Here is a 57,671-nt window from a genome sequence, read left to right as displayed (position 1 = left end):
GGAAGTTGGGTATGCAACGATTAAAGCAAGCTCTGAGATTTTCTCAATCTATGGGGAAAAACTTATTTTAAGAGAAGGCAATCGTACAATTGCAGGAGCAAACATTTTAAATCCTGTAGTTGATCCCATGAAAAAACAGCAAAAACTTAAAATGTTAGAAGCTTTGAATAAACAAGATATCAAAGAAGCGTATCAAATATTATTAACTGCTCATAAAAAAGGCCTTGGGTTAGTCTCTTCTGCCCAAAGATTTGCTCTTTCACATGAAGAAGCATTAAAGATTGCAAACTCTTTAGATGCATCTTTTGTGGATGAAAAGGATTTAATTATTTATCCTGCAGAAACGAAAGCCTATATCAAAGAAATTGTAAGTAATATTTATACTAAAAATCAATATGCCCTACTTTCTATTGCATCTATTAAACTAAGACTTAAGTGGGCAAGTGAAAGTTTTATTCTGCTTGCTATTAATGAATTAATTGAAGAAAAACTGCTTAAAAAAGATGGTAATTTATATATCAATGCCAATATCAAAGAGAGTTTTCAAGACAGCTTAGAAAATATTGTATTAGAGCGTTTGGAAAAAGAAGGTTTTACCCCAACTGCTCCTTATAATATCTATGATGAATTAGATTTGGATAGAAAACTTGGAGATGATATTTTAAAAGCTTTGTGTGCTAAAAAACATGTTATTAGAATGGCTCACAATCTTTTTATTCATGCTCAATCTCTAAATAAAATTGTAAAAAGCATGAATGAGATTATAAAAGAAGAAGGTTATATTGAAATTAAAAACTTCAAAGAAAAATATCCTATGTCAAGAAAATATCTGGTTGCTTATTTGGATTATTTAGACAATTTCTCACAAATTAAAAAAGTAGATAATAAAAGGTGTTTTGCTTAAAACTAAAGCCAAATAATCTTGGCTTTAGCTCTCTTAGCTACAATTGCAAATGACCTTAACCAACGAACAAGAAACTATAATTAATTCCAAAGAATTGTCTTTTAAAATAAATGCAGTTGCAGGAAGTGGAAAAACCACAACACTTTTAGAATATGCACAAAAGAACACTCATTTAAAGATTTTGTATCTGGCGTATAACAAGTCTTTACAAACTTCACTAATGAATAAACTAAGTTCTTATGATCTAAGTCACATGCATGTTAGCACCATCCATTCACTTGCTTATAAAAGAATCCAAGCCCATAACTATGTTTTATGTTCTGATTTAAAAATGCAAGTCTTAGAATACAATTTATGTGAATTTGAACGAAAAGTGAATCAAAGAAACTCGTATTACCCAATTCCTGAATACCTAGCCCTAATAAAAGACTTGGTTAATTTTTATTGTAACAGTTCAATTATTGCTTTAAATGAAGCCCTTTTAAAAGCCTACAAACAACAAAGTGATTTGGGGGCTAAGATAATTGAGCTTATTTCAAAAGATGAGTCTAGAGTTCTAGCTCACCTTAAATACATTTTATCTGCTATGAAGAATAAAAAAATAGAAGCTACCCATGATTTTTATTTAAAAATGTTTTATTTAAATAAAACGGCCTGTTCTAATTTGGGTTATGATTTAATACTTGTAGATGAAGCACAAGATATTTCTGATGTAATGATACGAATAGTTGAGAATCAAAATGTAAGACGGGTTTATATTGGAGATTCATTTCAACAAATATATTCTTTTAGATATGCTACGAATGCACTGGCCAAAATTGATTTACCTGCTTTTACTTTAAGTAAAAGTTTTAGATTTGGAGATGAATATGCAAAAAGCTTATCAAAAAGTTTAAACAGTTTGTATAAAAAATGTGGCTCATCTTCTTTATATTTAGAAGGTACACAAAATGAAACCAAAATGGGTGAAAAACACTTAGATTTAAATAAACCAATTTGTGTAATAGCACGAACTACTTTTGGTTTAATACAAAAAATAGTGCATTATATTCATGACAATAAAAAGATTTATTTTGAAGGGGGATATGGAGGATATTCTTTTATGAACCCTATGGTTTATTCTATTTTTTATTTAAAACAAAAAAAGAATGACAAAATTACACTTCCCGAAATTAAAGAGTTTGAAACCATAGCTGAGCTTGAAGAATTTGCAAAAGATACCAAAAACCAAGATTATTTGAACATCATAAAATTCATTAATACCTATGGGGATAATATTTTTGAAATCAACAAAAAAATCAAGAACAGACTGGTACTTGATAAAAATAAAGCTGATATTATTTTTACGACTACGCATAAATCTAAGGGTTTAGAATACGAGCAAATAATCTTAGCAGATGATTTTATAAGTAAAAAAGAAATCACGAATGAAAAAAGCAAAATGAGTGATATGCAAAAAGCAGAAGAACTTAATATTTATTATGTTGCAGCTACAAGAGCAAAAAAAGTAGCCGTTTTGGCTTCTTTAGAATTAACGTATGTGTATAAAGAAGATGATAATTTTGATTTCAAAGCTAAAAAAACACCTAAAAAAACGTCTTCTTCAAAAATGAAAAAAATGCAAGAACAATGGTTATCAAAAAATAAAACAAAAAAATCAGACGCTTTTTAAATAAAATACTCCACAATTTATTTAACTATTATTAACTACAAATAATAGTTTAATCTCTCTGTCTTTAAAATTCAATCCAGCTATTTATAAACCTTATCTTTCCTAATTTACTTCATTTACAATTTAGTTTTATTCTGATAGAATAATATTCGAATTAAATTCATTTTAAGGTTCTGGAATGACAAAACAAGAAAAACGAGAAATAAGAGATAAATTAATCTTAGAAAATGCACGTATGATTGTAAAAAGAGATGGAATTATTGAATTTAAAATGTCTGAAATTGCAAAAGCATCTAAAATTTCAATTGGTACTTTATACATTCATTTCATCAGTAAAGAAGATGTTTTACTGGCACTTGCTTGCCAAAATATTGTTGAAGTAAAAGCTTTTTTTCAAGAGATATCAAAACTTGATTGTTCTAATAAAGAAAAACTTCTTGCTTTTACGTTTACTTCTCATATTAGACGAGCAAAAGAAAGTTATATCTCCGAATTAGAACAGTTAGTTACCAATACAAGTATTAGAAATAGAGCCTCAAAATACAAAATACAAGAACATGATTCTCTCATTCAAGAAGCAGTGTTACTTGTCAAAAGCATTCTCTTAGAAGCCATAAAAGAAAACAGTCCAAAAGCTGAAAATACAGAAGGCATATGCGATAATTTATTATTTGGTTTATGGTCTTTGAGTTTAGGTTCTTTGAGTATATTGGAATTAAATATTTTTAAAAAGCACGACTTAGATATTAACAACCCTTTAATAGTAAATGCAAGTTGTTTAATTAATTCTTATTTAAAAGATAAACCACTAGATCACAAAAATATTAATCATATTATAGAAGAAACAAAAAACCTGATAAAAAAAGGAATTCAATGCTAAAAAATATTAAATACCTAAGTTTAGCTCTCGTATTTACTTCTTGTGCCGTAGGACCTAACTATAATCCACCTGAATTAAAAAGTTTTCATATCTTGCAAGAGAATAATCTTTTACATAAGAATAAACAAGAACATTCTTGGTGGAAGAACTTTAACGATCCTATTTTAAATCAACTGATTTTAAAAGCACAAGAAAATAACTTAGACATAAACACAGCTTATTTAAATATCAAAAAATCAAGACTTACTTATAATATAGTAAAAGAAGATTTTGAACCCAATGCTGCATTCGTTATCAATCCACAAAGAGGGAAAAAAAGTGAGAATGTACCTTCTTTTGCTCCAGGTCTAACAGGGAATAACTTAAATTTGGGACTTAGTGTTTCTTGGGAAGTAGATTTATTTGGAAGAATTGATAGATTAGTTGAAGCAAACTATGCAAAATATGAAGCAGATAAATTTTTATATCAAGATATTTTGTTAAGTTTAAAAGCGCAAGTAGCTTCTACTTATATTGAAATACGAAGTTTAGAAGACAGAATTCTAATCACTAAAAAAAATATAAATATTCAAGAGAGATTTTTTAACTTAACAAAAAAACTTAAGAATGCTGGCAGTGCTTCAAAATTAGATGTAATAAGAGCCAATAGTAATTTATTAAGCACTCAAGCTTATCTTCCCAGTCTTCATGCTAATAAAACAGCTTTAATTCAAAAACTGGCTGTTTTATTAAATACTAGGGATGTAAAGGTGCAAAATAGTTTAAAAAGCACACAATCTTTTATTCCAGTAAGCTATAAAAAGAATATTACTTTTAGCGCAAACCTATTAAGAAACAGACCCGATGTACGTTTAAAAGAAAGAGAATTAGCAGCACAAACAGCTCTTATAGGTGTAGCAACTACTGCGTTATATCCATCTCTTACCTTAAGCGGTTTTTTGGGATACAATTCAATATCAAGCTCAAATCTCTTAAGCCCTGAAAGTCTCTTATGGAATGTAGGTGGCTCCTTTTTCTACTCAATTTTTAACAGAAGTAAAATAAAAGCCAGTATTAGCATAGAAGAAACAAAAGCAGAGATGGCTTTAAATAACTATAAAAAAACAGTATTAAATGCAATAGCTGAAGTCAATACAAATCTGGATTTTTATAAAAGTGAAAAAATAAAATTTTCTTATTTAGAAAAAGCATATTCCTTAAGTCAAGAAAGTGTTCACTTGGCCAATCTAAGATATGAAAATGGACTATCGTCCTTCCAAGAAGTTCTTGATTCACAAAGACAATTGTTTTTAAGTGAAGAGGCTTTATCTCAAAGTAAAACATCAAGCTCTTTATATTATATCAAGATACATAAAGCTTTAGGTTTAGGATGGAATACTCAAAATGATAAAAAAGAAAAGGTAAAATAATGAAAAAAACAATACTCTTAACAGCAGTACTAACTCTTTTATTTGTTGCATGTTCAAAAAAGGATGACAATAAAGTTGAAAAAGAACTCATTCGTCCTGTCAAAATTTTAGTGGTAAAAAACATAGAGAATCAAAAAAAATATCTCGAGTATCCTGGTGTTGTTTATCCTTCTTTAAATACTATTATGGCTTTTGAAGTATCTGGTAGTATTAAAAAGTTCAATGTTAAAGTAGGAGATTATATTAACAAGGGTGATGTACTTGCCATTTTGGATAAAAGAAATTTCATTTCCAATGTCAAAGCATCTAAAACAGCTCTCAATACAGCTTTTAAAGATTTAAAGCGTGCACAAATACTTATTACATCAGGTGCCATTTCACAAAGAGATTTTGACAATGCAAAACAACGATATGAAAACGCTAAATCCAAGCATGAAATCAAAGAAAAAGCCTTAGAAGATACAGAATTAATAGCTGAATTTTCAGGTGTCATTGCAAAAAAAATGGTAAATGATTTTGCAAGAATATCACAAAAAGAAGGAATTCTACTTCTTCAAAACAATTCAAAACTTGAAGTAAAAATAGATATACCAGAAAAAGATATTATTAAAAGTAAGGGTGATTTAAAAAATGTTAATAAAATAATCAATGCCCAAATCACTATAACTGCATTAAAAAATAAACATTTTCCTGCCCTTATTAAAGAGATATCAACCTCAGCAGATTATACCACCAGAACCTTTGAAGTTACTCTTTTAATGGAGAACCCAAAAGAAGAAACAGTTTTACCAGGTATGAGTGCTACTGTAAGATTAACAAGAAAAATACAAACAAATGATATTTATATCCCCTCCCATTATGTAAAATCAAATGAAGAAAAAAAGTTTTATGTGTGGACATTAAATAAAGAAAACAAAGCAATTAAAACCTTTATTGAAGTGGGAGAATTTAATGCTGATAAATTGCATATTAAAAAAGGTCTAAATAAGGACAGTAAACTGATTATTACAGGTTTATCTTATTTACATAATAATATGAAAGTAAGAGAATTAGAATAATGGATTTTTCAAGATATTTTATAAAAAACAGAATTTTTGCTTATGTTCTTACTGTAGTCATTTTGGCATTTGGTGCACTTTCTTATGAAAAACTAGGAAAATTAGAAGATCCTCCTTTTACTATTAAAGATGCGTTAATCATTACATCTTATCCAGGAGCAAGTGCAAAAGAAGTGGAAGAAGAAGTTACGAATAAATTAGAAGAAGCTATTCAGCGCTTGGGGCAATTAGATAAACTCGTATCTAAATCTTCTACAGGAATGTCAATCATTACGGTTTCAATTAAAGACAATTATGACAAAAATACCCTGCCCCAAGTTTGGGATGAACTAAGAAGAAAAGTAGATTCTGTTCAAAATTCTTTGCCTCCTTCTGTTTATCCTTCAATAGTTAAAGATGATTATGGTGATGTTTATGGAATGTTTTTAAGTATCACTGGAAATGAATATTCCTATAAAGAACTAAAAGATTATGCCAAAATCTTAAAAAAAGAACTTATTTTAGTAAAAGATGTTGGAAAGGTCGATCTTTTTGCAACACAAGATGAAGTTATTTATATTGAACTTAACCGTGATCGATTAGCAAAACTTGGTATTTCCAAAGATTTGATTATTGCCCAATTACAAAATAAAAATATAATCTCAGATGCAGGTTCTGTTAATATTGGCAATGAATTTATTAAAATAAGACCTAAAACAACAGTAGATTCAGTCAAAGATTTTGAAAATATAATGATCAGAGGTTCAAACTCTAACGCACAAATCTTTTTAAAAGACATAGCAAGTATTAAAAGAGATTACAAAAATCCTTCATCTGCTTATTTATCTTATGATGGGAAAAAAGCAATAGCTATTGGTATATCTACAAGAGTGGGTGGTAATGTATTAAATATGGGAGAAGCACTCAATAAGAGATTAGAGGAACTCAAATATCTTATGCCCTTAGGTATGGAAATTGGTATGATCTCGGATCAAGCAAAAAGTGTTGATATTTCTATTAATGATTTTATTATGAACTTAATAGCTGCTGTTGTAATTGTTGTAGCTGTATTACTTCTATTTATGGGGCTTAGATCTGGGTTAATTATTGGTTTTGTTTTAATACTTACTATTCTTGGTTCTTTTATTTTCATGCTAGCTTTAGGCATATCCTTAGAGCGAATTTCTTTAGGGGCATTGATTATAGCCCTTGGAATGCTTGTAGATAATGCCATAGTAATAATTGATGGAATGCTTATTAAAATAGCAAAAGGAGATGGAAAAGAATACGCAGCAGCAGAAGTAGTCAAACAAACATCCACTCCCCTTCTTGCAGCTACTATTATTGCAATAATGGCTTTTGGAGCTATTGGAACATTGGATAATGCTACGGGTGAGTTTTGTCGATCCTTATTCCAAGTTGTTATGATTTCTCTTGCGTTTTCTTGGGTAACTGCTGTTACTGTTACTCCTTTATTAGGAGTGCAATTTTTAAAAAGCAATAAAAACAAAGAAACAAAAGATCCTTTTGATACAAAATTTTACAATATGTATGCACGTTTTTTAAAAATATGTATTAATAAACGCTGGTTAGTAATTCTAGGTGTTATTGTTTTATTTGTTTTTTCTTTAAGTAATTTTAAACATGTTAAAAAAAGCTTTTTCCCAGATTCCACAAGACCTCAAGTGATGATTGATTTTTGGATGCCTCAAGGTACTAGAATTGAAAATACTGCCAATATTTTAAAAAATATCCAAAAAAAGATTATACAGATTCAAGGAGTTACGCATACTACAACAATAGTAGGAAAAGGAGCGCTTAGGTTTATATTAACCTATGCACCCCAAAAAGAGAATTCTGCTTATGCTCAAATGTTAATTGATATTGATGATTTTAAAAATCTTGATAGAACTATTAGTGATATAGACATTTTAGTAAAAAAAGACTTCCCAAGCATTAAAGCTTTTGGTAGGAAATTTGTACTTGGACCTGGTTCAGGGGGGAAAGTACAGGTAAAAATATTTGGAAAAGATGAAAATAAAATAAGAGAATATGAAAGTGAGATTTTAAAAGTATTTGAAAAAAATGCTTTAACAAAAGGTCTTAGAACAGATTGGCGTGAGCGAGTTAAAGTAATAAGGCCTGTTGTTTTAGATCAAGTTGCAACACTTAATGGTATTTCATCTAAAGATATAAGCGATGCCATAAAAGATAATTTTGAAGGAAGAACAGTCGGTGTTTATAGAGAGAAGGACAGTCTTATTCCCATTGTATTAAGAGCACAAGATAGAATAAGAAATGATGTAAGTTCTTTGAACAATATTCAGATATTCTCACCTGCTAAGGGAGAAAATATTCCTTTAAGACAAGTGATAAGTCATTTTGAAACCTTAAGTGAAGATGATATTATTTACAGATATAACAGGAAAAAAGCCTTAACTATTCATGCAGATGTACACAGTGGTGTTGCAAATGATTTATTAAATGCAGTAAAACCCCAAATTGATAAAATTAAATTTGAAGAGGGATATTGGATTGAATGGCATGGAGAATTTAGAGATACAAAAAAATCGCAAGGTCCCATTATAGCTTCCTTGCCCTTATTTGTACTTTTAATGATTCTTATTAAAATTGCTTTATTTAACTCACTTAAAAAACCACTTATTATTTGGTTGATTATTCCTTTTGCTTTAATTGGAGTGGTATGGGGTTTACTAATTACTGATAAAGCTTTTGGTTTTATGTCTTTACTTGGTTTCTTATCTCTATCAGGAATGTTGATTAAAAATGCAATAGTTCTTATTGATGAAATTACTATTTTAAATGAACATCAAGAAAAACCCATTTTAGATTCTATTTTAGAAGCAGGATTATCAAGATTAAGACCTGTCGCAATGGCAGCTTTAACTACTGCTTTAGGAATGATACCTTTAATATTTGATGCTTTTTTTGGATCAATGGCTGTAGCTATTGTATTTGGACTCATGGTTGCAACGGTATTAATTGTAATTTTAGTTCCAGTTTTATATGCAATATTTTTTAAAGCAGGTAAATATGAGCTTTAAGCCTTTTATTTATAATAGCAGCTCATTTTAATGCGGCAGAAATTAAAAAATACAAATAATTATTAAGCTACTCTTCACGAGTAGCTTAGTAATATGTTATCAATTAACAAAATGTTAAAAGGATACATTATTCAAAACAGGCTTATTAATGATACTATTTATAATCACATAGAATATACCAAACTAGAAGATAAAATATTACAAACAAAAATACTTAACCGTTTGCAATTTATTACACAAAATGCTTTGGCTTATTTTTCTTTTCCTTCTATTACAACAAGACGTTATATCCACTCACTTGGAACCATGCACTTAAGTTCTTATATGTTAAAAAATGCTTTTTTAAACGCAAGAAAAGAAGATAAAAATTCTTTTTTAAAAAATCTAAAAAATGCACTTAATTCTATCATCGAAGAAGAAAATTTAGATATATCATTGAATCAAAGTCTGGCTTATTTTGAAAATAAAGCCCTCTTTCAATTTTTGATTCCAACAAAAAACAAAGCACAAAAAAATACCTATATTATCATTCTTCAAGCTCTTAGATTGGTTGGATTATTGCATGATGTTGGTCATTTGCCTTTTTCTCATCAAGTGGAAAATGCCTTAAACAAACTCTATATGAAAAGTACTAAAAATGGTGAAAAAGAAGTACTTTTTAGAAATATTTATGAAGAAATAACAAATAATAAAGAAGATGTACTACATGAAGGAATAGGAAATATTCTAGTAGATACCCTTTTTGATTATGAGTTAAAAAACGAGAAGATTGCGAATAAAGCTTATTTAAAACTAATTCACAAAATAGTTAAACTTATTTTAGAAGAAAAAGAAGCGTATGGTTTTGATTTTAAGGTTTTACACTCTTTAGTATCTGGAACTGTAGATGCCGATAGGTTAGACTATATTAATAGAGATATGGTTGCTTCTGGTTATATTGGAGGACCCAATGATCATATTCGAATAACAAAACATACAGTACTTGTAAAAAACAACAATAAGTTTGAAATGAGTTTTTTTGATATGGGTCTTATAGATATAGAACATATGCTTGAGATGAGATTTAATTTATATAAAAAAGTCATTTATAATTTCTCTATTTCCAAAACAGATGCTTTATTAGAAAATGTCATTTATTATGTTTCAAGAAAGTATTTTAAAGAAGAGAATAAAGAAGGGGCTAAAATATCAGATAATATTGCTATGTTGTGGACATTTCATCGAGAAAAAGATGAAGAAAAAAAACTAGATATTATTTCTATGTTGGATGAAAACTGGCTTATTTCCTTGTTAAAACAAGAATACTTTGATATTAAAAATAAAGAAATACTGCAACAACAAGATAAAAAATATCTTTTATGTTTTGAAGAAATTCTTTTTGGGAAAAGAGTTTTTTCTTCTTCTTGGAAAAATTTAAATGAATTTTATAAAGTATTAGATTTTTCAACCCTTGAGCGATATAAATTTAGAGAAAGTTTTGGATATATTACTCCTCTAAGAAGAATCAAACTTCAAGATGCACTTGATAGTTTTATTCTAAAATATGAAAATCCAAGCCGTTTTATTTCCTATCAAATTGTTTCTTTTTCTTTGGGTTTATCAAAAGACTTTAAAATTTTTGATGGAGAAAATCTTATTTTATTGGATGAAGTTTCAACTTTGCGAAAACGTTTAAAACAGTCTATGTCTAATACCGTTCCCTTTTTCTTATATATTAATAAAAAAACAATAACGAATAAAATGAAAGTAGAACTTAAAAAAATTCTTTTTGATATTTTTATTTAAGTGCGTGAAGTAATTTCTATTAAATGAAAGCCAAATTGCGTTTTAATAGGGCCATGTAAAGTATTTAATCTTTCTTTAAATACAATTTCATCAAATTCTTTTACCATTTCACCTTGTGAAAATGTACCTAAATCTCCATTGGATTTTTTAGAAGAACAACGTGAATATTTTTTGGCTGCTTTTTCAAAAGTAAGCGTATTATTAAGTATTTCTTTTTTAATCTTGAGTGCTAGTTTATTTTGTTTTACCAGTATATGTCTGGCAGTTGCTTTTATCATGTATATCCTTTAAAAGCGACATAATACCATAGATAAAGAGAATAAAAGAGTTTTTATTCTCTTTTATTTTTAGTCTTCTCTTGAAGTGATTTCAATTAAATGAAAACCAAAATCTGTTTTAACAGGTCCATGAACTTCATTTACTGCTTCATTAAAAACAACTACATCAAACTCAGGAACCATTTGTCCAGGAGTAAAATTACCTAAATCTCCCCCACTTTGTCCGGATGGACACGTTGAGAATTCTGAAGCTGCTGCTTCAAATGTTGTTTCTTTTGAATTTATTTTTTCTTTTAATTCTTTACATAAGTTTTCATCTGAAACCAATATATGTCTTGCACTAGCATTTGCCATAAATATCCTTTTTATTTGAGCGTATTTTATCATAAAACAGCATAAGTATAATTTATACTAAAACGGTTAACCTTGATATAAAGTTATCTTTAGTTATCATATAAATCAAATAATGAAATAACTTATTTAAAGGAAAAATAATGGAAGAATATTTTGACGAAATTTTACTTTTAACTATGGATTATGCACCTAAGTTAATACTCTCAATTGTTGTACTTGTACTTGGTTTGCTTTTAATTGGTTTTTTTACGAACCTAGTATCTTCTTTAATGAAAAAAGCTAAAGTAGATGAAACACTTATTCCCTTTACAAAAAGTTTACTTTCTTGGGTATTAAAAATTCTGCTTTTCATCTCCGTTGCTTCAATGATAGGAATTGCTACTACTTCTTTTATTGCAGTACTTGGAGCTGCTGGCCTAGCTGTTGGTTTAGCACTGCAAGGATCACTGTCTAATTTTGCAGGGGGAGTTTTATTACTTATATTTAAACCCTATAAAGTAGGAGATTTAATTGAATCACAAGGGGCACTTGGAATTGTAAAAGAAATTCAAATTTTTAATACTATTTTAACTACTTTCCAAAACAAAACAATTATTCTACCAAACTCAGCCGTTTCTTCTAATGCTATTACAAACATTTCAGCCAATGGAACTGTAAGAGTTGATTTAGAAGTTGGCATTTCTTATGATTCCTCTATTGATGATGCAAAAGAAGTTTTATTAAAAATGATGAATGATCATAAATTAGTATTAAAAGACCCAGCACCGGCCATTGGTGTTAATGCTTTAGCAGATTCATCTGTAAATTTATTAATGATGCCTTGGTGTAAATGTGAAGATTATTGGGATGTGTATTTTGGCATTCAAGAGAATGCGAAAAAAGCGCTTGATCATAATAAAATCACCATACCTTTTCCACAAAGAGATGTTCATATTTTAAAACAATAGTAAAGATAAGCCTAAGGCTTATCTTTTAGATGTCATTAGAGCTGTACTTGTTAACAAACTTAAACACAAAACTATTTTTTCCAGTACTTGAGCTAAATTATTATTTTCTTTTTATGCTTAAAAGTTTGCAATTTATTTTTGAGATAGTAGTTAAAATTTTAAAAGAAACAAAGTCCCAATTTTTTTCTTAGATGTTACTTTTGGTGTAATATCATAAGTTTTGCAGATATGATTAACTATACTTAAGCCTATTCCAAAACCACCTTGCACTTTCGTTGCTCTATAATATCTTTTATAAATGTCTTTAAGTTTATTTTTTGAAATTCCTATACCCGTATCTTCTATAGTAATATAATTTTTGTTCACACAAATATTAATGGAACCATTCACTTTATTATATTTAATAGCATTAGACATAATATTATTAAATAATCGTATAAAATCTTCCTTATTTATTTTATAAAAAAAATCCTCTTTTATAATATTAATTTCAATTCTTTTTTGTGAAGAAAGAGGAATGAAATACTTTAGTTGCTCATCAATAACCTCTCCTAAGTTAAGTAATTCAACTTTTTTATCATTTTTATGGTTTTGTAGAAAAATATATATCAAATCTTTATAAATCTCAGAAATTCTTTTGGCACTTAATCTCACTCGTTCAATTTGTTTTTCATTCAAACCATTTGACTCCGTTGACATTAAAATAACTGATATGGGAGTATTTAATTCATGTGTTGTATCTTTTATAAAATTATTTAACTTCTCTCTTTCATCTCTTATTGGCTTTAGAAATAATTTTGCTAAATAAAATCCAATTAACGAAATAATTGAATATATTATGATAAAAAAGATGATTATATTTATTTGTAAGTTCTTCATTTTTTCAAAAAAAAGATTCTCTTTAATAGAGATATAAAATATGCCTAAATGACCTAAGGGAGAATTATCAATTAAAATATAATGATTGTTATTTTTGTAAAACTCATTTGTAAAATCAATTTTTTCTTCAATGTTGCCATATAACTCTTTTTTGTTACTATTATATAAAGATATTTGATAGTCTTTATTTTTTAATAAATCATTAGCATCAAGTTTTTTATTTAGCATATGTGCATAAATAATTTTGGCAGAAATGAGTGCTGCTTTTTTATGCATTTGTGATTTCACTAAATCATAATAAAGATTTTGTTCACTCTTATAGTAAAAAAACGCTACAAAAATCATTAATATCAAAGATGATCCCAGGTACAGCCCTAAAAATCTTAGTAATGTCCATTTTTCACTATTTGTTAAATCGATAACCTACTCCTTTTACATTTAAAATATAATTAGCACCTAAAATTTCACTGGGATTCTTGATGTACGCTCTTATTTGTTGATTATTGTGGGGTACTTTTATAATACACATAGGTTCAAGATAATGCATCAAGAGATATGGCTTTATGTTCATAAGTAACTGGATATTGCAGAATTTCAACTTCCTTCTATGATATTTTTACTTTTTCATTCTCTTTAAAATAAGAAAACTATTTTTATCTAAAAAAACTATATTATAAAGCAAAGTTTATAAAAACAAATATATTTTAAAGTTAATTCTCTACAATATAATTAGGATAAAAATATTATAATTTATTCATTATTTGAAAAATATAAAAGAGAGAATTTCTCTTTTATATTTTTAGAAGGAGTAGATAAGTTTTGTTCTGAAGTCTGTCGCGTCTTTTATATTATCTTCATAATCTAGAATTGAATAATCGACTTGTACTTTAAACTCTTTTGAAAACTTGTATTCCAAATTAATTGTAATTTCATTTAAATCAGAATTGGCTGCTTGTACATCATAAGAAGAATATCTAACTTTGCTTTGCAAGTCTGAAAATTTATAAGAAGCTCCTACTTGATATGAATCAGTATCCGCTTTATATGCATCTGCTCCTGCAGTTTTTGTATTTGAAGTAAATGTATCATAAGGACCTTGTCCAAAACCTCTAAGAGTTGGAGAATCACCCGTTGTAGTGTAAGCTGCAAACAAGCCTAGTTCAGATATTTTTGTTCCTACTTTAAAACCTAGAAATTTTGCGTTTTCATCGTTTGAATACGATGATTCATACGAAGTACCATAATATTGTGCTGCTATATAAGAATCACCCATATTAAATTTTGCATCGAGATATATAACATCAGCAGTTTCCTTATCCCCTGCATACTGTGCTCTAATTCTTAAGTTTTCAATTGAATTATTTTGAGCATATACGGTAAATACACCATCATCTGAGATATTATTAAACTTACCAACATTTCCAGCGCCATCAGATCTTTTTTGATATTTGGCAAGGTGTCCTACAGTAATAGTAGTATTGGGTAAATCAGTGTTAGTTAAAAATAATGCTTCAAAAGATTCCCTTATCATTCTTGAACCCGAACCACCTACTAAAGGACTTGAATAAAATTGTCTACCAGCTTTTACTGTTGTATTAGATTGAGTATAGGCTAAATAAGCTTCTGATAATAAAGCACCTGAAATATCCATTGTATTTTTTGTTTTTCCGGCAGTATCATCAATACTAGCTACACTTGATGCTTGAAATGTAGTACCTAGTACTAAACCGTTGTATGAATCAGTAATATAGTTTAAAGAGCCACCATTTACCCAAATACTACTGTCATTAGAACTAACATTATCAAAATTTTGCACAAAATAATAAGATTTTAAAGAACCTTTTACTTTACCCTTTGAAAATGCTTCTTTGATTGAATCTGCAGCCATTGCATTTGATGTAAAACCTGCCATTGCCAGTACTGCAACAAAAGATATTTTTGCTATTTTTTTCATTTATTCTCCTAAATATATTGATATATTTACCACTTAAGATATAAGTTTAATAGTAAATTGAAGAAATTATAACAAGTTAAAATGGCGTTAACATGGAGTCTCTTACACATTAACTCCACTCATAAGATGGTATTATTTTTGATAATAAAGGAATGAAGATGAAAATTTTATTATTAGAAGACGATTTAATATTTAATGAAATAATTAAAGAATATTTAGAAAGTCTCAATTATATTGTCGTCCAAACTTATACAGGGGAGGAAGCTGAAGAATTAATTTACACATATAAGTATGATTTACTCATTTTAGATATTCATGTCCCTCTTATATCTGGAATTGATCTATTAAATGACTTTAGAAAGTCTGGATACACCACACCTGCGATATTTGTTACTTCAGTAACAAATACAGATCAAATATCAAAAGCATTTGAAATTGGAGCTGATGATTTTATAAAAAAACCATTTTCATTTAGTGAATTAAATTCAAGAATAAATTATATAAAAAAAATGTATAGTATTGATACGAATAACTATATTCGAATAAATGAAATAATTTCATTTGATGTTCGAAATATGAGTATTATAAAAGATAAAAAACATATTAAGATTCCAAAAAAAGAAGCCGAAATTATTAAATATTTTTTGCTTAATACCAATAGAACAATCTCGATTGATGAATTAATTGTAAATCTATGGAACTTTGAACATGAGCCAAGCATTTCAACAATAAGAAGTTATATTAAGAATATAAGAAAATCCATCTCAAAATCTTGTATAGAAACGATAAAAGGTTTAGGATATAAATTCAATACATACTAAGAACATGTCATGTAACTGTGCTTATGTATCTTTAAGAATAAGATACTCTTTTAAAATGTCGGAGCTTACTTTTAAAAACCCAAATTTTCATAAAAAATCAAAAGAAGAGTCAATATGTTAACTCATAAAAACACTTCCCTTATTAATTTAAATTTTGCCAAATAAAGATGATGAGACACCGTACTCAAAGAAATACATTTTATGCGATACTTATCTTGTAAATTATAAAAATAATTCAATTGTTTTTTTTATCTTCTGTCTTTAAATTTACTCCAATTTAGATTGTATAAACCCTTTATACGACTACTATTACAGATGAAGATAAGATAAAATGTGAAGATTATGGGGATGTGTATTTTGGAATTCTAAAGAATGAAAAAAAAGCGCTTGATGATAATAAAATCACCATACCTTTTCCGCAAAGAGATGTTCATATTTTTAAACAAAAATAAAGATAAGCCTAGGGCTTATCTTCCATATGCTTTATAATATTTACCTTTAATTCTTTGGTCATTTAAACCAGTTAATGCTTTATCAAACACATCTCTTTTAATAGCTACGTAAGAACAGAAATTAAAAATATTGATTTTTCCAATATCATCTTTTCCTAAACCAATACTTCCTGTTAATGCACCCAATAAATCTCCCGCTCGAACCTTATGTTTTTTCCCACCATTAATATAAATCGTTCTAAAAGGACAATCCAATTTAAAAGAAATATCATCTTCCAATAAAGTAGAATCAGAAAAAACAGTCTCTTTTTCTAGAATTTGATTAAAATCAAGCATTTTTTCTTCATCGTAATAATTACATAAAGAAATTGCCATTCCTTTTTTTCCAGCTCTTGCTGTTCGTCCAATTCTATGCGTATGTACTTTTTCATCATTAGCAATATCATAATTAATTACCAATGAAATATCGTCAATATCTAAACCTCTTGAGGCAACATCTGTTGCAATTAATATAGGATATGATTTATTTGAAAACATAAGTAACACTTCATCTCTGTCTTTTTGATCTAAATCAGAATGTAAAGTAACTACATCAAAACCTAAAGCATATAAATCATCTGCTAATTCATCACACTTAATTTTTGTATTACAAAAAATCAAAATAGATTCTGGTTTGAAAGAAGAAATAATTGTTGAAATTAAAGGTGTTTTATTTTCATTATCTACTTTATAGTATTGTTCATTAATAACATTTTCATTGTGTTTTAAAGCTACTTGAACTGTTTTAGGCTTGTTTAAAATACTAGAAGCAATACTTTTAATATCTTCATCAAAAGTTGCAGAGAATAATAAGGTTTGTCGCTCTTTTGGTAAATAAGAAATGATTTCATTAATATCTTCTAAAAAACCCATATCCAACATTTTATCTGCTTCATCTAATACCAGAGTATTGATATCATCGCATTTAATATTGTCTTCACTTAAGTGTTTTAATATTCGACCAGGCGTTCCTACTAGAATATGTGCACCATGAAACAAAGAATGAACTTGGGGTCTATAAGCAACCCCTCCGCATAATTCTAAAATTTTCACATTGTGTCTAAAACGAGCAAGTTTTCTAAGCTCATTTGCAACTTGTGCTGCTAACTCTCTTGTGGGTGCTAAGATTAGACTTTGAACACGAAAGTGTTTCACATCTAATTTTAAGATAATAGGTAAAGAAAAAGATACTGTTTTACCAGAACCTGTTTTTGCTTGAGCAATAACATCATGACCTTCAATAATTAAAGGTAAGGATTTTTCTTGAATTTCTGTCATTTTCTCATATTGCAAAGAAGATAAATTATCCAATGCCTCTTTGCTTATGTTTAAAGTGTTAAATGAAGTAATAATAAATCCTTTTATATTTTTCTAAAGAAGTATGAAATACTTACAATAATAGCTATTAAAATTCCCAGTCCAATGTATTTAAACTCATCCGCAGCACTTAATACAATATCTCCAACCATATAAGAAGCGTATCCAACAATACAGGCCCATAAAGCAGCTGCAAATACATTGTATACTAAGAACTTTTTGGAATTGTATTTTGTTAATCCCATTGCTAAAGGAATAATTGTTTTAATTCCATATACATATTTTTGAATAAAAACGACAGGTGAACCATATTTACGCATTAGAATATGTGCGTAAGCTACTTTTCGTCCATATTTTCCCATCATTTCTTTTGCATAGGCTTTATTATTACGAGCAAGTGTAAATAAAAATTGATCTCCTAAGAAATTCGAAGTTGCTGCAACTGCTATACATATATAAATATTTAAATCTCCTGCAAATGACAGTACACCAGCCACGACTAAGCCAACAAAACCTCCACCAAATGAGTATAGGAATAAAGCAAGATAGCCCCATTCTTTAATAAATTCTTCCAAGTTTAACCTTTTAATTTTTAACTATTCTATTAATATTCATTAATTGATTTCGTATATTATCATACTTTCATGCATTATTTGTAATAAGGGAAAAAGCAAAGTACTTTTTATTTATATTTGGATTATTACTGTCTGTAATAGGATTTATAATTATTAAATAAGTTAGCAAAAAAATTTAAAGAATTATTAATTGTTCTTTTTGTAAAATATAATAATAAAGATTATTTAAGGGATATTTATGAAAAAAAAGCTTAAAATAATAACCGAAAATACTATTAAAGATTTATTAATAAATGAAATAATTTTACCTTCATCTTATTTTACTTGTTTTGCTAAACATCTAAAAGACTTTAATATTAATCTAAAAGAAAACAAAGAAATGAAAGAAAGCAAAAATTTAATTCTTGAAGAATTCAATACTATTAATACCTTTATGAATTCAACGATAAAATCCATTCATAATTTAAGTACGGTAACAAAACAAGCGAAAATCGCTATTATTAATAAAGACAATAACAGCTTAGATAATCTACAAGTATTATTAAGAGATTTAGAAAAAGATCTACTAAGTTTGCAAGATGAAATTTATAAAGACAGTTTTTCTAAAACATATAATCGAAAATGGGTATATAAATATATTTTAAACAAAGAGGGTTGCTTTAATAAAAGCGGGTCTGTAGTTTTAATTGATTTGTATGATTACAATACAATAAGTAAAAAATTCTCTACAGTTCTTGCAGATAATCTTCTAATCTTTGTACTTAATCATTTAAATAAAAACCTTAAAGAAGAAAATATAGAATACGAATGCATTCGTTATTATCAAGATACCTTTTTATTTCTTTGTAATAAAGAAAGCCTTGATGATTTAAAAGATTTATTTACACAAATACAAGAAGATTTATTCACTCATAAACTGAAAAACAAAAAAGGGATAGTAATACAACCTCGTTTTAAGTTTTCATGTTTGGAATACAAAAAAGAGGAAGACTTCACAAAAGTACTTGAAGAGCTTCACAATCAAATAAATTAAATACACTTTTTTTAAGATTATATCATTTGCTAATTTTTAAATATAAATTTCAGTATATACAATTCTTAAGATTAACTTACTATAATAGTTGATATTATTAAATAATTTTGAGGAGAAGTATTGTTAGATAGCTTAAGATATTTAAAAGATAAAAATAATACTCATACTATTTTTTTGATAGATATCTTATATATGAAAGACATAAATTATGTTTATGGATACAAAAATGGTGATTTAGTTATTTCACAAGTCCTAAAACTTTTAAACGAAATTGTCAAAAATGAGATTCCCAAAATACTGAATAAAATTCTTACTTATAAACTCAAACATTTATACATTGATATCTTTGAATTTAAGATATACGCCAATTTAAGCCTTAAAAAAATCCAAAAAATAAAAGACATTATTCTCTTAAAAATTGAAGAGCACGATTTTTATCTTGATAAAGATAATTCTATTAATATTAACTTAACCATAGGATGTACAAAAGGTAAAATTGAAGATCTTAGAATTTATGCAGAAAAAGCACTCAATAATGCGAAACTGAACTACAGTGATTTTGCCTATTTTGATCCACATTTTTTTAACGAACAAGACAACAAAAGCAATTTAATAAAAACCCTTCAATACAATATTAGTGAAAAAAAAGTGGAACCTTATTTACAAAAAATTGTTTCATGTAAAGATCAAAGTATTTATAAATATGAAGCACTTATGCGTGTTTTTGATAAAGATGGTAGCATTCTTTATCCTGCTGTTTTTATAGAAAAGTCAAAAAAATTCAGACTTTATACCAAATTAATGGCCATACTTATTAAAAAAGTATCTTTATATATAAGAAAGTATAAAATCAATATTAGTATTAATCTTGATTTTAGTGATATGCTAAATCCAAAACTAAAAAAAATCATTATTGATGAATTAAAAAACAATCATATTGGAGAAATGCTTACCATTGAAATACTGGAAAGCCAAAAAATCACCAATTATGAGCTTGTCAATGATTTTATTCAAGAAGTTAAAGGATATGGAGTAAAAATTGCTATTGATGATTTTGGTTCTGGCTTTTCAAACTACGACAATATTTTAAATTTAAACATTGATTATATTAAAATTGATGGTTCTTTAATAAAAAATATTGATACAGATATTTACAGATCTTTGATTAAAAGCATTGTTGATTTTTCAAAATTGCATAAAATAAAAGTGGTTGCAGAATTTGTAAGTGACTTAAAAATTTTGCGTTACGTAAAAACCTTGGACATAGATTATGCCCAAGGTTACTATTTTAATAAACCCCAACATATAGAAGAAATACTAGGAGAAAAGAATGAAAAATAAATTAATTCAAATTACCGATTTAAGTATCAATGAAGTCTTAAGAAATGAGATTATTTTACCTTCATTGTATTTTAAAACGTTTGATGAGAATGCTAAAACTTTAAAAATAAATTTAAACAATGAAAAAGAACAAAAAGAAATTGAGCATCTTATTTTTGATGAATTTAGTACTATTAATGATTATATGAATACAACAATAAATTCAATAGAAACACTAAGTGTTGCGACAAAAATTGCAAAAGTTGCTATTAAAAACAATGATGTAAAAAGTTTAGAAAAAATCCAAAACTCAATGACTAACTTAGAAGAAGAACTCAAAGCATTAAGAGATGAGATTTATAAAGACCCTTTTACCAAAACCTATAATAAAAAGTGGATTTATAAAACACTCTTAGACCAAGACTCTAAACTAAAAGAAAAAGGTATTTTTGTTTTGTTGCATATTAAGGATTTTGATTATATAAAAGATGAACACAATGAATTAATTGCGAATAATTTACTGATTTTTATATTAAACTTTTTGAATAAACAATTAAAAAAAGAAGATATTTCCTATCAAAGTGTACGATTTTTCCACGATACATTTTTGATTTTAGTAAAAGATGAGAGCCGTACAAACTTAAATACTTTGTTATTAAATATAATGGAAATGATTAAAAACACTACTCTAAAAAGTAAATCAGGTATTGTATTACAAGCACGATTTAACTTCTCAACCTTAGAATACAGAAAAAATGACAAGTTTCAAATTATTTTAGAAAGTCTTACTCAAGGTTTAAATGAATAAACCTTAAGTACTTGTCAAAATACTAAGAAAAACTTTCAGCAAAGATAACTTAAACGCTAAGTATTTAATTAAGAACAACAGTAAATAGCATTTTTATTTACATGCCCTTATTCTTTTATTCCTCCATATCCTTAAGACTACATATAACATCCACACTAATAAAGATATAATAATCAATAAAGTTATAAAAGGAATATTATGGAAGATATAAATGAAAACATTCAATATACTTGCCCTATGCACAGTGAGATTATTAGCAATAAAGCAGATTCTTGTCCCAAGTGTGGCATGGATTTAGTTCCTATGGAGAATGAGGATGCAGATGAAAAAATATATGCAGTTTTAGTCAAAAAAATGACTATTGCAACAATTTTCACTCTTCCCATTTTTTTAATAACTATGAGTGATTTATTTTTTGGCGAAGGTTTTTTAAGTTTTCTACCTCTTGCTTATTTAAATTATTTGCAATTAATCTTATCCTTACCTGTTGTTTTTTATGCATGTTGGATGTTTTTTGAAAAAGCCTATGCATCCCTTATCAATAAAAGTTTAAATATGTTTACTCTTATAGGAATGGGAACAGGAGTTGCTTTTATTTTTAGTGTGGTTGCTTTGTTTTTTCCAGAACTTTTTCCAGATGACTTCAAGAGTGAGAGTGGTAATATTCACTTATATTTTGAAGCAACAACCGTAATTTTAAGTTTGGTATTATTGGGCCAACTTCTTGAAGCAAGAGCCCATAGTCAAACAAATGGAGCTTTAAAAGCCTTATTAAAACTGGCTCCCTTAGAAGCTATTTTGATAAAAGACGGTGAAGATATAACTATCTTGATTGATCAAATTGAAGTAGGAAATTATTTAAGAGTAAAACCAGGTGCCAAAATACCAGTAGATGGAAAAATAACAAAAGGTTCTTCTTCTATTGACGAAGCTATGATTACTGGTGAGCCAATGCCTGTTGATAAAAGTATTGGAGATAATGTTAGTTCTGGAACGATTAATGGAACAAAATCTTTTGAAATGATTGCAAAAAAAGTAGGCGCAGAAACTTTACTTTCTCAAATAATTCAAATGGTAAAAGAAGCAAGCAGGTCAAAAGCCCCTATTCAAAAACTAGCAGATACAATTTCCAGATATTTTGTACCTATCGTTATACTAAGTTCTGTTCTTACGTATATTATTTGGGCTTTATTTGGACCAGAACCTGCTTATGTATACGCTTTGGTCAATGCAATTGCAGTATTAATAATAGCATGTCCTTGTGCTTTAGGACTAGCTACTCCTATGTCTGTTATGGTAGGAGTTGGAAAAGGTGCGCAAGCAGGAATATTAATCAAAAATGCTCAAGCCTTACAAACAATGGATAAAATTGATGTTTTAATCACAGATAAAACAGGAACCTTAACACTTGGTAAACCTTCTGTTGAAAAAATATTTACACTCAATAATAAAGACAATACTTTAATTTTACAAAAAATTGCATCCATCAATAATGAAAGTGAACATCCCTTAGCCCAAGCTCTCGTAAATTTTGCAAAAGAGAAAAATCTTGTTTTTTTAGAAGTAAATGATTTTGAAACAATAGTAGGACAAGGCGTAAAAGCTAAAATAAAAGATGAAACTATTTTACTTGGTAATATTACTTTAATGAAAAGTGAAAATATTGACATTTCCTCTGCGTTAAAAGAAGCAGTAATAAAAGAACAACGTTTAGGAAAAACGCTCTCTTATATAGCAATAAATTCTGTGGCCCTTGGTTTTGTAAGCATCACTGATGCTATAAAAACAAGCAGTAAAGCTGCAATTTCACAGCTAATGGCACAAGGAATAGAAGTAATAATGATGACAGGAGATAATATAAATACTGCAAAAGCAGTAGCAGATGAATTAAATATAAAAAACTACCAAGCTCAGTGTTTACCAGAAGATAAATTAAATAAAATAATTGAATTACAAAAAGAAGGAAAAATTGTGGCTATGACGGGGGATGGAATAAATGATTCTCCGGCATTAGCTCAAGCAGATGTAGGAATTGCAATGGGTACGGGTACGGATGTTGCTATTGAGAGTTCTGAGATTACCTTAATCAAAGGTGATTTAGGTGGAATAGTAAAAGCCAGAGTTCTAAGTCATGAAGTTATGAAAAATATAAAACAAAATTTATTTTTTGCTTTCATTTACAATATCTTAGGTTTACCTGTTGCGGCTGGATTATTATATCCCTTCTTTGGTATTTTATTATCACCAATGATTGCAGCTACTGCTATGAGTCTTTCATCTCTATCAGTTATTCTTAATTCCTTAAGATTAAAAAGGATTTCTTTATAAAAAACAACAAACAAGTAAAATTTAATTTTACTTGTTTAGTTATCAAAATCCAAATAAAAGTTCTTCATCTTTTCTTGGGCACTTTTAATATCTATTTCTTCAAAGCGTATTTTAGTATTGTTTTTTGCTTGAGAGAGTTTAAAACAATCAATCGCTAAAACAGAACCAATCTTTGCATATCCACCAATAGTTTGTCTGTCTTTTAATAATATAATAGGTTGTCCTGAACTTGGAATTTGAATAGAACCAAAAGCTATCCCTTCTGAAATAATTCCACTTATCTTAGGTGTGATTTTTTCTCCATTTAATTTCATTCCCATTCTATTTGATTCTGGACTTACACTAAATTCACTTGAAAAAAACTTTTCTTTTTCTTTTTCTTCAAATTCATCTTTTTGATAAGATAATAATACGCGTAAAACTAAAGTCTCATCATAAGATGGAATATACTTATCTTTTAATACTTTTTTATGATTATGTTTATAAGGAGTATAAGGTAAAAAATCACTTTTAATTAATGCGCGTCCTTTTATTGCACCTAAACCTTCTTTAATAGTAGTGGAGTAAGAATCAAAGTCTTTTTCAAGTAAAAATCCACCCTTAACAGCCAAATAAGCCCTCACACCCTTAAGAGACTTACAAAACTTAAGTATGTCCCCTTTTTTTATATTATACGTGCTCCAAGGCTTAGAATACTTACCATTAATACTTAAAGATAAATCAGCTCCTGTAATGCTTATGCTTATATCAGAACTGGCTTTAACACTAAAAGAAGGAAAAGCGATTTCTAGTACATTACAATCTTTTGCATTTCCTAATAATTTATTGGCCCAAAAGTAGGCATATTCATCCATACAACCAGAACTAGTAACACCAATATGGGCGTAAGAGAATCGTCCTTTATCTTGAATAAGTGTCAAAATACCAGGATTAATAATTTCAAAACCACTCATAGAACCCCTCCTTGTTTTAAAAATTCTTCTTTTGAAATAGAATAGAATTTAACTTCATCTCCAACATTAACAGGGCATAAACTAGCAAGTGATTTATCAAACATTTCTATTGTTGTTTTTCCAATTATATTCCAACCTCCTGGTGAGCTTTGAGGGTAAATAGCTGTTTGTTCATTCGCAATTGCTAAAGAATTTTTAGGAATTGTTTTTCTTGGATTTTCTAAACGATTAATATTTATACGTTTGTCAACCTCTCCCATATAAGCAAAACCAGGTGCAAACCCAATGGCATATACTCTATAACTTTGAGATGAGTGGATATCAATTATTTCTTTTATGCTAAGGTTTTTTTCTTCTGAAATTCTTTTTAAATCCAAGCCAACTTCTTCCCCATAATAAACAGGAATTTCAACAATTTTATTGTCATTTGAACTAACGTTATTCACTTTAATTTTTTCTAGGATTGAAACAAGATTCTCATAAGAATATATAAAAATATCGTACGTAATTAAAATAGAAGTATAAGAAGGAACAATATCAATAATGCCTTCAAGTTTTTTTATTTCTTCTAAATACTGTTTAACGCGAAAAGAAACATCTAAGGAGATTTTATTATCAAAATATACTATTACGGAGTCAACACTGGCCAGTTTAATTTCCATTAATTTAACAACTTTCTAATATTTTTTACAAATTCTAAGGCTTGTTCATTGTCTCCATGGACACAAATCGTATGAGGTCGTAAAAATAAACGCTGTTTATTTATTGAGTACAAATAACCATTTTCTTTTAACAAAGTTATTCTATCCATAACGTCAAATTCATCATGAATTACAGCATTTTCATTACTTCTAGCTACTAAAGAACCATCATCATTGTAATTTCTATCAGCAAATACCTCATAATACAAAGAAATACCATAGTTCATTGCAATACTTGAATATTCCTCATTTTTACTTGAAGATAAAATCATTAATTTTAATTCTTTATTATAAGAAGAAATACCAGATAAAATAGCTTTAAAAATATTTTCATCTTTCATCATATCATTGTATAAAGCCCCATGTGGTTTGACATAAGAAATATGAGTATTATGACTTTTACAAATCCCAGCTAAGGCTCCTATTTGATAGATAACAATGGCTTTTATTTCTTCTAAAGAACAAAGCATGGAACGACGTCCAAAACCTACTAAGTCTTGGTATCCTGGATGTGCCCCTATTTCTACTTGATGTTTCATTGCAAGAATGACTGCTTTTGTCATCGTAAGAGGATCACTTGCATGAAAACCACAGGCTAAATTAGCCATATCCACATAGGGCATGATTTCTTCATCCAAGCCCATTTTCCAGATTCCAAAACTCTCACCCATGTCACAATTTAATTTTATTTTCATTCTTAAACCTTGCACTAATCTTTCTTATTTTATCATATATAAAATGATATTGAATAAAATCTTACAAGAAAAAAGTGTGCAAGCAGTGAGTTTTACTTAGAATATGCCTAATATTAAGAAAAGCCTATATTTCTAAATCTTTTTTATTCTTTTTTATTCGAAAGAAAATCAAAATAGAAACAAAAAGTAAAACAATGATAGGATTAAAAGAATCAATATTTACATAAAACATCCATGAAATAGCAATAAAAATCACTAAAGAAAGACCCAAAAATAAATATGACAAAAGATACGTCAGCAAAAAAGAAGAACAAAAAATTAGAATATAGAAAGATTCATGCATATAAGACCTTAGCGTTTATTGAGCTAATTATAAAATAAAGAAGTGTGTTAATAGTGAGTAATAAAAAGAATAGAAAAATCTATTCTTTTTATTTTATCATGAGATTTGGTAAATAAAATACTATCTCCGGGAAAAAAGTAATTAATGCAACAGCAACAACCATTAAAAGGAAAAAAGGAAAAGTAGCTTTTAAAATATACTCTATTTTTTCATTGGATATGCTTTGAATAATAAACAAGGAGAAACCAACAGGAGGTGTAATTTGGGACATCTCAACCATAAAAACTAAAAATATACCAAACCATAAAGGGTCATAACCTGCTAATACTACTATAGGAAGTACAATAGGAAGAGTCATTACAACAATAGAAATACCATCTAAGATCATTCCTAAAATAATATACATTAAACCAATAATTAAAATTAACATTAAAGGAGATAATCCTAAAGTAGTAATATACTCACTTAAAGCTCTTGCAATTCCTAAAAAACCAATTACTTGGGATAAAAAACCTGCTGCTGCAATAATAAAACTAATCATTACGGAGGTTTTAATGGCATTTAATAAGGCAGTTTTTAAAATATCAAAAGAAAAACTTTTATAAATTATTGCCAAAATAACAGATCCAAGTACTCCAAGAGCTGCTGCTTCAGTGGGTGTTGCATATCCCCCATAAATAGAACCAAGTACAACTGCAATTAATGAAAATACAGGTGCTAGATCTTTAAGCGAATTTCTTTTATCTTTCCAAGTATATTTATCTTCATGTAAAGGTTCTACACTGGGATCAAGTTTGGCAACAACCATAATATAAAAAGAATACAAAGAAGCCAATAATAAACCAGGTAAAATTCCTGCCATAAATAACTTACCAATAGAGACATCCGACAGTACTCCATAAATAATCATAATTAAAGAAGGAGGAATTAAAAATCCAAGTGTTCCAGAACCAGCCAAAGAACCAATGGCCAACGATTTAGAATAACCTCTTTTTTTAAGCTCACCTAGAGTAATCTTTCCTACAGTTGCAGTAGTAGCTGCACTTGAGCCAGATACTGCTGCAAACAAAGAACAAGCAGCAACATTTACATGCAATAGTTTTCCAGGAATATGACATAACCAAGGCATTAAACCATTTAACAATTTAGTAGAAATAGAAGATTTGTATAAAATCTCACCCATTAATATAAACATAGGCAAAGCAGCAAGAGACCAGGAATTTAAAGAATCGTAAACAGAAGATGCTAAAAGGTCCCCTATTTTGTCATAAATTGAAATAGCAGAAGGCAAATTATGATCATATATCAACATACCAACAATTCCTGTTAAAAACAAAGAAATACTTATCCATAAAGAAGACAATAAAAAAGAAAACATAACTACCATAATAATAACAGCAAGTACTAAAGGATCAGATATCATTTTTAAATCCTTTAATTACAAAAGCAAGTGCAGATAATATAAACAAAGATAAACCTAAAGGCATAACAAATTGTGTTAAATACAAAGGCGTTTCTGATACTGCTTCTGACAACATTTCGAACTCATAAGAATCATAAGTAAACAATAGTGTACGGTAAAAAGCAAAAGATAAAACGACTATAGTAATTAAACCAGCAATCATATCAAGAATTCTATTTGCTTTTTTATTTAACCTTGAGCTAACAATATTAATTCGGATATGTGCTTTTTCATTAAAGGTATAAGCTAAACCTAAAAAAATTGAAGCTAAATATAAATATCCACTATATTCATCTGCAATCATTGTAGACATATCAAAGGCAGATCGTATAAAAATTTCAGTAAGAATCAACAAAACGAGGGAACAAAGAAGTAAGGCTGATAAATAAGCTCCCCATAAGGAGAGTTTATTTACGAATGCATAAAATGTTTTCATCGTTTATTTTCTGTATTCTTTAAAAATATTTTTAATATCAGAACTTGCATCTTCTAAATATTCATTTAATATTTTATCAGCCATTTTATCAAGTTCTTTTTGTAAAACAGGACTTGCTTCTGAAATTTTCATTCCATTTTTTGACATAATTTCTAAAGCATTAGAATCTTCAAGTCTAACAGCTGCCCATTGTTTTCTCTCAATTTGCGCGGCTGCTTTTAATACAGCACCTTGTTGATTTTTGTCCATTGCATTCCAGTAATCTAAATTAATAGAAACCGCTTGTAAAGGAAAAGCATACTTAATTTTTGTAAAGTTATTTAATACTTCCCAGAATTTTCCATCTTTTCCAGAAGAAGAAGAAGTAATAACAGAGTTAACCATTCCCGTTCTTAAAGCAGAATATACTTCTCCCCAAGGTAAAGCAACAGCATTTCCACCAGCAGAGTTAACAAAATTAGCAGAGTTTTTATCATATGTTCTTGTTTTTACACCTTTAAAATCACTAATAGCAGTCATTTTTTTGCTTGAATAAAAACCAGAAGCTGGCCAAGTCACAGAATATAAGAATTTTTGATTCCATTTTTTAGCAGTTTTTGCATAAGAAGGTTTTGATATTTGGTATAACTTATATGCATCATCATAATTTTGTGCAATAAAAGGCAAAGCAGATACACCAAATACTTTACCTCCACCTGAAGTAAAAGGAATAAACATATCAGTCATAGCAACAGTTCCATCTTTAACCGCTTTTAAAGGGTTTCCTTTAACAAGTGAAGAACCAGCATGAACAGTAATATTAACGCTACCCTTTGAATATTCTTTAACCAAAGCAGCAAATTGTACTGCACCTTTTGTATGAAAGTTTGTAGCTCCATATTTAGCGTTTAAATCCATTTTTACCTCAGCTGCAAACACTGATGCTGCAAGAGAAAGAACAAGTATACTTTTTTTAATCATTTAAGACTCCTTATTTTCTTGTATTAAGATAAAGTCATTTTAAAGTCATAAAGTGAGTTTTGAGTGAGTTTTCTATTTTATTATTTTTCTTTTTGAAATTCTTTTAGTTTATAACCTATTTGTTGAATATTGCTAATAATATCAAGTGGCATTCTTTGTCTAAACTCTTTTATAAAGGTTTTTAAAGCAGAAATACTCATAGACTTGTCTTTCCACAACGTATCTTCAATAAGAGAATAAGGAAGTACGTGTTCTTTGTTTTTATACAACAAAAATAAAAAATCAATATCACGTTTACGTAAAAGGACTTCGTCCTTTTGATAAAAAAGTTTATAGTTTTTTGTATCTAAATACAAATCTTGATAAAAATATAAATGTTTATCAAGTTTATCATCCAAAACATCTAATAAAGCATCTAATAAAATATCAGAGGAAATGGGTTTTTGTAAATAATGATTAATTTTTAGATTAATTAAATCAAGTAAATACTCTTCAGACGAATAGGCTGTAATCATAATTACTATAGTATCTTTATCTTCTTTTCTAAGCTGTTTTACAAAACTTATTCCATTTTCTTTTGGCATTTGAATATCACATAAAATGATTGTGGGTTTTTCTTCTTGGTAAATATCTAAAGCATCACTTACATTAGCAGCTTCAAAAACGTCTTTAAAATAATACTTAAGTGTATTAACAATTCCTGCTCTTATTTGTTCTTCATCTTCAATACATAAAAGTGTATATTGTTTTAATTGTTTAATCAAATCATCTTTCATTCTATACCTTTAAAGAAATAGTAAATAAAGCCCCACGTGAAGTGTTTTCAAGACTCAAAGAACCATCCATATTTTTTTCAATTATCATCTTACTCATATATAAACCAAGTCCTGTTCCTTTTAAAGAACCTTTTGTCGTAAAATAAGGTTCAAATACTAGTTCTAAATGTTCTTCATTAACCCCTCTTGCATTATCTTCCACACAAATTAAAACTTCATCTTTCATTTTTTTTATGCTAATAAATATTTTTGGTTCTTTTATGTTTCTCTCATTTAATACATCTTTTGCATTGCTTAATAAATTTAAAATAACTTGCGCAAATTCTCTTTCATAACCATTTATTTTAATATTGTAATTAATATCTTTTATCAGTTTAATGCCTATATTTGTAATACTTGCATGTGTTAAAGATATCGCTTCTAAACAAGCAACTTCAATATAAAAATCTATTTTTTCTTTATCTGGTTTAAAAAAGTTTCTGAAATCATCAATAGTATTAGACATATAAAAGAGCTGTTTATTGCTTTGTCTAATAGAAGAAAAAACCTTTTCATCACTTGATTCTTTAAACTTAGTTGCTGTTTCTAACTCCATTAAAATAGAAGCAATTTTACTTAAAGGCTGTCTCCATTGATGCGCAATCATTGAAAGCATAACACCCATTCTTGCAAGTCTTGATTGATGTAACATGGCTCTGTCTTTTTTCTTTACATCACTAATGGCTTCTTGTACTTTTGTTTCTAAACTAAGATTTAATCGCTCCAGTAAATTCTCTTTTTTCTTTACTTTATCTTTGTATAATGCAAATACTTTGGTTATTTTATTAGATACAATAAAAGATAAAAAACCAATTACCAGAATAACCGCAAAACAAATAAGCACAACCAAACGAATATATTTATTAATTCTATCTTCTAATAAAGCTTTATCATGTGCAATGGTTTCTTGAATATCATCAATATACAAACCAGCACCAATAACCCAAGAAAAATCTTTATACAGTTTAAAATATCCCAGTTTTTTAGAAAAGAATTTTTCTTGCGGTTTAGCCCAATTGTATTCAATAAAATTTCCTTGGGGTTGTTTAAGTGTTTCATCAATGAACTTTTTAGTAATTAATGTTCCCGTTGCATCTCTTAGATTAATATCATATTGTCCAATACTGTCTTGTCTAAAAGGATGTGCAACCAAATAATACGACGTATCATGAATCCAAATATAACCATTATGTTCATAACGTATGGTTTCAATATATTTTATAAGATCCATTTTTATTTGTTCAAGTTCTCTTTCTCTTTTGACAGGATCTTTTGATACTTTTTTTATCTCTTTTTTCTGGTGATAGGACAAATAAGAGATGACCGAATTTACTTCTTTTTTTAATATGTTTTTTTGATTTAATAAATATTCATGTTCTGCTCGCCTACTCTCTTCTTCAAAATAATTGTTTTGATTTTGTACAAAAAAGTATATGATAAAAATAGCAATAAGAACTACTGTAATAATAGGGCTTAAGATAATAAGCTTGGGTATGTTTTTTTCACTAAACAAAAAAGACCTTTTAAATTTCAAATAGTTTACATTCTACTCTTAAATTTCTTAATCACTTTAACCATATAAAGTGAGTTATTGGTGAGTTCTTCTTAAAATAACTTGATAGAAACTAATCAAACTTCTAGAATAAATAGAATATACTAATAACTAATAATCTTAAAAAAAAGAGTCCCTTATCAAACAAGAAACAAATTTTAAAAACAAAGTAGAAGAAGATTTTACCAATGCTTATGATATCTTACATAACTCAGGACCAAGTGTAACTTTTTTTGGCAGTGCAAGAACAAAAGAAGACAACAAATATTATACTTTTGCAAAAGAACTTGCACATGATCTGGCCAGTCAAAATATTAATATTATTTCAGGCGGTGGTCCGGGTATTATGAGAGCTGCTAATGAAGGTGCTTATGAAGCAAAACTTGCACATTCTATTGGACTAAATATAGATTTGCCATTTGAGCAAGATTTAAACCCTTATACCACTAAAGAAATGACCTTTAATTACTTTTTTTCAAGGAAACTTGCTTTGGTTAAATATTCAAGAGCCTGCGTCGTTTTTCCAGGAGGTTTTGGTACCTTAGATGAACTCTTTGAAGTTCTTACTTTATCTCAAACCAATATGCTAAAAAATGGTGGGTGTAAAGTATTTTTAGTGGGAGAAGAATACTGGAAAGATTTAATGTCTTTTATTAAAGGTTCACTTACAAAAGAAAAAATGATAAATGAAGAAGATATTAATTTAATAACACTTAGTGATAATAAAGAGTTTATTAAAGATGAGATTATTAGAATATTTAAAGAAGTCTAAACTTCTTTAAATAAATTGGTTTCTTTTTTATCAAAAGACAAAACATTGTTCTTTTTCATATACGCTCTATGTTCTTCTTTTGTTCTAGAATCATAAAATTTTTTTAATTCTTTTCGTTGTTCTTTATAATCATATAAAGGTACACCCATTCCACAAGACAGATTAATGCAATCAATATCTAATACAAAAATTTGTCTGGCTGCATTATTATAAGAAAATTCTTTTATATATTTTGAATAATCTTCGTCTCTTTCATGCAGAACTTTTGCATGGGCATAAATACGTAAAATCAGAGCTTTGCCTTCAAAAGCACAAAACATTAAAGTAATTCTATCATCTTCTATTAAATGAGCTGCTGTTTCATTTCCCGAACCAAAATGGTTTAACCAAATAATTGTATTATTATCAATAATCTTTAAAGAATCAAAACCTTTTGGGGATAGGTTTATTTTTCCACTTTTAGGTGCAGTTGAAACAAAAAACATTTTTTGTTCTTTCATAAAGTCTATACTTTCTTCATCTAGGCATTTTCTAAAATCTGACATTATTTTCCTTTTTAGTATTGATACATATGGTACTTACTGTCTTCTTGTGATTTTCTTTTTTGTTCTTTATCATAATAAACAATAGCTTCTTGTTTTTCATCTTCATTAAAATCTTCTTTTAACAATTCAGTAATACAATCTTTAATAATACACATATAAATAAAAGAATTTAATTTAATTCCTTCCTCGTCTTTACTTAGTTTTGCCAAATCACAAGAATAAATTGCTTCTCGAAAGGTATAAAAAAGCCTTTGTTTAACATCCTCTAATCTATAGGTATACCCTTTTATTAAAAGGTAATTAGTATAATGTTCTTTAAAATATTCACTGTTTCTAATTGCATTATTATAAAGAACAATGATTTCTTTATTATTTATAATATCTTCTACTTCTTGTTCTTTGTTTTTATATGCTATAAAAAAAGTCAATATTTTTTCTAAGTCTTGCATTTTTTTCCTTTTTATTGGGGGCTGATATTTAAAATAATATTAAATGTGAAAAATAATAGTTTGAATTTAGGAGTGTTTTTGTCCTATTTAGATATATTGCATTAATATATACAGTTTAACAGAACTCTCTCCTTTGTTATTCTGTATATTTAGTCTCTTTCATAAGTAAAAAATTCTTGTAAAGCATTATTTTTAACCAAAGAAATATCAAAATTAATTTCACCTTTTAATGATTTTTCATATTTAAACTCATAATCTTTTATTTTTTTAGAAATCAAATCTTTATATAAATCGCCCTTAGAATCAATAATGAATATATCTTTATTGACTTCATAAATATATATAAAGAATAAAATAAATTTTTCATTTACTTCAAAAACTTTAAACACATAAGTGTCAATTTCTTCGTCTTCAAGTGTTTTGAGTGTTTTAATTTTCAGTTCATCTTTAAAAAAACTCTCATAAAAATTAATAGCAGACCCATTCCAAGAAGTTTCACTGTCAACTTTAATATATTCTAAAAAAATATCTTTAGAAGTTAGGGTATATGCTTCAAAAACATAAGGATCATGTCTTGTTTTTAAATCATACTTATCTAAAGCATAAGAGTGTATTACATCAGAGGAAATTTTAAAAAGTAAAGTATTGTCTTGAAACGTATAAATGGGTCTAGCAGCTTTTGCAATAGTATTTAGTAAGTTTTTAAAAAATCCCATAGTTCACCTTATGTGTTACAATTTAATAAATCTTTATAGTATTTGTTATTATATCGGTATCTTTATATTATTTGATTTTTTTTCTAATATCAAATTCCATCTTGTCTTTTTTGTGTGTTTTTTCTTTTGAAAAAAGATAAAGAAAAATAGAAGCCGTAACAGCCAATAGAAAAATTTCAGTCATATAAAATACCCTTGTTTTGTGTGAAATAAAAATGGATAATACAATAAATTTGCTTTGTTTACGTCTATAATTTATAAAAAAAGTAAAAGCAATTTCTTTTTTATAAAGCTTTGATATAATTACTTAAAAAAAGGTTTAAAATGAATATAAAAGAAGCCTTTAATCAAAAAAATTGCATTAAAAATCTTTGTGCGTATGAGCTCTATTATCAAGTAAGTCTAGGAAAACTTTCAAGCTTAAGTAAAATTAATGACTTAGATTATGAAGTTGATTTTACACTTGCACTAGGAAGTATTTATGAAGTTATACAAGATATAAAAGACTTAAAAAATGCAAAAGAAATTTTAGACAATGAGATACAAAAACAAGCAGCTATGGATGCCATGCAAAACTTTGTAAATGCAAATTTAGAACTCATAAAAAATAAGAGTATTAAAGTAGATGATTTAATCAATGAAATAAATGATGAAACATTTTTTAATGAAACAATGAATGAAGTATGTGAAATTAACTATCAAGAAGTATCTAATAAATATAAAAGTCTTATTACCAAAGAATTAAGTATAGAAATAATTAAATCTTTGAATGATTTAATGAAATAACATGAATAAATAAGAGAATAAAACGGCTATTTACAAGTGAGATTCACTTGTAAATAGTATTTGTTTTATAAAGCTTTAGCAGTAATTCTGTTTAATCTTTGTGCAAAAGATACAGCATCTGTAATATCTATACCTTCACTTAATTTTGCTTGATCTAATAATAACCATGCAATATCATCAACCAAAGAATCATCTTTAGATGTATTTAATTTTGTAACAATCTCATGATCAGGATTGATTTCTAAAATAGGAGCAGTTTCTGGCATTTCTTGTCCCATTGATCTCATCATTTGTGCCATTTGTGCCATTTGATCATTAGAATCTTTAACTACACAAGAAGGAGACTCAGATAATCTATTCGTAACTCTTACATCTGTAACAGCTTCCCCTAAAATATCTTTGATTTTTTTAGTAATATCTTGGAATTTTTCTTCTACTTCTTTTTTCTTATCTTCACTTTGCTCAATTGCAGGAGCTTCGCAAGAAGAGATATCTTTTAATGGCCATTCTTTATAAGCGCCAATTGCAGGAGTAATAATTTCATCAATTTCTTTATCATCTAAGATTAATACTTCAATATTATTCTTTTTGTATGCTTCTAATAAAGGAGAATTATTAAGAACTTTTTCATTATCACCAACAATATAAAATACTGCTTTTTGATCTGACACGGCTCTGTCTTTATAAGCAGCCAAAGAAGTCATTTTGTCATCATTTGTAGATTTGTATCGTACAAGTTCTAAAATTGCATCTTTATTTGTGAAGTCTTGGTAAACACCTTCTTTTAATGCTCTGTTGTATTGAGCGATGAATTTTTCATATTTTTCTTCATTTTTAGCTAATTTTTTAATTTCACCTAAAATCTTTTTAACTGAACTTTGTTTGATATTAGCAATAACTCTGTTTTCTTGTAAAATCTCTCGTGAAACATTTAATGGTAAATCTTCTGAATCAATAATACCTCTTACAAATCTTAAGTATGTTGGTAATAATTCTTTTTCAGAATCTGTAATAAATACTCTTTTAACATATAATTTAACACCTGGTTGGTAATCAGCTCTGTACATATCCATAGGAGCAGTTTCTGGGATATAAAACAATGTAGTATATTCATTAACACCCTCAACTCTTGTATGAACTGTAAGCATAGGATCTTGAGAATCATGAGAAATTGATTTATAGAATGCCGAATATTCTTCTTTTTTTAATTTAGCTTTTGGTTGCATCCATAAAGCAGTAGCTTCATTGATTTTTTCATTTCTATCTTCAATAGTAACTTTAGCTTCTTTTCCAGCTTTTGTATCTTCTTCGTTTAATTCTTCTGTTACTTCTTCTTTATAACTTAGCATAATAGGATAAGCAATATGATCAGAGTATTTTTTAACAATAGTAGTAATTCGCTCTTTATTTACAAATTCACTTGATTCATCATCTTTAAATTTAATATATACAACTGTTCCTGCAGACTCTTTTGTAACAGGATCTAAATCAAATTCACCAGAACCATCAGATGACCATTTATAAGCTTGTGTTTCACCAGCTTTTTTAGAAATTACATCAACATGAGAAGCAACCATAAATACAGAGTAAAAACCAACACCAAATTGTCCAATTAAGTTTGAATCTTTTTTATCATCACCAGTCATTGCTTCAACAAAAGATTTAGTACCTGATTTTGCAATAGTACCAATAGAAGAAATTAAATCTTCATCATTCATACCAATACCATTATCCCAAATAGTTACTGATTTATCTTTTTCATCAAATGAAATACCAATTTCACCCTTCCAATCTGGGTTTTTAAATTTTTCATCTGTTAATTGTAAATAATTTAATTTATCAATTGCATCTGATGCATTTGATACCAGTTCTCTAATAAAAATTTCTTTATTAGAATAAAGTGAGTGAGTCATTAAATGTAGTAATTGCCCGACTTCTGTTTGAAATTGATGTTTTGCCATAAATATATCCTAAGTATTAATATTTTCTTTAAGGAATTTTATCCAAACTTTATAAAAGAGAGCTAAAGTTTCGATTAATTTTAGCACTTTTGGCATTTAAGTGCTAATTATTCTCTGTGCTTGTTCTTTATTAAGATTCAAAGTGTTTTTATATGTAATATTAATTACTAATAATTCTTTTAAGCAATTGGGTTTATAATAATGATAAATAATAAAAAAGGAAATATTATGTTGAAACTTCTTTATATTCTTACAACGGTATTTATTATTGGTTTTGTTGGTATAGTAGGTGGATTAATGGATATTTTTCAAGTAGACAAGGTAGTTGACACTGCAGCAAAACTTGGATATCCCCTGTACTTCTTCCCATTACTTGGTATTTTTAAACTCTTAGGTGCTTTTACTATTCTTATTCCTAAAAAAGTAAAAACATTAAAAGATATTGCCTATAGTGGTTTTGCAATGGATTTTATTTTTGCTTCTTATTCGCATTATAATGTACAAAGTCCTATCCTTGAAGTAGCCATTCCCGTTATACTGCTGATTATCTTGATCTTTTCATATTTAATGGGAAAACAATACTCTTTATATTCAAAAGGGATAGAATCTAAATTTAAACACGTACATACCTAATGTATAAGTATATATGAGTTTAAAGATTAAAAAGATAAACTTTCAAATAAGATATAGTAAGTAAATGTACTATTAATAAAGAAGGAATTTATCATGAGTGAAAATATTAACAATACAAAAATTGATGCTTTTTTAAATGATGTAAATGAAATATATGAATTTATTAGCTCACAAAAAGAAAATACCAATAAATTAATACGTTATCTTGAAAACAATGAATTAGAACAATTAACAATAATAAACGACTTTGCTAAGTTTTTAAACTTAGAGATATCCTCTGATTTACGATTTTCTTTAGTAACTCGTTTGGTTAATTTAAGAGATGATTCATTGGTACAAGTATTAAAAAAACTTAATTTAAATGAAGAAGAAATTATAGAGCTACAAGAAAAAGCCTATTTGTTTGTCAAAGAATTTTGGCATAAAAAACACAAAAACACAATAGACTATATTTCACATAATCATTTATTAACACCTTTTTATGAAAAAATATTTCAAGGCGTTTATAATGTTGGGATTCATATGTCTTCTTGGCAAAGTGAATGGACAAAACACATTATAAATGGGGTGAATAAAGATTTACTTAAAAAGTTTGATGGCAATGAAAAACAAGTATTCCAATACTTAGAAGAAAACAATTTATTTGATTTAGGACATCATGAAATGTTAGCAGACAGATCTTATTCTGCTTTAGTTAAACACAATGATACGTACAGAAGTGAAGCTTATATTAAAGTCTTTAAAGTTCAAACAACAAACGTAGTAGATGCCCTAGAAGACTTTGAAGAAAGTTTAATTGAAGAAGAAGATGATGTATACAATCAAAAATGGCAATACATCTTATATATCCAAAACCTTATAAAAGCTTTTTCTGAGACTAAAACACATTTATTGGTTGAAAGATGGGCGGATGTAGATAGGGCTTGGATGAAAATAACTTCTCCTATTCAAATAGGTCACCCTTTAGAATATTATGAAGACCATTTTAGAAAAGCCGTTGCACTAGAATGGGATATACGTTTATCTAATCCAGAGTTTTCACAAAATGATAACAGAGTCAATAAAATAAAAAGTGCTTTTGAGAAAATCTACTCAAAAGTAAAAAAGAAAAAAGAATATCAAGATACCTATGATTTTTCTTTAAAATCTTTAGACAAAGTACAGTTATATATAGGCCGCCCTGCTTTGTTTTTTGGGGCAGAATTTAATGGTTTATTCTCAGCCCAAGTAGTTCCCAATGATGAAGTTGTTACCAAAGAAGAAGGAAAAAAAATCTTTGCATTTTCGGATGAAATATTGCAAACATCAAGAGCAAAACCTTTTTTAGCTTTAAGTGCTGAGTTTTTCTCAAAAGATTTTTTAAAACAAGATCGAGAGTTTTTATTTGGAAAAAAAGATGATTGGCATAATGTTTATGATATTACAACCATTGGTCATGAGTTTGGTCATATTTTATGGTGCGATGAAGAAAGCGAAACACTTATGAATAAAAGTGGAAACTTTAAAAATATTGAAGAATTTAAAGCAACAACAGGGGGATTAATATCTTTCTTTTTAGATGACAGTAAGGATGAAAAACACTTAGAAAAACAAGTTTTAATTGACACTATTAAAAGATCTGTGGGATTAATTGGATGGAAAGAAGTAGATGAAGTACAGCCCTATTATTGTGAAGGATTAATTCATTTAAATGCTATGTTTGATTCAAAAATTCTAATTTGGGAAAATGAAAAACTAAGTGTTGATTTAAGTAATACTAGTTATGAAAACTTAAAAAGTTGGTATATAAATGAGTATACTAATTTAGCACAACATTATTTAGATAAAAAAGATGCCAGTATATTTTTAAACAGATTTGCTGTAAAAGAAGACAAATACTTTATGCCAATAAACAAAACCATTCACTCTTTTGTTAATTTTTATTTTAAACGTTACCAAGAAATTGGTCAACAAATCGATACAAATGATAAAAAAGAGAACTATTTAAACTCCTCTTTATAATACAAATAAAGAGGATTTCTCTTTATTTGACAAAATCTTTTATTTTTTTTGTTCTATTATAATTAAATGAGTTTTGGGCATTTTGCAATAAATCTTTCATTTGATCTATGTCAGTAGGCAAAATACTTGCATAACCATATTTTATTCTTACAATATTTGCAAATAAAGAATTATCATGATCCAAGCCCAGTTTATCCACTGCTTTTTTACAGCGTAACGCTATTCTTCTAACTTTTTTTGTATTTGGTAATAAAATATAAAACTTATCATTTTCAATACGTGCAATAATATCACAAGGTCTTGCACATTGTTTAAATAATACATTCGCTATTTTCTTAAGACTTGTCTGTGCTTCTTTTTTACCATATAACTCCTCATAAGCCAAAAAGTCATTTGTTGTAATAATAAGTAAGGATATATCTGAGTTTTCTCTTACTGCTCTTTTAAATTCTTGCTTATATCGTGCTTCAAAGTATTCATGATTAAAAGCTTTTGTAATTAAATCAATTTTAGAATAAAGTTTTAATTCCTCATTTTCAAGTAATAAGGTATTTGTGCTTTTTTCTTTAAACTTATAAAAAAGGTCATATTTGAGTTTTATAATATATAAAAGCATTACAAGAATAAATAATAATACAAACATTATCGTAAGGTTAAATACTTGAGTTTTTTTTAATTCTAAAAAGTCATCATAAAATATAAATGAATTATCAAAAAGAAGAAACATTACAAAAATATAAAATAGGCACAAAAGTACAGTAATAAAACTTAGAAATTTAAATTGTTTAATCATATTTAGCTCATATACTAGAATTTATAAAATAATTTTACCTTATATAAATAATTATAATATTAACTAAATTATTTAGAAATAGATTTAACCTAAGTTTAATTTTTAGAAAGTACTTCCTAAATATTTGTATGACAGCCTTCACTATAATTACAAGAGATTAGGTTCTTCCATTAATATTTCTTTTCTTAAGAAGCCTGTTTGGCATTTAAAGCCCAAATTCCTGCAATACTTAAAAGCGAACCTCCCACTATATTAAATTTTTTTTGACTTTTTTCTGAAGTCAGATATTTTTTGGCTTTATTTGCAAAAATTGCATACAAGGATGCATTGAAGGTTGCTAGCGTTACAAATATAATGGCAAGTGTCCACAACTGATAGTGTACATTTCCATTTGGATTAATAAACTGAGGAAGAAACGATACAAAAAATATAATGCCTTTAGGATTTAATGCTGTAACAAAATAGGTATCTATAAACAGTTTTTTTCTTGAAACTGCATTTTTTTCAAAGGAAAGAGATTCTCCTTTTATTCCCGCTTTTAATAATTTATATCCTAAATACAAAAGATACAATCCTCCAACAATTTTAATTACTTGAAATAAGAAAGCTGAATTTGACAAAACAACACCTAATCCTACAAGAGATAAAAAAAGTGCTGTGGAATCCCCAAGAGCAACTGCAGTAACAAGAGGTAACTTTGCACGATTACCCTGTGAAATCGAATAACTTATAACTGTTAAAATGGTAGGTCCTGGAATTGCTAATAATATTACAGAAGCTGTAATAAATGCAAATAACATTTCGATACTCATATAATTTCCTTTTAATTAAATTCATTTACTCTTATTTGTTTAAGCTGCACTGATAAATATTCCATATAAATGAGAATGTAGCATTACGCTCCAATGAACTATTATTGTTTTTTTCTCATTTATAAATATACGTAGGCAACTACGTAATTATATGATATAATTCTTTTTTTGTCAAATATTGTTTTAGATGATTAAGAAACATTAATATAAAATCTTACAATTCAAGGATAAAAATAAATGTATATATTCAAAAAAGCAGATATAACATTTTTAGATATATTGCATAACTTAATGAAAGATACTTTTATTCAAGCATATGAAAATATTCATTCAGAAGAAAACATAGTAAGATACTTAAATAAAAACGTTACAACTAAGCTTGTCTCGACAATTCTATCATCTGAAACATTTAGCTGTACTATAGTTTTTAAAAGAAATAAACCTCTTGGTTTTTTTATTCTAAAAGACAAAGAGTGTCCCTTTAATATAAATAATACTTCCTTAGAACTGAAACAACTTTATATTTTAAAAAGTGAATATAACATAGGTCTTGGGAAAGTATTATTTACAAATGCAGTTAAAATAACAAAAACGCTATCAAAAAAGTATATTTGGCTAACAGTATCTGATTCAAATATCCAAGCTAAATCTTTTTATGAAAAAACAGGCTTTAAAAAACTGGGAAGAGGTAATAAAATAAGTGTAGGAACAGATACATTATCATCAACAGTGATGATATATAAAATATAAATTAAGGAATTTAAATTGAATATTTTTTTCAAAAAAGCTGGGGTAATGGCTATTGGTACAAGACTTAGAATGATTACAGAAAGAGTCGCAAAAGATTCTGAAAAAATGTTTGAATTACATGGAATAGATATAAAACCAAAATGGTTTTCAGTATTCTTTAGTTTATCTCATACAAAAGAATTAATGACAATAACTTCCCTTGCAAAAGAGTTAGGATATGCTCATCCTTCAGTAATTTTAATTATTAAAGAAATGAAAGAAAATGACCTCATAATTGAGAAAAAAGACAAAAAGGATGGAAGAAAAACAATTATTTCATTATCTAAAAAAGCAAAAGAAATGGCAAACTTAATCGAGGAACAATATATTGACGTAAACAATGCAATTGAAAAAATATTAAAGGAAACAAATCATAATCTATGGTTAGCAATAGAAGATTTTGAAAAACAACTTGATAAAAAATCAATCTATGCAAGAGTTCTAGAAGAAAAAATATTAAGAGAAAATAAACCCTTATAAAAGAACTGAGGTATATTATGAAATACTAGGTCCTTACACAGCATCGAGAATACGCTAAAATTGGGTAATCCTTGTTAGCTCATAACTAGTATTTATAAAATAATTCTAAATTATTTAATTTTCTTTAAATTTTTTGAAATTTTATTTAAAGCTAATGATTCTAAAGACTTATTTATTAAAAAATCCATATCGTTTATGTTCTTTGCAGATATACTAGCAAACCCAAAACTTACTCTTACAATATTACTAAGAACTGAATTATCATGAGATAAAGCCAAACTATCAACTGCATCCTTACATTTTTGTCCAATTAATCTTGCATGTTTAGTATTGGGCAAAAGAATATAAAAAATATCTGCTTCAATTCTAAATACCATATCAGCAGGTCTAGAGCATTGTTTATTTAAACAATTTGCAACTTTACGAAGACAATAATCTGCTTCTTTTTTTCCATATAATTCATTGTATGCTTTAAATTCATTCACATCAATTACAAGTAAAGAAATATTTAATTCATCTCTTATTGCACGTTTATATTCTTCATCAAAACGTAAATCAAAATATTCTTTATTATATTGTTCACTTATATCATCAAATATACTTACACGTTTTGAACGTTCCTCTTCAGAAAATAAAACAGATAAATTTTTCTGCATATTAAGACCCAAGGAAAAACGGCTTAATTTATAAAAACTCAACATTAAAGTAATGATAATTAACAGAAGGGATAAAAAAATAACTTTAAATAAAAAACTATTCTTGAACTGTGTAAAACTGTCATACATAACAAAAGAATCATTCATTAAAATAAAAACCATAAAAAGGTAAAAAACAAGTAATGAAAAAATAAAATAGCTTAAAATATTGAATTTATTTGCATACATAGGTACTCTTTTCATATTTGATTTATACAATAATACAATTATTAATATGATTATTTGATTAATTAATAATACACTAACTAATTATTTTTAATAATAAGCACTCATTTCTTGTTATATTATTTGTTATTTTATAGAAATAACAAATAAAAACAATCTTATATTACTAAATTAATAAAAACTTTTTTGTTTCTAATTTTTTTCCATTAAGAATAATACTTAGAAAATGTTCCCCTTTATAATACTCTCTGGTAGTAATTTTTTTAAAAGAGTATTTTTTATTTATTGTTTTTTTATTTGTACTATGTGTACCTTGAGAAATCATAAATACTTTTTGTCCTCGTTTATTATTAAGTCTCACAAAATCCAATTCAAACTCAATTCTTAGATTTCCCAAAGCTTCAAATGAAGATAAATCAAAAGAAAATTCTAAGTTCTCTCCTAAGCTCACACTCTTTGTAAGGCTTAGATTATTCAATTGTATGTGTTCTATTTCTTTATATCCAAAAAAAGCGAGTATTTTTTTATTGCCTTTTTTAAGTAAAGTTCTTGATGCATGTTTTAAAATCCAATCGGTGTTTTTTGTTTTATTAATATTCAAAGCTACAAAAGAAAGTACCATCTCTTCATTGTCTTTTGATATATCATTTAAATTATTTGCAACAGATTTACGTACATATAAAGATTCGTCATTCTTTAAAAGTTCTAATACCTCAAAAACTTTTTCAGGGTTCTTTTTAAATGGAGGTAAAGCCATAGCCCAAGGAAGCCTTGATCTACAACCTTCACTTGCAAACCTACGTATATGTTCATTATTACTTTTAGCCCATTTAAGCATTCGTTTCATAGTTTTATCTTCGTATTTTAAAATAAAGGGCCGAATGGAAAATTCAGAACTCGAATCAATTGTAAAACACTCAAGTGCATCTAAGGACTCCTCTAAATTATCTAAACCATAGACTTCAACAAAGTCAGGAAAAACCATAGAAGCTAAACCCATATTTTCTTCATAAGAAAAATGTGTTTTACTTTTTTTAAGCACTTCTAACATTTCAACATAAGAAAGATTGCTATATATATCAATTTTTGTTGATATTAATCGCATTCGTTCTTTTAATTCAAGTTCTTCTAGCTGTGACATTATTGTTTTAACATAAGCATCTTTTTTAAAACTATTATCGTACGTTTCAATAGCTTGGGCAAATTTATTAACAAACTTTTCATTAAATACATTTTTAAAAGGTTCCATTTATATGCCAATCTTAGTAAATTTAGCATTTAATATTTTTATTAGACTTTCTGCTTTGATTTCTAAGTCTAAGCCCCTCTTGCCCCCAGAAACATAGATATACTCATAGGTATTTGCACTTTCATCAAAAAGAGTTCTAAGAAGTTTTTTTTGACCAAAAGGTGAGATTCCACCTAATAAATATCCTGTTACTTTTTGGGCTTCCTCTTTATTCGCCATTTTTGCATTTTTTACATGAAAGTATTTAGCAAGTGATTTTAAACACAAAGACTTACTCACAGGAACAATAGCAACAACAAGCTCTTTGGGAGTTAGTTCAACAACAAGTGTTTTAAAAACAAGTTCTTCTTTGATATTTAGTTTGATAGCCGCTTCAAGCCCAAAATTTGTGACAGAAGCATCGTGAGAATATTTATGAATTTTAAAATCGATTTTATTTTTTTTAAGTAAGTTTATTGCGGGAGTCATAGTCTTCCTTTGCAAACATTATAATACAAAGAAATTAAGAAAGAGTAAAAACTTACAGTATGCAAGCTTTACTCTTTTTATACTTTATTTAAAAGCAGGCTCTAAAAAAGGAATGATTTGTTTTTTTCTAGATAAACAACCAGGCATCCAGATTTTATTGTTTTCCAGCGTAATATCAAAGGCTTTTTCAAAAACACTTTTATCACTAGAAGCTACTAAAATCTCAGAACCTTCTTTCATAATATCTGTAAGAATTAAACAGGCTGTATGCAAATTATTTTCAATTCTTAGTTTTTCTAAATCTTCTTGAAAGTCCTCTTTCATAGTATCAAAAACAGCTAAATCAACCACTTCTAACTGCCCAATACCAACAGCCGTGCCATGCATATCAAAAGGTTTATAATCTCTTAAAATCAAGTCTCTAATAGCTACTCCATCCATTTGAGATTTAATAGTAAACATTTCCATTCCTAAAGCACCAAAATCTTCAATACCACAAATTTGAGATAATTCTCTTACTGCATCAATATCTTTTTGTGTACAAGTGGGAGATTTAAAAATAACCGTATCGCTTAAAATAGCACACATCATAACTCCAGCAATATTAGCAGGGATTTCTACTTTATGATAATCATACATTTCTTTTACAATAGTATTAGAACATCCAACGGGTCTAATCCAACACTCTAGTGGAGCAGAAGTTGTTAAATCCCCTAATTTATGATGATCAACAATACCAACAATAGTAGCTTCATCAATATCAGCAGGAGCTAAACCTCTGTCTGAATAATCTGTAATAAACAGTTCACACCCTGCAAATTCCGTTTTTAATAAAGGTGCTTCAAATCCAAACTTATCTAAGATAAATTGTGTTTCTGGATTAAGAGCTCCTTGTCGTGCAGGAATTGCTTCACGTCCAATTTGATTTAAAAGATATCCTAAAGATAATGCAGAACAGATTGAATCTGAATCAGGTGTTGTGTGCCCACAGGTATAAATTGCCATTTGTTTTCCTAAATGTTTTTTTGAATAATAACAAAATATACGTTAGTATTGTTTTAAAAGAGCCAAATAATTGTTTTGATTTATTCTTTGGGTAGCTTAGTAAAAGAAATCTACCTAAAAAAGAAAATTCACTTCTTTTTTAAGTATTAATTTTCACTAGTATAAAAGCAGTTATTTTCTTAATATATGTTCTTCTACGACCCAGTTTGCAAAAGGAATAGAAGAAGTAAAAGCAGGACTAACTGCATTTAAAACATGAATAGAATCCTTATCTCCCTCAACTACAAAGTCTTGTACCAATTCAAGCGTATTTTTATTTAAAAGCTGTGCTCTAATTCCTGGGGTTGACCATGAGTCGTAACCTTCGTGTTTCATATCTTGTGTTAAGTTTTTAGCCAAAGATATCAAGTATTTAAAGGAATATTTTTTTACTTCTGAAAATGCCAAATCTCTAAAACCAAAAGCATTTGTAATAAAAAGTTTCGCTTCATAATACAGAATTTCTAAACACTCTCCTAATTTAAAATTATCAAAACCTTTATAATTCTCTCGCCAAAAAGCAGGAATTGCCGTAGGCCCAATTTTTGCTTCATTATCAACAGTTAAGGTATAATGAACCCCTAAAAATGGGTTATCTAAATTTGGCACTGGGTAAATATTTGTTTTTAAAGAAGAAATATTGTTTTTATCTTTTAAATAAATTCCTTTAAAAGGAATAATCACAAAATCTTTACAAAAGGAAAAATCTTTTGCAATTTTATCCGCATATAGTCCTGCACAATTGATTATTTGTACGCCTTCATAATCTCCTTGTGATGTTTTAATTACATTTTTAGAAGAACCTTCATATTTACAATCAAGTACCAATTCAACCCCTAATTCTTGGATAACTTTTGCAAATTCTTGGGTTACTTTTTTAGGATTAACAGTAGCAGTAGAGGGACATAAAAGAGCTTCTTTATAGGTTTTTATATTGGGATAAAGTTTTTTTAATTCTTCTTCATTTACTAAATGTAATTCAACCCCATTAATATCACCTCTTTTTTTAAGCTCATATAAGCCTTGTAATTCTTTTTCATCTTGTGCTACAACAATCTTTTGGCAAGGATTTACTTCTAAATTACGTTCTTTACAGAATTTTTTTAAAGCTGCATTTCCTTCTTTGGTAAATTTTGCTTTTAAGGAATTGGCAGTATAATAAAATCCAGCATGTAAAACACCAGAATTTCGTCCACTACCATGTAGAGCTACTTCTTTTTCTTTTTCCAATACTACTATTGAAGCCATAGGAAAACGTTCTGCTAAATTTTTCGCAATATTTAGTCCAATGATTCCTGCACCTATAATTATATAATCATACATTTTAATATCCTAAATCCTCATCAACTAAGATTAATATAATTCGATTTTTTACATCGGCTTTAATATAAGTAAACTTATTAGCAATATTATCTAAGTTGTGTCGTGGTTCTTTTTTATTTTTTATGGCAAGATTATTCATTCTATCAATATTCTTAATAGCTGCTACTTCCATTATTCTTTTAAAACCGTCTTCTTTTGTATCTACAATTTTATTTTTTCCTACAATTACTAAAACATTTATAGGGCCAAAAATCATTGCAGCAACTCTGTTTCCGCTACCATCGGCATTAATTAATTTTCCATCACGAGATAGTGCATTCGTACCCGTAACAAACATATCCGTAATCATTCCATTTCTTCTTCTATGGAAGTTTTCTTCCATAGAAATTCCAACTTCATACTGATTGAATAAGGTAATATCATCTCTTTTAATTAGATCATCTAATAAACCTATATCTTTTACAGAGGTTGAACCTCCAAGCCCAACACTCATTCCAGGTTTAATAAGACTTCTTGATAAAGTTAAGGCTTCTTTTTTATTCTTTACTTCATATACTTGATAGCCTACTTCTTCTAATTTAGACAGAAACTTCTTCATTCATTAATCCTTTTTTTGCAGCGATTTTATGATTACTCATAAGAAAAATAAACATTGAAATACCAATTAAGTGCGTATTTTGAATAATTCCAAAATAACTATCCATATCTAAAGCACTGTCTTGAAGAAGTAATAATACAGCAGCAGTTCCGTATAAAAGTCTTTCTATTATATTTATTTTTTTATCCCAGTAACCTTCCATTAAAATGGAAAAACACATAATACCAAAGAAAGCAAAAGAGAATACTTCAATTCGCTCCATCCATGAACCCGTAATTAAAGGCGTAAAAGCAAATAGCACAGGCATGATATACATTCCTTTTCCAATTTTCCAAGACATTAATCCTGTTTTCATTGGAGGCGCTTTAGCAATTGCTGCTGCTGCAAATGCCGCTAAACACACAGGTGGTGTTAAGTTTGAATCTTGTGATAACCAAAAAATAATTAAATGCGCAGATAATAAGTACATAGCCACTTCGGGTATTTCTATACCTGCATTAACCAATGCCGCCATTTCTGGACTCATCATCAAACCAACCAATGCTGGTGCAGAAAGTACTGATAATACAACATAAGATGCAGTTACAGGTAATCCCATTCCAAGTACTAAAGAAGCAATTGCTATTAATACAATAGCTATTAACAATGAGTTATCTGACCATTCCATAATAAGCTGAGAAAAAGTAATTCCAATTCCTGAAATATTAATAACTCCAACAATAATACCAACAGCAATTAATAATACTCCTGTTACGACCATATTTTGACTTCCAAGTGCAAATGCACCTAAAATTTCTTTTAAACCCATACGTTTATTTTTTGTTAAATAAGAAGATAAAACAATAGCGATTATTGCAATACCTGCTGAGTACGTAGGTGAAAAACCATAAATTAATAATCCAACCAAAGTACTTAAAGGAATAATAAAATGAAAACCTTCTCTTAAAATTGGTAAGATTTTAATATTATTGTCTTCCCCTTTAATATTGTTCTCTTTTGCATGAATATTAATATAAAAAGAAATAGATGCAAAATATAAAATTGCAGGCAACACAGAAACTGAAATAATAGTTACAAAAGGAATATGTGTCATTTGCGCCATAATAAAAGCCCCTGCTCCCATAATTGGAGGCATGATTTGCCCACCTGTGGAAGCAGCAGCTTCCACAGCTGCTGCAAAAGTAGGTTTAAATCCTGCTTTTTTCATCATGGGAATGGTAATAGATCCCGTGGAGACCGTATTTGCAACGGCCGAGCCTGAAATAGTACCCATTAAAGCAGATGAGAATACAGCAACATGACCTGTTCCTCCTGTATATTTACCAGCAACAGCAGAACTTACATCAACAATAAAATCTCCTGCACCTGATTTTAATAAAAAAGCTGCAAATAAAATAAACATAAATACATAGGTAGAAGATATTGTTGCAATTGGTCCAAATAAACCTTCTGAGGTATAATACATTCTATATAAGAATCGCTCAGGAGTCATTCCAGCAAATGCGAATAAACCATCAATATACTGTCCTAAAAACAGTAAATACGCAATACATGAAATAATTAAACCAGGAATAATATAACCTGTAGATTTTTTAACCAAAACAATTGCTAATACAATAGTTAAAGAAGCAATAACTAAATCGCTCATTCTCATTTGTGCATCGTAATCGGCATATAAACTTTCTTCAAATAAAACCATATAAACAAAAGTCACTAAAGATAAAACAGCTAAAACCAAGTTTACAACAGAAACTTCATTTTCATTTCTGTCTTCTGCATCAACTTGACTTGCTTCATAGGTTAAAAACCCTAAAGATGCCAAAAGTGCAAAGTGAGCAGAGTTAAACCATAAATCAGAAATACCACCCCATATATTTATATAAAAGTGGAAAAGTGAAATAAGAATGGCATAAACAAACGTCATTTCCTTAAAATACTTAATTTGTAACATAAAATATCCTTAAAAATTTACATAAGACAGTCTTTATAAAAGTATAAACCTAAAAAGTGATGTCAAATGATTGTTGTTGAATAGTAAATTATTCGAGAAAGTGATGCTTTAATCCTCTTCTTGAATAATTTTCAAAGTAGAAATAAGAAAAAGCGCGGAGCTTTTTCTTATAAAATTATTTTGCTATTAAAGAAGCTGGAATTTTAATACCTTGTTCTTTATAATATTTAGCTGCACCTGGGTGAAGAGGCATTGGTAATCCTGCAATTGCTTTGTTTAAAGACATTGCTTTTGTTGCTTTATGAACAGAATTTAAGAAAGGAAGATTTTCATAAATTGTTTTTGTTAATAAATAAACAGTTTCATCAGGAGTATCTTTTGTAACAACTAATAAGTTTGGTTGTGCAATAGTATTAATATCTTTTGTTTGACCTGGGTAAGTACCTGCTTTAATAGTAAAAGGAGTCCATACTGGGTATTTTTTCTCAATCATTTTTAAATCAGATGCAGAAAAATTTAAAACTTTAATTTTGTCATTTCCCATTGATGCGAATACATTAGTAACCGCAGAAGTAGGAGGTCCTGAAGGAGTATTCATACCCTTAACTTTTCCATCTTGTAATGCAGTTGAACTTGGAGTATATCCTAAGTATTGAACATTCATTTTTGAATAATCAATTTCCAGCGCGCTTAAAATAGTTTCAGCTGAAACTCTAGAACCTGAAGATCTTCCACCAATTGAAAATCTTTCACCATAAAGATTTTTTAAATCCATAATATTACCTGTTGTAGCAACATCACTTCTTACAGTAAATTGTTCAACATTTTGCCATAACATTGAAATTGATCTTAAATTCTTTTTTGCTTTACCTTCGTATTTTGCAACACCTTGCCAAGCCATTGAACCAAATAATCCTTGTAAAATTGCGAAATCAACTTCACCTTTTTGAAGCATATCAACATTTTCACCAGAACCAGCAGAAGTAATAGCTGAAAAAGTAGTTTTATATTTTTTAGCTAATTTAATAGATGCAATCGTTGCAATTCCAACACCAACTGGGTAATACGTTCCACCTGTACTTGCAGTTGCAATTACATATTTTTTCTCTTTTGCTGCACTTGCAGATGTTAACATCGCAGATGTAACTAAAGATGCCATAACTAATTTTTTTAATACTGTTTTTGTAGCCATTTTATTTCCTTTAATGTGATAGGAAAAGTATAACACAATAAAGAACAAAATTGTTTCAAAATTGTTTCAAATTTATATATTTGTCCTATAGGTACCATACTATGGTACTTTAATTTATTTCAATAATGTAACCCAAGCCTTTTTTTGAAACAATGAAATCTTCCTTGGATATTTTATCTTTTAATCTTTTAATAACTGTTCTTAGTGTAGCATCAGTAGTTACACTGTCCTTCCAAACAAAATCTTTTAAATATTCTTTTGTTTTTATTTCTTTTATATCCGTAAATAAAGCCAAAAGAAGTAAACTTTCTTTTTTTGATAAAGAAACCATATTCTTTTGGAAGTATAAAGAATTGTTTTTAGCATTGTAAGAATAATTTTTGTTAATCATTAATAAAGAAGGAGCTTTATTTTGTTTTCTTTTATCTTCTAATACTTTTATTTTTACTTTTTTAAGAATTTCCATGATTTTATTAACATCCAAAGGTTTTACAAAATACGAAATTACATTCATGGAAATAGATCTAAATAAATATTCTTCATCTTTATGCGCAGAAACAATAATAAATTTTTGTTCTTCATTTAATCTACTTATCTCATCAATCATAGTTAAACCATCTTTATTTGGCATTTTAATATCTGTAATAACCAAATCAAAGGTTTTTTCTTTTTTAAGTGCTTCTTTGTATAAATCACACCCTTCTTGCCCATCACAAGCAATGCTTACTTCATCAAAAAGCGTTTCTAAATAAAAAGCAAGTATTTCTCTGGCATCCACTTCATCCTCAACTAATAATACTCTTGTTTTTAACTCACTCATTTAAGTCCTTTTATCTTCTATATTCAAAACAATCACGAAGTTAACACCGTCATTTTGGTTTTTTGCAGTAATACTGCCTTTCATATTATTTTCAATAATCGCTTTTGTCATATACAAACCAATTCCTGTGCCTTGTGTTTCAAATTTTGTTGTAAAATAAGGTTCAAATATTCTGTCCATGATTAACTCTTGAATATTTCCACCATTATTAAAAATAGAAATAAACAATTTATTTTCTACTTTTTTAATGTCTATTTTAATAAAAGCATCAAAAGAACTTTCTTTTTTCTTTTCTATTAAAGCATCTTTTGCATTGTTTAAGATATTAAGTAAAGCTTGTTTTAGTTCATTTTCATAATTATAAATAAGTACAGACTCAAAATCATAGATAATTTTTATATTTTCATTTTTGTATTCATGTTTGATCATATACAATAAAGAATCCAAACACTCATTAATATAAAAACTATTTTTGTTTTTAGAAGGTTTATAGAAATTTCTAAAATCATCTATGGTTTGGGACATATAATTAATGTGGTTATTGGCTCTTAATATAAACTTATCCAAAGTCTCACTGTTTGCATTTTTATAATTGTCTCTTAAAAACTGTAAAATCAACGATACATTATTAAGAGGTTGTCTCCATTGATGAGATATATTTCCTAACATTTCACCCATAGCTGCTAGTTTACTTTGTTGAATTAAAATTCTGTCTTTTTCTCTGTTTTTCTTTAATTCATTGGCTATTTGTACTTTTAATTCTTCTTGTGAAACTTTAATTTTAGTAATATCATTCATATACCCGTAAAAATGACTCACTTCTCCTTCATGATTTTTAAGCAAGATACATCTGCAAGAAATCCATCGTATTTTATTTCCTGCATTAAGGGCTCTACAAACAAAAGTAAAGTCCAAAAGATTTTGTTTTAACGCTGCATTTATGGCTACTTTTACAATAGGTATATCTTCTTTATAAATAAGATCAATAAAATTACGGTTTTTATTTTCAAATTCATTTTTGATATAACCATAGGATTTTATACTTTTTGAAATATATTTAACACTTAAATTTTCATCATTAAAAAGTTTAAAAATAACAATTTTTCCATCTTCTACAAGGAGTTCAATATCCAATAATTCTTTTTTCATTAATTTACTTTTATCAATATCCATAGACATCATTAACATACGCTCTTGAACACCCTCATCATCTAAGAATACTTTTCCCCTTGCTAATACCCATTTATAGTTTCCATTCTTGCTTTTTAATCTGTACTCGCATACAATAGAATCACTTTCTTTATTAAATATTTTTTCAAATAATTGTTCAACTTTATTTTTATCATCTTTGTGAATTAAAGAGAACCAAGAGGGGAAATCTTCAATTTCATTTTTTCTATAACCAAACATATCCAACCATTGTTTGGAAAAATAAATTTTATTGCTTTTAAAATCAATATCCCATAAACCATCATTTGAAGCAATAATCGCCAATTCAAAACGTTTTTTCCAATGTTCTAAAGAAATAGTATTTTTTTGCAACTGGGCATAATATTGACCAAAAATTTTCTTTATAAAATTGGTAAATACAAAAGTAAATAAAATTAAAATAGAAACAACAATAAGAATATAAATAAATATTTGAAAAAACATATTCGTATAAGAAAGTCTTATTTCCTCAATCAAAGCAAGATTTTCTTTACTTAAGGAAGAATTATTATTAGAAATACTAAGAATAAAATTGAACTTAGAATAAAAATGGCTAAAAGAAGAAAATGCTTTATTCTGCTCATAAGTGTCTAGGTAATATTCCAAAATATCGTAGTTTTCACTCGTATTCTTATTTTTCAATAAACTGGCATTACTTTTAAAAGCCTGTTTATTATGAAAATTATACGCATCTTGTAAAACTACATCATAAAACCAAAAATGTTCCTTGCTCTTTTTTATCAAAGATAAAATACTCTTTTGAGTGATTTTTTTAATAGAATTAACAGTAGAGAAAGAACCAATAAAATACTCTTCCCCTTTGATCAAAATAGAATCAAAAAAACTCAAACGAATGGTTTTTTTCACATCATCACTCCAATATTGCAAGTTATTAATGCCTTGAGAATGAATATACTGCAAAGTAATTTTCATAGCGTTTTTATTGTTATTAGCAGTAAAAATCAAATCACTTATATATACAATAGAACTTCTACCATATAATATTTCTAAATTATTTTTTTTAAACAATACAAATTCAATTTTTGACTTTTTCTCAATTTCGACAAGATACTTTTTCACTAATTCTAAATCTAAGAGTGCATTTGAATCAAGATAACCAATGGCTTTATAACTTACTTCTTTTAATTTATCTTCTACTTCAATAAAATTATTAGCTACATCTTCTTTTACATCAACTAAAAAATTTAGTAATTTTTCTTTTTGATTAAATTTATACGATAAAATATGCTCTTGTTTAAGTAGATTTATTTTCGTATTTTTTTTTGTTTCCAGAATAAAAAATGTGATTATTAATAAAAAAGAAGCTAAAAAAATGATGAAAATAAGTGGAATTTTTGAAAACAAACGTTCTATATCATATAGGTCATATTCTTTTGATTGAAAAATAAACATCTTTTCTCCTATTAATTTACAATTTAACTAGGCTGTGATATTATTAGTTCCAAAATTGTTTCAAATTATTATAATGAAACTTTTCCTAATTATTAATTAAAGTAAGATCATGACACACATATTAAGCGCACTTATACCAGTTTTTTCTCTTATTGTTATAGGATATTTTTTTAAAAGAATAAAATTTCCTTCATACGAATTTTGGCCTCTTGCTGATAAACTTACTTATCACGTACTTATGCCTTCATTATTAATCTATAAACTTTCAAGTGCTTCTTTAAAACAAGAGAATTCATTTGAATTTGTATTAAGTGCCATAATTACAATAAGTTTAGTTCTCTTTGCACTAATGTTAATTAATAAATTTTATAAAGTAGAAGGTAGCTCTTTTTCATCCATTGTACAAGGAGGCGTTCGTTTTAATACTTATGTATTTTTAGCGCTTGCTGATTCAATATATGGGGATGAAGGTTTGGTTTTAGCAGCTATTATACTTACTTTTATTATTCCTTTCATTAATGTTATTTGTATTAGTGTTTTTGCATTATATGTCAATGAAAATAAACTCTCATTAAAGTATTTGCTAAAATCTATTTTTACTAATCCCTTAATAATTGCTTGTTTTATTGGAGGAAGTATTAATTTTATTTCTTTAGACTTACCCATCGTAGTTAATAAAATACTGGCTATATTAAGTTCTGCTGCATTACCCTTAGGTTTATTATCTGTTGGTTTTGGTTTAATTATAAGAGATATGAACTCTTTAAAATTTGAAATTACTATTTCTACTTTTGCAAAACTTATACTTACCCCTCTTATTATGTATTTTATGGCTCAGACCTTTTCACTCAATTCACAAATGACTGCTATTTTGGTTATTTTTGCTGTATTACCAACTGCACCCTCTTCTTTTGTTTTAGCAAGGCAATTAGGTGGAGATATAACACTGATGTCTTCTGTTATTACTGTACAAACACTGTTATCTGCATTTTTTATTATTTATGCACTCAAATATATTGTATAAAAAGATATTAATTCCTATTTTGTATACAATAATTTCTAAGCTTAGATACAATAGTCCTAATGAGTTCGTTTTATTTAACTATCATTATTAATAGTACCTATTAAAAAATATAAGGAAGATAAGAATGCAAGCAATACAATTAAGAGAGAAAATTGCAAAAGGCGAATTTAATCAATCAACGGCTGGTTTTTGTCAAGGGAATGTACAAGCTAATATGATTATTTTACCAAAAAAATATGCAAAAACATTTGAAGAATTTGCAAAAAAAAATGCAAAAGCAATTCCTGTACTTGAAATAATAAAAGATTCACATTATTCAACACTTTTAGCTAAAAATGCAAATTTACTGAATGAATTACCCTCATATAATATTTTTGAAAATGGAAAAATCATAAAAACAGTAAGTGATATTAGTGATTATTATGAAAAAGACTTCGTTTTTTTCTTAATTGGTTGCAGTTTCACTTTTGAAAATTCTTTAATAAACAGCGGTATTCAGTTAAAACATGTATCGCAAGAAAAAAATGTATCCATGTATAATACTTCTATTAAACTGCATGGGGTTGGTGAATTTGAAGGTGAAATGGTTGTTTCCATGAGACCTATAAAAAAAGATCGCGTAGCAGATGCTTGTGTAATTACAAGCCATTATCCCAATATGCACGGAACTCCTATACATATAGGATATCCAGAAATGATTGGAATCAAAGATATTAATAAACCAGATTATGGGGATTATATTGAGATAAAAGAAGATGAAATACCTGTATTTTGGCCTTGCGGAGTAACTCCTGAAAATGTACTTAAGAAAATAAAACTTCCTTTTGCAATAACACATAATCCAGGACATATGTTTGTTTCAGATAAAAAAGATTCTGATTATTATGTTTAAGGAGAAAACATGTTAAATAAAACCATTGATGATATTATTTTACAATACTCAAGCAGAGGTATGGACAAAATACAAAAAGAGTTTAACGTGCAGCACTGTAAAAATGCCTGCAATGAATTTGTAAAAATAGAAAAAGGAAATGTTTTTATTTATACTGGTTTTTATGTCAAGGGTTACGCAGAAACAGATGGTCCTTTAGGAGCATATTTTTTAGCAAAATCACTTAATACTCTGGGATACACAGCGATAATAATTACAGATGAATTTTGTAAAAACTTTTTTCCAAATATAAAAACACTGTATTTAACACATAAAGACTGTAAAGAAGAAGAATCCCTTCTAAACATACTAAAAGAATACGCACCTGTATGTCATTTCTCAATTGAGCGTTGTGGACGAAATATCAACAACGACTATATGAATTCTAGAAAAATAAGCATTGCTGAATTTACACCTGCTGTAGATTTACTCTTTAGCTTAGGTAATAAAACAAGAAAAAGTTTTGCAATAGGAGATGGTGGCAATGAAATTGGTATGGGAAACTTCAAAGACTTTATAAAAGAATCTTTAAAACAAGAGCCATGTATAGTTGAATGTGACTTTCCAATTATTGCTAGTGTTTCAAACTGGGGGGCTTATGGATTTATTGCTTATTTAGAAAAAACATTAAAAATAAATCTCCTACCTAGTATAAAAGATCTAGAATCTTATTTAGAATATATTGTTTCTTTAGGCGCAGTAGATGGAATCACTGGTAAAAATGAAGCTACAGTAGATGGAAAAGAGTGGGAACTTGAAAATATAATTTTAAACGATCTTACTCAAAATATTAAAAACAATCTCTAAAACAAAATCATAGGAAAAGCTATTGCTCTTTTCCTATAAACTCACAAAAAAAGTCTGTATAATAATGTAACTCCATAAAAAATTGTATGTAATCTTATACATTAATGTAAAAACATAGAAAAAAAGGCAAAAAAAAAGCTTATATAAAAAACAACTAAAGTTGAAATTCATATAAGCTTTATAAAATACTTAAATCTGGCAACGGCCTACGTTTCCGACAAGGGGACCCTGCAGTATTATCAGCGATGAA

Annotated in this window: 53 protein-coding genes (1 of these 53 running past the window's edge); 22 read left to right on the top strand and 31 right to left on the bottom strand. The window is 27.8% G+C overall.

The annotated features are described in order from the left end of the window. The 7 genes from selB to HRT41_11845 all read left to right on the top strand — a co-directional run. Positions 1–904 carry the final stretch of a selenocysteine-specific translation elongation factor gene (selB, locus tag HRT41_11875; GenBank protein ID NQY24720.1) on the top strand. Its footprint begins 926 nt before the window's first position, so the window shows 904 of its 1,830 coding nt (coding positions 927–1,830); its start codon lies beyond the left edge, outside the window; its stop codon occupies positions 902–904. Between the two features lie 49 nt (positions 905–953). Continuing rightward, positions 954–2,576 (top strand): AAA family ATPase, encoded by a 1,623-nt coding sequence (locus HRT41_11870; GenBank protein ID NQY24719.1) that lies wholly within the window; start codon positions 954–956, stop codon positions 2,574–2,576. A gap of 178 nt (positions 2,577–2,754) precedes the next feature. Continuing rightward, positions 2,755–3,456 (top strand): TetR/AcrR family transcriptional regulator, encoded by a 702-nt coding sequence (locus HRT41_11865; GenBank protein NQY24718.1) that lies wholly within the window; start codon positions 2,755–2,757, stop codon positions 3,454–3,456. Further along, entirely contained in the window at positions 3,450–4,865 is a 1,416-nt protein-coding gene (locus HRT41_11860) for an efflux transporter outer membrane subunit (GenBank protein NQY24717.1), read from the top strand. The genes HRT41_11865 and HRT41_11860 overlap by 7 nt, the downstream gene beginning before the upstream one ends. Next, complete coding sequence (locus HRT41_11855; protein ID NQY24716.1) at positions 4,865–5,923, top strand: efflux RND transporter periplasmic adaptor subunit; 1,059 nt, start codon at positions 4,865–4,867, stop codon at positions 5,921–5,923. The genes HRT41_11860 and HRT41_11855 overlap by 1 nt, the downstream gene beginning before the upstream one ends. After that, positions 5,923–8,967, top strand: a complete 3,045-nt coding sequence (locus HRT41_11850) for an efflux RND transporter permease subunit (protein ID NQY24715.1) — start codon at positions 5,923–5,925, stop codon at positions 8,965–8,967. The genes HRT41_11855 and HRT41_11850 overlap by 1 nt, the downstream gene beginning before the upstream one ends. Positions 8,968–9,162: 195 nt before the next feature. Beyond that, positions 9,163–10,752, top strand: coding sequence for a hypothetical protein (locus HRT41_11845; GenBank protein NQY24714.1), 1,590 nt, complete (start codon positions 9,163–9,165; stop codon positions 10,750–10,752). On the opposite strand, the gene HRT41_11840 is transcribed toward HRT41_11845, so the two are convergent. Continuing rightward, complete coding sequence (locus tag HRT41_11840; GenBank protein NQY24713.1) at positions 10,749–11,030, bottom strand: peptidylprolyl isomerase; 282 nt, start codon at positions 11,028–11,030, stop codon at positions 10,749–10,751. The two genes, HRT41_11845 and HRT41_11840, sit on opposite strands and share 4 nt — an antisense overlap. A gap of 69 nt (positions 11,031–11,099) precedes the next feature. After that, positions 11,100–11,417 carry a peptidylprolyl isomerase gene (locus tag HRT41_11835; protein NQY24712.1) on the bottom strand — a complete coding sequence of 106 codons (318 nt, stop codon included), beginning with the start codon at positions 11,415–11,417 and terminating at the stop codon, positions 11,100–11,102. Between the two features lie 107 nt (positions 11,418–11,524). On the opposite strand from HRT41_11835, the gene HRT41_11830 reads away from it, so the two are divergent. Then, the gene (locus HRT41_11830) at positions 11,525–12,331 is read left to right on the top strand and encodes a mechanosensitive ion channel (protein ID NQY24711.1); all 807 of its coding nucleotides are present in this window, start codon (positions 11,525–11,527) and stop codon (positions 12,329–12,331) included. Positions 12,332–12,481: 150 nt separating this feature from the next. Here the strand turns inward: HRT41_11830 and HRT41_11825 are convergent, their stop codons facing one another. Next, complete coding sequence (locus HRT41_11825) at positions 12,482–13,564, bottom strand: HAMP domain-containing histidine kinase (GenBank protein ID NQY24710.1); 1,083 nt, start codon at positions 13,562–13,564, stop codon at positions 12,482–12,484. Positions 13,565–14,009: 445 nt separating this feature from the next. Continuing rightward, positions 14,010–15,164, bottom strand: coding sequence for a porin (locus HRT41_11820; protein NQY24709.1), 1,155 nt, complete (start codon positions 15,162–15,164; stop codon positions 14,010–14,012). A gap of 158 nt (positions 15,165–15,322) precedes the next feature. Between HRT41_11820 and HRT41_11815 the strand changes: the two genes are divergently transcribed. Next, positions 15,323–15,985, top strand: a complete 663-nt coding sequence (locus HRT41_11815) for a response regulator transcription factor (protein NQY24708.1) — start codon at positions 15,323–15,325, stop codon at positions 15,983–15,985. 467 nt (positions 15,986–16,452) lie between these two features. Here HRT41_11815 and dbpA read toward each other — a convergent pair whose 3' ends face one another. Both dbpA and HRT41_11805 read right to left on the bottom strand, forming a co-directional pair. Continuing rightward, entirely contained in the window at positions 16,453–17,826 is a 1,374-nt protein-coding gene (gene dbpA, locus HRT41_11810) for an ATP-dependent RNA helicase DbpA (protein NQY24707.1), read from the bottom strand. Between the two features lie 11 nt (positions 17,827–17,837). Next, on the bottom strand, positions 17,838–18,368 hold the full coding sequence (locus tag HRT41_11805) for a DedA family protein (GenBank protein ID NQY24706.1): 531 nt from the start codon (positions 18,366–18,368) through the stop codon (positions 17,838–17,840). Positions 18,369–18,606: 238 nt separating this feature from the next. Between HRT41_11805 and HRT41_11800 the strand changes: the two genes are divergently transcribed. From HRT41_11800 to HRT41_11785, 4 genes are all read left to right on the top strand, one after another. Further along, positions 18,607–19,401 (top strand): GGDEF domain-containing protein, encoded by a 795-nt coding sequence (locus HRT41_11800; protein ID NQY24705.1) that lies wholly within the window; start codon positions 18,607–18,609, stop codon positions 19,399–19,401. Positions 19,402–19,521: 120 nt separating this feature from the next. Next, positions 19,522–20,742 (top strand): GGDEF domain-containing protein, encoded by a 1,221-nt coding sequence (locus HRT41_11795; protein ID NQY24704.1) that lies wholly within the window; start codon positions 19,522–19,524, stop codon positions 20,740–20,742. After that, positions 20,732–21,529 (top strand): GGDEF domain-containing protein, encoded by a 798-nt coding sequence (locus HRT41_11790; protein ID NQY24703.1) that lies wholly within the window; start codon positions 20,732–20,734, stop codon positions 21,527–21,529. The genes HRT41_11795 and HRT41_11790 overlap by 11 nt, the downstream gene beginning before the upstream one ends. 198 nt (positions 21,530–21,727) lie before the next feature. Further along, a complete protein-coding gene (locus HRT41_11785) occupies positions 21,728–23,857 on the top strand; it encodes a copper-translocating P-type ATPase (GenBank protein NQY24702.1) in 2,130 nt (709 codons plus the stop codon). Between the two features lie 35 nt (positions 23,858–23,892). On the opposite strand, the gene HRT41_11780 is transcribed toward HRT41_11785, so the two are convergent. The 9 genes from HRT41_11780 to HRT41_11740 form a co-directional block, all read right to left on the bottom strand. Further along, positions 23,893–24,810, bottom strand: a complete 918-nt coding sequence (locus HRT41_11780) for a biotin-dependent carboxyltransferase family protein (GenBank protein ID NQY24701.1) — start codon at positions 24,808–24,810, stop codon at positions 23,893–23,895. Continuing rightward, a complete protein-coding gene (pxpB, locus tag HRT41_11775; protein NQY24700.1) occupies positions 24,807–25,472 on the bottom strand; it encodes a 5-oxoprolinase subunit PxpB in 666 nt (221 codons plus the stop codon). The genes HRT41_11780 and pxpB overlap by 4 nt, the downstream gene beginning before the upstream one ends. After that, complete coding sequence (locus tag HRT41_11770; protein NQY24699.1) at positions 25,472–26,206, bottom strand: 5-oxoprolinase subunit PxpA; 735 nt, start codon at positions 26,204–26,206, stop codon at positions 25,472–25,474. Before HRT41_11770 ends, pxpB begins: the two co-directional genes overlap by 1 nt. Positions 26,207–26,330: 124 nt before the next feature. Continuing rightward, complete coding sequence (locus HRT41_11765) at positions 26,331–26,549, bottom strand: hypothetical protein (GenBank protein NQY24698.1); 219 nt, start codon at positions 26,547–26,549, stop codon at positions 26,331–26,333. A gap of 88 nt (positions 26,550–26,637) precedes the next feature. Next, positions 26,638–27,972: a TRAP transporter large permease subunit gene (locus HRT41_11760; GenBank protein ID NQY24697.1), complete on the bottom strand. Its 1,335-nt coding sequence runs from the start codon at positions 27,970–27,972 to the stop codon at positions 26,638–26,640. Beyond that, on the bottom strand, positions 27,962–28,447 hold the full coding sequence (locus HRT41_11755; GenBank protein NQY24696.1) for a TRAP transporter small permease: 486 nt from the start codon (positions 28,445–28,447) through the stop codon (positions 27,962–27,964). Before HRT41_11755 ends, HRT41_11760 begins: the two co-directional genes overlap by 11 nt. 3 nt (positions 28,448–28,450) lie before the next feature. Beyond that, a complete protein-coding gene (locus HRT41_11750) occupies positions 28,451–29,407 on the bottom strand; it encodes a TRAP transporter substrate-binding protein (GenBank protein ID NQY24695.1) in 957 nt (318 codons plus the stop codon). Positions 29,408–29,487: 80 nt separating this feature from the next. After that, positions 29,488–30,183: a response regulator transcription factor gene (locus HRT41_11745; protein NQY24694.1), complete on the bottom strand. Its 696-nt coding sequence runs from the start codon at positions 30,181–30,183 to the stop codon at positions 29,488–29,490. A 1-nt stretch (position 30,184) separates the two neighbouring features. Continuing rightward, complete coding sequence (locus tag HRT41_11740; protein NQY24693.1) at positions 30,185–31,735, bottom strand: cache domain-containing protein; 1,551 nt, start codon at positions 31,733–31,735, stop codon at positions 30,185–30,187. Positions 31,736–31,973: 238 nt separating this feature from the next. Between HRT41_11740 and HRT41_11735 the strand changes: the two genes are divergently transcribed. Beyond that, positions 31,974–32,546: a TIGR00730 family Rossman fold protein gene (locus HRT41_11735; GenBank protein NQY24692.1), complete on the top strand. Its 573-nt coding sequence runs from the start codon at positions 31,974–31,976 to the stop codon at positions 32,544–32,546. Here HRT41_11735 and HRT41_11730 read toward each other — a convergent pair. The 3 genes from HRT41_11730 to HRT41_11720 all read right to left on the bottom strand — a co-directional run bounded on the left by HRT41_11730 (position 32,543) and on the right by HRT41_11720 (position 34,256). Next, on the bottom strand, positions 32,543–33,091 hold the full coding sequence (locus HRT41_11730) for a pyridoxamine 5'-phosphate oxidase family protein (protein ID NQY24691.1): 549 nt from the start codon (positions 33,089–33,091) through the stop codon (positions 32,543–32,545). The genes HRT41_11735 and HRT41_11730 overlap by 4 nt on opposite strands. Positions 33,092–33,102: 11 nt before the next feature. After that, positions 33,103–33,540, bottom strand: a complete 438-nt coding sequence (locus HRT41_11725; GenBank protein NQY24690.1) for a hypothetical protein — start codon at positions 33,538–33,540, stop codon at positions 33,103–33,105. Between the two features lie 149 nt (positions 33,541–33,689). Beyond that, on the bottom strand, positions 33,690–34,256 hold the full coding sequence (locus HRT41_11720; GenBank protein NQY24689.1) for a hypothetical protein: 567 nt from the start codon (positions 34,254–34,256) through the stop codon (positions 33,690–33,692). Positions 34,257–34,580: 324 nt separating this feature from the next. Here HRT41_11720 and HRT41_11715 point away from each other — a divergent pair, with 324 nt between their 5' ends. Beyond that, complete coding sequence (locus tag HRT41_11715; GenBank protein NQY24688.1) at positions 34,581–35,042, top strand: hypothetical protein; 462 nt, start codon at positions 34,581–34,583, stop codon at positions 35,040–35,042. 65 nt (positions 35,043–35,107) lie between these two features. On the opposite strand, the gene htpG is transcribed toward HRT41_11715, so the two are convergent. Next, complete coding sequence (gene htpG, locus HRT41_11710; GenBank protein NQY24687.1) at positions 35,108–37,003, bottom strand: molecular chaperone HtpG; 1,896 nt, start codon at positions 37,001–37,003, stop codon at positions 35,108–35,110. 228 nt (positions 37,004–37,231) lie between these two features. Between htpG and HRT41_11705 the strand changes: the two genes are divergently transcribed. Together HRT41_11705 and ciaB are read left to right on the top strand one after the other, a co-directional pair. After that, on the top strand, positions 37,232–37,636 hold the full coding sequence (locus HRT41_11705) for a DoxX family protein (protein ID NQY24686.1): 405 nt from the start codon (positions 37,232–37,234) through the stop codon (positions 37,634–37,636). Between the two features lie 93 nt (positions 37,637–37,729). Beyond that, on the top strand, positions 37,730–39,637 hold the full coding sequence (gene ciaB, locus HRT41_11700) for an invasion protein CiaB (protein ID NQY24685.1): 1,908 nt from the start codon (positions 37,730–37,732) through the stop codon (positions 39,635–39,637). A 22-nt stretch (positions 39,638–39,659) separates the two neighbouring features. Here ciaB and HRT41_11695 read toward each other — a convergent pair whose 3' ends face one another. Together HRT41_11695 and HRT41_11690 are read right to left on the bottom strand one after the other, a co-directional pair. Further along, the gene (locus HRT41_11695) at positions 39,660–40,280 is read right to left on the bottom strand and encodes a diguanylate cyclase (protein NQY24684.1); all 621 of its coding nucleotides are present in this window, start codon (positions 40,278–40,280) and stop codon (positions 39,660–39,662) included. 335 nt (positions 40,281–40,615) lie between these two features. Continuing rightward, positions 40,616–41,242, bottom strand: a complete 627-nt coding sequence (locus tag HRT41_11690; protein NQY24683.1) for a LysE family translocator — start codon at positions 41,240–41,242, stop codon at positions 40,616–40,618. Between the two features lie 237 nt (positions 41,243–41,479). Here HRT41_11690 and HRT41_11685 point away from each other — a divergent pair, with 237 nt between their 5' ends. Both HRT41_11685 and HRT41_11680 read left to right on the top strand, forming a co-directional pair. Further along, complete coding sequence (locus tag HRT41_11685; protein NQY24682.1) at positions 41,480–41,992, top strand: GNAT family N-acetyltransferase; 513 nt, start codon at positions 41,480–41,482, stop codon at positions 41,990–41,992. A gap of 15 nt (positions 41,993–42,007) precedes the next feature. Then, the gene (locus tag HRT41_11680) at positions 42,008–42,511 is read left to right on the top strand and encodes a hypothetical protein (protein NQY24681.1); all 504 of its coding nucleotides are present in this window, start codon (positions 42,008–42,010) and stop codon (positions 42,509–42,511) included. Positions 42,512–42,621: 110 nt separating this feature from the next. Here HRT41_11680 and HRT41_11675 read toward each other — a convergent pair whose 3' ends face one another. The 10 genes from HRT41_11675 to HRT41_11630 form a co-directional block, all read right to left on the bottom strand. Beyond that, a complete protein-coding gene (locus tag HRT41_11675; protein ID NQY24680.1) occupies positions 42,622–43,395 on the bottom strand; it encodes a diguanylate cyclase in 774 nt (257 codons plus the stop codon). 163 nt (positions 43,396–43,558) lie between these two features. Beyond that, complete coding sequence (locus HRT41_11670; GenBank protein ID NQY24679.1) at positions 43,559–44,641, bottom strand: DNA alkylation repair protein; 1,083 nt, start codon at positions 44,639–44,641, stop codon at positions 43,559–43,561. After that, a complete protein-coding gene (gene ybaK, locus HRT41_11665; GenBank protein ID NQY24678.1) occupies positions 44,642–45,109 on the bottom strand; it encodes a Cys-tRNA(Pro) deacylase in 468 nt (155 codons plus the stop codon). 84 nt (positions 45,110–45,193) lie between these two features. Next, positions 45,194–46,114 carry a manganese-dependent inorganic pyrophosphatase gene (locus tag HRT41_11660; GenBank protein ID NQY24677.1) on the bottom strand — a complete coding sequence of 307 codons (921 nt, stop codon included), beginning with the start codon at positions 46,112–46,114 and terminating at the stop codon, positions 45,194–45,196. 171 nt (positions 46,115–46,285) lie between these two features. Then, positions 46,286–47,476 (bottom strand): L-2-hydroxyglutarate oxidase, encoded by a 1,191-nt coding sequence (gene lhgO / locus HRT41_11655; protein NQY24676.1) that lies wholly within the window; start codon positions 47,474–47,476, stop codon positions 46,286–46,288. Position 47,477: 1 nt separating this feature from the next. Further along, entirely contained in the window at positions 47,478–48,074 is a 597-nt protein-coding gene (locus HRT41_11650; GenBank protein NQY24675.1) for a lactate utilization protein, read from the bottom strand. Next, on the bottom strand, positions 48,055–50,025 hold the full coding sequence (locus tag HRT41_11645) for a TRAP transporter fused permease subunit (protein ID NQY24674.1): 1,971 nt from the start codon (positions 50,023–50,025) through the stop codon (positions 48,055–48,057). Before HRT41_11645 ends, HRT41_11650 begins: the two co-directional genes overlap by 20 nt. A 175-nt stretch (positions 50,026–50,200) precedes the next feature. Then, positions 50,201–51,217: a TAXI family TRAP transporter solute-binding subunit gene (locus HRT41_11640; protein NQY24673.1), complete on the bottom strand. Its 1,017-nt coding sequence runs from the start codon at positions 51,215–51,217 to the stop codon at positions 50,201–50,203. Between the two features lie 109 nt (positions 51,218–51,326). Further along, positions 51,327–52,037, bottom strand: a complete 711-nt coding sequence (locus HRT41_11635; GenBank protein ID NQY24672.1) for a response regulator — start codon at positions 52,035–52,037, stop codon at positions 51,327–51,329. Next, positions 52,038–54,659, bottom strand: coding sequence for a PAS domain-containing sensor histidine kinase (locus HRT41_11630; protein NQY24671.1), 2,622 nt, complete (start codon positions 54,657–54,659; stop codon positions 52,038–52,040). It lies immediately after the preceding gene. A gap of 109 nt (positions 54,660–54,768) precedes the next feature. Between HRT41_11630 and HRT41_11625 the strand changes: the two genes are divergently transcribed. From HRT41_11625 to HRT41_11615, 3 genes are all read left to right on the top strand, one after another. Then, a complete protein-coding gene (locus HRT41_11625) occupies positions 54,769–55,683 on the top strand; it encodes an AEC family transporter (GenBank protein NQY24670.1) in 915 nt (304 codons plus the stop codon). A gap of 124 nt (positions 55,684–55,807) precedes the next feature. Beyond that, positions 55,808–56,575 (top strand): putative hydro-lyase, encoded by a 768-nt coding sequence (locus tag HRT41_11620; protein NQY24669.1) that lies wholly within the window; start codon positions 55,808–55,810, stop codon positions 56,573–56,575. Between the two features lie 9 nt (positions 56,576–56,584). Further along, a complete protein-coding gene (locus tag HRT41_11615) occupies positions 56,585–57,421 on the top strand; it encodes a DUF4392 domain-containing protein (GenBank protein NQY24668.1) in 837 nt (278 codons plus the stop codon). The last annotated feature ends 250 nt before the right edge of the window (positions 57,422–57,671 follow it).

This window comes from Campylobacteraceae bacterium, from assembly GCA_013215945.1.
Taxonomy (GTDB): domain Bacteria; phylum Campylobacterota; class Campylobacteria; order Campylobacterales; family Arcobacteraceae; genus NORP36.
The sequence above is the reverse complement of the archived record's forward strand: the minus strand, read 5'-3'. Positions and strand labels throughout refer to the sequence as shown.

Coding starts and splice junctions, on each gene's coding strand:
- HRT41_11815 (NQY24708.1), top strand. CDS start 15,323: ATGAAAATTTTATTATTAGAAGACGATTTAATATTTAATGAAATAATT.
- HRT41_11790 (NQY24703.1), top strand. CDS start 20,732: ATGAAAAATAAATTAATTCAAATTACCGATTTAAGTATCAATGAAGTC.
- HRT41_11645 (NQY24674.1), bottom strand. CDS start 50,025: ATGTTACAAATTAAGTATTTTAAGGAAATGACGTTTGTTTATGCCATT.
- pxpB (NQY24700.1), bottom strand. CDS start 25,472: ATGGAAATTAAACTGGCCAGTGTTGACTCCGTAATAGTATATTTTGAT.
- ybaK (NQY24678.1), bottom strand. CDS start 45,109: ATGACTCCCGCAATAAACTTACTTAAAAAAAATAAAATCGATTTTAAA.
- HRT41_11725 (NQY24690.1), bottom strand. CDS start 33,540: ATGCAAGACTTAGAAAAAATATTGACTTTTTTTATAGCATATAAAAAC.
- HRT41_11635 (NQY24672.1), bottom strand. CDS start 52,037: ATGAGTGAGTTAAAAACAAGAGTATTATTAGTTGAGGATGAAGTGGAT.
- HRT41_11640 (NQY24673.1), bottom strand. CDS start 51,217: ATGGCTACAAAAACAGTATTAAAAAAATTAGTTATGGCATCTTTAGTT.
- HRT41_11855 (NQY24716.1), top strand. CDS start 4,865: ATGAAAAAAACAATACTCTTAACAGCAGTACTAACTCTTTTATTTGTT.
- HRT41_11630 (NQY24671.1), bottom strand. CDS start 54,659: ATGTTTATTTTTCAATCAAAAGAATATGACCTATATGATATAGAACGT.
- HRT41_11755 (NQY24696.1), bottom strand. CDS start 28,447: ATGAAAACATTTTATGCATTCGTAAATAAACTCTCCTTATGGGGAGCT.
- HRT41_11705 (NQY24686.1), top strand. CDS start 37,232: ATGTTGAAACTTCTTTATATTCTTACAACGGTATTTATTATTGGTTTT.
- HRT41_11685 (NQY24682.1), top strand. CDS start 41,480: ATGTATATATTCAAAAAAGCAGATATAACATTTTTAGATATATTGCAT.
- HRT41_11780 (NQY24701.1), bottom strand. CDS start 24,810: ATGAGTGGTTTTGAAATTATTAATCCTGGTATTTTGACACTTATTCAA.
- HRT41_11785 (NQY24702.1), top strand. CDS start 21,728: ATGGAAGATATAAATGAAAACATTCAATATACTTGCCCTATGCACAGT.
- HRT41_11840 (NQY24713.1), bottom strand. CDS start 11,030: ATGATAAAAGCAACTGCCAGACATATACTGGTAAAACAAAATAAACTA.
- HRT41_11695 (NQY24684.1), bottom strand. CDS start 40,280: ATGTTTGTATTATTATTTATTCTTGTAATGCTTTTATATATTATAAAA.
- HRT41_11745 (NQY24694.1), bottom strand. CDS start 30,183: ATGAAAGATGATTTGATTAAACAATTAAAACAATATACACTTTTATGT.
- HRT41_11660 (NQY24677.1), bottom strand. CDS start 46,114: ATGGCAATTTATACCTGTGGGCACACAACACCTGATTCAGATTCAATC.
- HRT41_11650 (NQY24675.1), bottom strand. CDS start 48,074: ATGAAGAAGTTTCTGTCTAAATTAGAAGAAGTAGGCTATCAAGTATAT.
- HRT41_11615 (NQY24668.1), top strand. CDS start 56,585: ATGTTAAATAAAACCATTGATGATATTATTTTACAATACTCAAGCAGA.
- lhgO (NQY24676.1), bottom strand. CDS start 47,476: ATGTATGATTATATAATTATAGGTGCAGGAATCATTGGACTAAATATT.
- HRT41_11830 (NQY24711.1), top strand. CDS start 11,525: ATGGAAGAATATTTTGACGAAATTTTACTTTTAACTATGGATTATGCA.
- HRT41_11625 (NQY24670.1), top strand. CDS start 54,769: ATGACACACATATTAAGCGCACTTATACCAGTTTTTTCTCTTATTGTT.
- HRT41_11730 (NQY24691.1), bottom strand. CDS start 33,091: ATGTCAGATTTTAGAAAATGCCTAGATGAAGAAAGTATAGACTTTATG.
- HRT41_11760 (NQY24697.1), bottom strand. CDS start 27,972: ATGATATCTGATCCTTTAGTACTTGCTGTTATTATTATGGTAGTTATG.
- HRT41_11865 (NQY24718.1), top strand. CDS start 2,755: ATGACAAAACAAGAAAAACGAGAAATAAGAGATAAATTAATCTTAGAA.
- HRT41_11870 (NQY24719.1), top strand. CDS start 954: ATGACCTTAACCAACGAACAAGAAACTATAATTAATTCCAAAGAATTG.
- HRT41_11770 (NQY24699.1), bottom strand. CDS start 26,206: ATGAAAATAAAATTAAATTGTGACATGGGTGAGAGTTTTGGAATCTGG.
- htpG (NQY24687.1), bottom strand. CDS start 37,003: ATGGCAAAACATCAATTTCAAACAGAAGTCGGGCAATTACTACATTTA.
- HRT41_11670 (NQY24679.1), bottom strand. CDS start 44,641: ATGGAACCTTTTAAAAATGTATTTAATGAAAAGTTTGTTAATAAATTT.
- HRT41_11850 (NQY24715.1), top strand. CDS start 5,923: ATGGATTTTTCAAGATATTTTATAAAAAACAGAATTTTTGCTTATGTT.
- HRT41_11690 (NQY24683.1), bottom strand. CDS start 41,242: ATGAGTATCGAAATGTTATTTGCATTTATTACAGCTTCTGTAATATTA.
- HRT41_11820 (NQY24709.1), bottom strand. CDS start 15,164: ATGAAAAAAATAGCAAAAATATCTTTTGTTGCAGTACTGGCAATGGCA.
- ciaB (NQY24685.1), top strand. CDS start 37,730: ATGAGTGAAAATATTAACAATACAAAAATTGATGCTTTTTTAAATGAT.
- HRT41_11800 (NQY24705.1), top strand. CDS start 18,607: ATGAAAAAAAAGCTTAAAATAATAACCGAAAATACTATTAAAGATTTA.
- HRT41_11675 (NQY24680.1), bottom strand. CDS start 43,395: ATGTATGCAAATAAATTCAATATTTTAAGCTATTTTATTTTTTCATTA.
- HRT41_11620 (NQY24669.1), top strand. CDS start 55,808: ATGCAAGCAATACAATTAAGAGAGAAAATTGCAAAAGGCGAATTTAAT.
- HRT41_11720 (NQY24689.1), bottom strand. CDS start 34,256: ATGGGATTTTTTAAAAACTTACTAAATACTATTGCAAAAGCTGCTAGA.
- HRT41_11860 (NQY24717.1), top strand. CDS start 3,450: ATGCTAAAAAATATTAAATACCTAAGTTTAGCTCTCGTATTTACTTCT.
- HRT41_11750 (NQY24695.1), bottom strand. CDS start 29,407: ATGATTAAAAAAAGTATACTTGTTCTTTCTCTTGCAGCATCAGTGTTT.
- HRT41_11715 (NQY24688.1), top strand. CDS start 34,581: ATGAATATAAAAGAAGCCTTTAATCAAAAAAATTGCATTAAAAATCTT.
- HRT41_11835 (NQY24712.1), bottom strand. CDS start 11,417: ATGATAAAATACGCTCAAATAAAAAGGATATTTATGGCAAATGCTAGT.
- HRT41_11765 (NQY24698.1), bottom strand. CDS start 26,549: ATGCATGAATCTTTCTATATTCTAATTTTTTGTTCTTCTTTTTTGCTG.